Genomic DNA, 55,934 nt, shown 5'->3' with positions numbered 1-55,934 from the left:
GCCTGTGCCTGGGGCTGCAGTGCATGGTGATCGAGTACGCGCGGAACGAGGCAGGACTCGAGGGCGCGTCGTCCTCCGAGTTCGACCCGGAGACCGAGTTCCCCGTCATCGCGACGATGGCCGAGCAGGTCGAGATCCTCGCCGCCGGCGACATGGGCGGCACGATGCGCCTGGGTCTCTACACCGCCGATCTCGCCGAGGGCTCGATCGTCGCCGAGGTCTACGGAGCGCCGCAGGCCGCGGAGCGCCACCGCCACCGCTACGAGGTGAACAACGGCTACCGCGACCGCATCGCCGAGGCCGGCCTGTGGTTCTCGGGGACGTCGCCGGACGGCAGCCTCGTCGAGTACGTGGAGCTGCCGCGGGAGAAGCACCCGTTCTACGTCGGCACGCAGGCGCACCCCGAGCTGCGCTCGCGGCCGAACAACGCGCACCCGCTCTTCAAGGGGCTCGTGACCGCGGCGCTGGAGCGCCAGGAGGCGTCGCGGCTGTTCCCGGCGTCGGAGGCCGGCTCCGATGACTGACGCGACCGACTCCGTGCCCTCGGACGCGCCGGCCTCCGACTTCCTGCTCTCGGACGAGCTCGTCGAGCCCGAGATCCTCACCAGCGAGCGCGTCTTCGACGGCATGGTCTGGGGCGTCCGCGCCGAGACCTTCCGCTACGGCGACGGCGAGCTGCGCCGCGAGTTCCTCGACCACACGGGCGCCGTCGCGGTGCTCGCCCTGGACGACGAGGACCGCGTCGCGCTGATCAAGCAGTACCGCCACCCCGTGCGCACCCGCGAGTGGGAGATCCCGGCGGGCCTCCTCGACATCGAGGGGGAGGACGCCCTCGTCGCCGCGCAGCGCGAGCTGGGGGAGGAGACCGACCTGCGGGCCGGCCGCTGGGACCTGCTCTCGGAGTTCGCCACCTCGCCCGGCGGCAGCGACGAGGTGATCCGCATCTACCTGGCGCGCGATCTCTCCGCCACCGACGCCGCCTTCGAGCGCGAGGCGGAGGAGGCCGACATGGAGCTGCGCTGGGTCGCGCTCGACGAGGCGGTCGACGCCGTGCTCGCACGGCGGGTGCAGAACCCGTCGCTGTGCCTCGCGGTGCTCGCGGCGCACGCCTTCCGCGCGCGCGGCTGGGCCGGGCTGGGCGACGCCTCCTCGCCGTGGACGCGGCACCCGCGGGTCCGCCGGGGGTGACTCCGCCCGCGATCGCCGACGCCTTCCTCCGGCAGGCGAGCGTCGAGCGCGGACTCTCGGCGCACACGATCGCGGCGTACCGGCGCGATCTGGGGCTGTACCTCGGCTGGCTCGAGGAGCGCGGCGTCACCGATCTCGCAGCGCTCCGGCGCTCGGACGTGGGGGACTTCGCCTCCTGGCTCGCGGCGCGGGCCGAGCGGCCGCTCGCGGCGAGCTCACGGGCGCGCATCCTCTCGAGCGTGCGCGGGCTGCACCGCTTCGCGCTGGAGGAGGGGCACGTCGCCGACGACGTCGCCCACGACGTGCTGCCGCCCAAGCTGCCGATGACGCTGCCCAAGGCGATCACGGTCGAGCAGATGGCGTCGCTGCTCGAGGCGGCCCGGGGTGAGGAGCTGTCGGAGCTGCGCGATCGTGCGCTGCTGGAGCTGCTCTACGCCACCGGGGCGCGCATCTCGGAGGCGGTGGACCTGAGCGTCGACGACGTCTTCGACTCGGAGGTCGTGCGGCTGACCGGCAAGGGCTCGAAGCAGCGGATGGTGCCGCTCGGGAGCTTCGCGCGCGAGGCGGTGCAGGACTACCTGGTGCGGGCGCGGCCCGAGCTGTCGCGGCGCGGGCGGGCGACGCCGGCGCTGTTCCTCGGCGTGCGCGGGAGCCGGCTGTCGCGGCAGAGCGCGTGGCTGGTGATCCGCGCGGTCGCCGAGAAGGCGGGGCTGGATCGGGAGATCTCGCCGCACACGTTCCGGCACTCCTTCGCGACGCACCTGCTCGCAGGCGGGGCGGACGTGCGGGTGGTGCAGGAGCTGTTGGGGCACGCCTCGGTGGCGACGACGCAGATCTACACGCTGGTGACGGCGGACACGCTGCGCGACGTGTACACGACGGCGCACCCGCGGGCGCGGCGCTGAGGGGGCGGGGCGCATCATGCTGATCGAGTAGCCCGCGCAGCGGGCGTATCGAGATCCGCCAGCGTCGGAAGTGGAGTCTGCAGACCCGCCCTGCTGAGGACGGCGGGTCTCGATACGCCCCTGCGGGGCTACTCGACCAGCATGGAAGGGGCCGCTGCGGCTGCTCGACCAGCATGCGTATGCCGCTGCGCGGCTGCTCGACCAGCAGGCGCGCTCGAGATCGGCGGACGCCGGGGCGGCGGCGGGGACGACGACGGGGTCGCCGGTACACTCGACGGAGGCCGCGCGGGAGCGCACGCCGACACGGGAAGCGAGGCGACGCAGGTGACACGCAAGACGGACGACAAGGCCGAGCTCACCGGTCTCGAAGCCCCGACGCTCGGCCCGACCGGCCGGCCCCTGCGCGACTTCCCGCTCCCGGTGGAGCTGACCGGGCACGGGCCCGCGCGCATCATCTCGCTCTGCAACCAGAAGGGCGGCGTCGGCAAGACGACGACGACCATCAACCTGGGCGCGACGCTCGCCGAGTACGGCCGCCGCGTGCTGGCCATCGACTTCGACCCGCAGGGCGCGCTGTCCGCCGGGCTCGGCGTCGCCACCTACGACGCGATCACGATCTACGACCTGCTGCTCGGCACCGTCAAGGACCCGAGCGAGGCGATCCGTCCGACCCGCGTCCCGGGTCTGGACATCATCCCCGCGAACATCGACCTCTCGGCCGCGGAGGTGCACCTCGTCAACGAGGTCGCCCGGGAGACGATCCTGGCCCGCGTGCTGCGGAAGGTCAGCGCCGACTACGACGTGATCCTGATCGACTGCCAGCCGTCGCTGGGCCTGCTCACCGTGAACGCGCTCACCGCGAGCCACGGCGTGCTCATCCCGCTCGAGTGCGAGTTCTTCGCCCTGCGCGGTGTCGCGCTGCTGATCGAGACGATCGACAAGGTCCGCGACCGGCTCAACCCGGTGATCGAGCTCGACGGCATCCTGCCGACCATGTACGACTCGCGCACGCTGCACTCGCGCGAGGTGCTCGACCGGGTGGTCGACGCCTTCGGCGACAGCGTGCTCGAGACCGTGATCGGGCGCACGGTGAAGTTCCCCGACGCGAGCGTGTCGGGGGTGCCGATCACCACGTTCGCGCCGGAGCACAACGCGGCGAAGGCGTACCGCAAGCTCGCCAGGGAGCTGATCTCGCGTGGCGCGGTCGCCTGAGGCGCTCCTGCTCGACCAGGAGGCGGACACCGCCCCCGTCTCCCGCGGCTTCACCGTCGCGCTGTCGAACTTCGAGGGGCCCTTCGACCTCCTGCTGAGCCTGATCGCGAAGCAGCAGGTCGACATCACCGAGATCGCGCTGAGCGCGGTGACGGACGAGTTCCTCTCCTACCTGCACGGCATCGACACGGCGGAGGGGCTCGACCGCGCCTCGGAGTTCCTGGTCGTCGCGGCGACCCTGCTCGATCTCAAGATCGCCGGGCTCCTGCCGCAGGGCGAGCTGGTCGACGCGGAGGACGCGGCGATGCTCGAGGCGCGCGACCTGCTCTTCGCCCGGCTCCTGCAGTACCGCGCCTTCAAGCAGGTGTCGGCGTGGTTCGCCGAGCGGATCGACGCCGAGACCGGCCGGCACGTGCGCCAGGTGCCGCTCGAGGAGGAGTTCCGCGCGAAGAAGCCGGAGCTGGTCTGGACGCTCTCGCCCGAGGACTTCGCGGCGCTCGCCGCCTTCGCGCTCGCGCCGCGCGAGATCCCGACCGTCGGGCTCGACCACCTTCACGCTCCGCTGATCAGCATCCGCGAGCAGGCCGCGTACATCGTGGCCGTGCTGCGCGAGCGGACGACGGCGACCTTCCGCGAGCTCGTCGCCGATGCGGGCGAGAAGGGCGTGATCGTGGCGCGCTTCATCGCCGTGCTCGAGCTCTACCGGCACGCCGCGATCGCGTTCGAGCAGCCGGAGCCGCTCGGCGAGCTGACCCTGCAGTGGGTGGCCGAGAACTGGTCGGACGCGAGCCTCGCGCACCTGGGGGCCGACTATGACCAGTGAGCCCACGAGCACCGACTCCGCGGCCGTCGCCGGTCCTGGGACCGTCGCGTTCGAGATCGACCGCGCCGTCGAGGCGATCCTGATGATCGCGGACGAGCCGCAGTCGCTCGCCGCGCTCGCCACGGCGCTCTCGCGGCCGATCCCGGTCGTCCGGCAGTCGGTCGAGCGGCTCGCCGCGGACTTCGACGGCGCGGACGGCGGCATCCGCCGCGGCTTCGAGCTGCGCGAGGTCGGCGGGGGCTGGCGGGTCTACGTGCGCCGCGAGTACGACTCCGTCGTCTCGGACTTCGTGCTGACCCAGAACCCGACCAAGCTGTCGCAGGCGGCCCTCGAGACGCTCGCGGTGATTGCCTACAAGCAGCCGATCTCCCGCGGCCAGGTCGCGCAGATCCGCGCGGTCAACGTCGACTCCGTCGCGCGCACCCTCCTCGGCCGCGGCCTGATCGCGGAGGTCGGCAGCGACCCCGAGACCGGCGCGGTCCTCTACGGCACCACCGAGCAATTGCTCGTCCATCTCGGCCTCGCCTCGCTCGACGAGCTGCCGAAGATCTCCCCCCTACTGAGCGACGGACGGAACGGATTCGATGAGCGCGGCTGACTTGCCCGAGGGCGAACGACTGCAGAAGGTCCTCGCGGCCGCGGGGGTCGCCTCCCGCCGCGTCGTCGAGGAGATGATCGTCGCGCGGCGGATCCGCGTGAACGGCGAGGTGGCGAGCGAGCTCGGCCGCCGCATCGACCCGCAGAACGACCGGATCGAGGTCGACGGCGTCGCCGTGCAGCTGGACACCTCGCGGCGCTACGTGATGCTGAACAAGCCGGTCGGCGTCGTCAGCTCGCTCTCCGACGAGAACGGCCGGCCGGACCTGCGGACCTACACGCAGAACTTCGAGGAGCGGTTGTTCAACGTCGGCCGCCTCGACTCCGAGACCTCGGGGCTCCTGGTGCTGACCAACGACGGCGAGCTGGCGCACGTGCTCGCGCACCCGTCGTTCGGGGTGACGAAGACCTACATCGCGAAGGTGCACGGGCAGGTGCTGCCGCAGACGATCGCGGCGCTGACTGCCGGCGTCGAGCTGGAGGACGGCACGGTCGCGGCCGACAAGGCGCGGCTGCTCGGCCGGCCCGAGGGCCGCTCGAACGCGTCGCTCGTCGAGATCACGCTGCACTCCGGGCGCAACCGCGTCGTCCGGCGGATGATGGCGGCCGTCGGGCATCCGGTGCTCGAGCTGGTGCGCCGGCAGTTCGGCCCGCTGCACCTGGGCTCGCTGCGGTCCGGCGATCTGCGCGACCTGACCCGCGACGAGCTGGGTGCGCTGCTGACCATCTCGCGCCAGGGCGGCGAGGCGCCGGTGGAGAAGCCGGAGCCGACACGCCAGGCGAGCGCGGGCGCGCGGCGGCCGCGGCCGCAGATCGCGGACGTCCGGGGGACCGAGGGGCGCGGAGAGCGGCGGACCGAGGAGCGCTCGGTGCGGCGGTCCGAGGAGCGGCCCGTGCGGCGGTCCGAGGAGCGGCCGGAGCGCCGGTCGGAGGACCGCCCCGTGCGCCGGTCGAACGACCGGCCCGAGCGCCGTTCGGACGATCGCCCGGTGCGTCGCTCCGAGGAGCGTCCCGAGCGTCGCGCCGACGACCGCGGCGACCGAAGCTCGGACGAGCGCCGTCGTGACGAGCGGCCGCGCGAGCGCCCCTCCGATGCGTTGCGCGCCGACGATCGCGCGACGCCGCCGCAGGACCGGCGACGCCCCTCCGCGAACGGCGCCGAACGGCCCGACTCCGGTGTGCGGCGCAGCGGCCAGGACAAGCGGCGTCGGCCTGATCGGTAGGCTGTCGGGGTGAACGAGCTCCTGCACCCCGCCCCGCCCGCGATGCGGACGACGGGGACGGTGCGGGTGGTCGGCTCCGGCCTGCTCGGCGCGTCGATCGGCCTGGGCCTCGCCTCGCGCGGGGTCGACGTCGTCCTCGACGACGCCTCACCGGCCAGCCTCTCGCTCGCCATCGACTACGGGGCCGGCCGCGCCGCCTCCGCGGACGACCGGCCCGTGCTGATCGTGGTCTGCGTGCCGCCGGACGTCGTCGCCGGCGTCGTCGAGCGCGAGCTGGCCGCGTTCCCCGAGGCGGTCGTCACCGACGTGGCGAGCGTCAAGATGCAGCCGCTGCGCGAGCTGCGCGCCCGCGGCCTCGACCTCAGCCGCTACATCGGCTCGCACCCGATGGCCGGTCGGGAGCGCGGCGGTCCGGTGGCGGCCCGCGGCGACCTCTTCGTCGGCCGGCCCTGGGTGATCTGCCGCGACGGCGAGACGCCGCCCGAGGCGCTCGCCCGGGTCGAGGCGCTCGCGCTCGACCTCGGCGGCTCGATCATCGAGATGGGTCCGGAGGAGCACGACCGCTCGGTCGGCCTCGTCTCGCATGCGCCGCAGGTGATCTCGTCCCTGCTCGGGCAGCGGCTCGTCGACGCGCCGAACGACGCCCTGCGGCTCGCCGGCCAGGGCGTGCGCGACGTCTCGCGGCTCGCCGCCTCCGCCCCGGAGCTGTGGGTGCAGATCCTCGGCGCGAACCGCGAGCACGTGGTCGCCGTGCTCGACGCCTTCCGCGACGACGTCGCCGCGGTCGCCGACGCCCTGCGCGACCTCGACGCCCCGGGTGCCCGCCGCCTGCTCGCCGAGCACCTCGCCGCGGGCAACGCCGGCGTCGCCCGCCTGCCCGGCAAGCACGGCCAGGACCAGCGCTTCTCCACCCTGATCGTCCTCGTCGACGACACCCCGGGCACCCTCGCCCGGCTGTTCGTTGAGATCGGCGAGGCCGGGGTCAACCTGGAGGACGTGCGCCTCGAGCATGCGGAGGGGCGCCGCGTGGGCCTCGCCGAGATCTCGGTGGTGCCGGAGGCCGTCGGCCCGCTGACCGAGGAACTGACCGCACGCGGCTGGAGGATCGCCGGATGAGCACGGAGCAGAACAGGCAGGAGGGCGGCCTGAACCGGATGACGCCCGCCCGCCGCGCGCAGCAGAGCATCCCGGAGGACGGGGGAGCGGCGCCCGAGCGCGCGAGCGGCTCGCACACCGACGACGTGCCCGACTTCGGCGACGCCGTCGTCGTCGCGATCGACGGACCGGCCGGCAGTGGCAAGTCGAGCGTCTCGCGCGAGGCGGCCCGACGGCTCGACTTCGAGTTCCTCGACACCGGCGCCGCGTACCGCGCGCTCGCCTGGCACGGCCTCGACACCGGGCTGGACTTCGCCGACGAGAACGCGATCGTCGACGCGCTCGACGGCTTCGACTACTCCATCGGCACCGACCCCGAGTCGTACTCGGTCTGGGTCGGCCGGACCGAGGTGACCGCGGCCATCCGCGAGCCCCGCGTGACCGGTCAGGTCTCGGCCGTGGCGAAGGTCCCGGAGGTGCGCCGGCGGATCACGCTGCTGTTCCGCCGCATCATCGGCGAGACCCGCAAGGCCGGCATCATCGTCGAGGGGCGCGACATCACGACGGTCGTGGCGCCGACCGCCGGGGTGCGGATCCTCCTGACGGCGAGCGAAGAGGCTAGGATGGCGAGGCGTTCGCGCGAAGTCACCACGCAATCCGCTGAAGCGACGGGTCAGGCACTGCGGTCCAGGGACCGCGCCGACTCCCAGGTGGTGGACTTCATGAACGCCGCAGACGGAGTCACTCTTCTCGACTCCACTCATCTCGACTTCGAGCAGACCGTCGATGCGGTCATCGCCGAGGTCCGAACTTCGAGAGCAAGGGCCGATCATGGCACAGGACACGCACGTCGGTGACGACGAGCTGAACTTCGGAGACGACGACCTCGTCGAGCGCCTCGGCGACCTCGACGAGCAGCTCGCCTCCTCGCGCGCCCAGGCGCTGCGCAGCGGACTCGAGGACTACGACCTCGACGAGGAGGACCGCGACCTCCTCGAGTACGCCAGCGAGGACCCCGACGAGATCCGCTACCTCCCGGCGCTGCCGGTCGTGGCGATCGTCGGCCGGCCCAACGTGGGCAAGTCGGCGCTGGTCAACCGCATCCTCGGCCGCCGCGAGGCCGTCGTCGAGGACACCCCCGGCGTCACCCGCGACCGCGTCTCGTACAAGGCCGACTGGCTCGACCGCCAGTTCACCGTCGTCGACACCGGCGGCTGGGAGCCCGACGCCCGCGGCATCGACGCCTCCGTCGCGATGCAGGCCGAGATCGCGATCGACCTCGCCGACGCCGTCATCTTCGTGGTCGACGCGAACGTCGGCGCGACCGCGACCGACGAGCACGTCGTGAAGCTGCTCCGCAAGACCAGGAAGCCCGTGTTCCTCGCGGCCAACAAGGTCGACGACGTGCGCCAGGAGCCGAACGCCGCCTCACTGTGGTCGCTCGGCCTCGGTGAGCCCCACCCCGTCTCGGCCGTGCACGGCCGCGGCGTCGCCGACCTGCTCGAGACGGTGCTGGAGAAGCTGCCGCTCGAGTCGCTCGTCGCCAAGCGCGAGGTCGGCGGCCCGCGGCGCGTCGCCATCCTCGGCCGCCCGAACGTCGGCAAGTCCAGCCTGCTGAACAAGGCCGCGGGGGAGGAGCGGGTCGTCGTCAACGAGCTGGCCGGCACCACCCGCGACCCGGTCGACGAGCAGGTCGAGATCGCCGGCAAGATCTGGCGCTTCGTCGACACGGCCGGAATCCGCCGCCGCGTGCACCTGCAGCAGGGCGCCGACTTCTACGCGTCGCTGCGCACCTCGACCGCGCTCGAGAAGGCGGAGGTCGCGGTCGTCGTGATCGACGTCTCCGAGCCGATCTCGGAGCAGGACGTCCGCATCATCGACCTGGTGCTCGAGTCGGGCCGCGCGCTCGTGCTCGCGTTCAACAAGTGGGACCTCCTCGACGACGAGCGCCGCCGCTACCTCGAGCGCGAGATCGAGAAGGACCTCGCGCACGTCGCCTGGGCTCCGCGCGTGAACATCTCGGCGAAGACCGGTCGCCACCTCGAGAAGCTCGTGCCCGCGCTCGAGCTCGCCCTCGAGTCCTGGGACACCCGCATCCCGACCGGCAAGTTCAACGCGTTCCTCGCGGAGCTCACCGCGGCGCACCCGCACCCCCTGCGCGGCGGCAAGCAGCCGCGTGTGCTGTTCGGCACCCAGGCGTCCTCGCGCCCGCCGACATTCGTGCTGTTCACCACCGGCTTCCTCGACCCGGGCTACCGCCGCTACATCGCGCGCCGCCTGCGCGAGATCTACGGCTTCCAGGGCTCGCCGGTGAACGTCAACATGCGCGTGCGGGAGAAGCGCGCGCGCTGACACGTTCTGTCGCGGCGGCTCCGGCACGTCGTTCTGCGTCCGGCTCGCGGGAATCCTCGGATCCCGCGAGCCGGACGCGTTTCTGCGTGCCGGAGCATGCTGATCGAGTAGTCCGCGGAGCGGGCGTATCGAGATCCACCCCCGCCCGCGCATCCGGCGATCGATCGGTCAGGAACGGTCGTGCTCCGCGCGCCGACCCGACCACTCGTGACGGATAGATGCCTCTGGGCGTCAGTCCTGCGTGGCGAACGGCCACCAGGACGGCAGCAGCCGCCGGTACGCCGCGAGGTAGGTCTCGGGAGTACGCGGCTCGGGGAGCCGCAGCCACGCCTCCATCAGGCCGGTCGAACCGGCGGCGAGGAAGGAGGCGGTGCCGTCCGCGAGGAACGCGGTGATGTCGTCGCCGTCGGGCAGCTGCAGCGTCCCGGTCTCGAGCGTCGCGAGGACGGCCGCGCGGAAGTGCAGCGCGAGCATCGCCCGGACACCCGAGTCGCCGCCGGGAGCGTCGAACGCGCGCAAGTAGAGGTCGCGGCGCGTCTCGAGGTGAGCGAGGATCCGCGCGGTGCCCTGGCGGATGGTCGCGTCGGTCGCCGCGCCGGTCCGGAGGGTGTCGAGATACTCGTCGCGGATCGCGTCGAGCTCGTCGGCGAGTGCCGCACAGAGCAGCTCGGCGGCCGAGGTCGCATGCGCGTAGAAGGTGGAGCGGTTGACGCCGGCACGATCGGTGATCTCGGAGACCGTGAGGCTGGAGACGTCCCTGGCAGTCGCCAGATCGATGATGGCTCGGTGCAGGGCCACCTGCGATCGCTTCTGCCGCGCGTCCACTGCTGCTGCCTCCTGTAGGGCGCGCGCTCCGGTCCGCCCGGCGCGCACCGCCTCAGCGATTCTACGGGCGCCGAGCGTCGGTCGTTTTCACTCTCGGCCCCGCGATCCGCTAAGGTAGTCGAGTTGCCCGGGCCTCGGTCCGGACTGCCACGGGCTGTGGCGCAGCTTGGTAGCGCACTTGACTGGGGGTCAAGGGGTCGCAGGTTCAAATCCTGTCAGCCCGACAGAAAGCCCTGATGGGATGTCCGATCGCGGACTGGTTCTCATCAGGGCTTCGTCGTTTCTCCGCCAGCTCTTCAGCGGGACGAGCCGCTCAGCGCAGCAGCTCCGCGACCTCCGTGAAGGCCGCCTCGCGGCGAGCCACCCGCGCCGCCCGCTCGATCGGGTCCTTCGTGAAGGGGGCCTGCTGTGACGGGTGGAACGTGCGCACGACGGCCAGGCCGCGCTCGCGCTCGATGCCCGGGTGCAGCCGGAGCAGGCGGCGCCAGCCGTGGTCGGCGTCGGCGCCCTGCAGCAGGACGACCTCGATGCTCGGGGCGAGGTCGAGAAGATGCAGGACGGTCGGGATCCCCGCGTCGAGCTGCTCCGCGGTCGGTGCCTTGCCGATGTACCAGGGGTAGGCGTTCCAGGGCAGGAGATCGAACGGCGACAGTCCGACGTCCGTGAGTAGGCGCCACATCAGCTCGGCGGAGCCGTCGTCGTTCTCGGTGCAGAGGAACCCGCTGCCCGCGCCGTCTCGGGTGCCGGGGCCGGGGTCGCGCAGGATGCTGAGCACCCGCGCCTCGGTGCCGCCGTGCAGGGGAGCGATATAAGGGAGCCAGCCGCGATCGTACGGGTTCCGCAGCTCGTAGATCCAGCGGTTGATCGGGGCGACGTGGGGCGCGTAGCGCTGCTCCCACTGCTGCCGGCGGAAGTCGAGGTCGGCCATGGCGCGGGGCATGACTGCACCCTAGACCCCGGGTGCGCGTGACGATCGGGCCGGCCGGGCGGACTGGAGGACGGCCCAGGCGAGACCGGAGGAGAGCAGGCAGGAGATCAGCAGGGCGCCGGAGAGGGTCAGCAGGACACGGAGTGCATCGTTCCCCTGGCCGTGGAGCGCAAGGCTGGAGGCGGCACCGGCCACCGGCAGCATGGTGAGCGCGACCGCCGCGACCACCCGGCCGAGAAGCAGATCCGAGAAGGCGCGTGATCCGATGCCCGCGAGCGCAGCGCTCGTGCAGCAGAGTGCGAGAGGAAGGACTGCGAGCAGACCCCAGCCGATCCCGTGCAAGTACACCGAGGCCCAGAGAACGACGGCGGGCAGCGACACGGCCGACGAGAGGAAGGCGTGAAGCCCGACACCGGCGAATCCGGCTCGGGCGATCGAGACGTCCGCGAGCGGAAGGTGCTGGTGGTCGAGGTCTTGCGCGGTCGCCTGAGACGGACCCGGAAGCGCGAGGATCAGCACGAGGAGAAGTCCGCCCAATAGCATCGGCACGCTGTCCCGCAGCAGGCTGGAGAGCACCGCCACGGCGAGGAGGGCGAGCGCAGTGCGGGGCTCCTGCCAGCGCCGGCGCCGAGTCTGCGCCAGGTGGCTCGCTAGGACTGCGCCGACCGCGGAGTCGGGCCATCGCGTCCATGAGGGACGGCCGACGGCGTAGCCCCGGCCGGACAGAGCTCTGCTCGACTCGCCGGAGAGGACTCGGGTGAGCTGGTTCGCGAGGATGCTCTCCTCGACCGCGGGTTCGACGAAGATTCCGGCTCGCCGGACGAGCAGGCCGACGGCGATGCTCGAGAGCAGGAGAACGCCGATGGTGGCGGAGGCGTGCGCGAGTCCGCTCGCCTCGGGCGCGAGGATCACCTCGAAGAGGAGACCGGCGGCGCTCATCGCGGCCGACCCGATGGAGTCCTCGCCCACGAGCAGCGACTGCACCCCGAGGGCGATCCAGACCGCGCCCGCGGCGAGGACGCAGGCCAGCCCGATCCGGCGCCGGTCCGGCCGGGCGATTCTTCCGAGGAGATGGCTGGTCAACGACGTCGCCCGGATCAGGAGGAGGACGGCCGTCATCGCGCACCCCGAGAGCACGCCCCACGCGACCGGCTCTCCACGGAGAAACAGTGCCGTCGCCGACGCCGCGGAGGCACTGACGAACGCGATCGCCGCGGTCCCGACCGCATGCACCACCACGACGATGCGCGGACCACTCGGGCTCTGCAGCACCCAGGACACGTCCGCGGGCTGCAACCGCAGCGGCGAACCCCGCTGCGCTGTCAGTGACACCAGGATCAGAGAGAGACCGAGGACGAATCCCGCGATCCGCGTGGGGGGCGACTCCGTCGGAGACCCGCCGGCCCCACCCTGAACCAGGAGCCAGACGCCGCTCGACGCAGCGATCACGAGGACGACGATCGCGAGGGGATTCGTCACGAGGGCCGTGGTGCTGCGGATGCGGATGCGCAGGTAGGCCCGGGAGAGAGCGAGCGCTCCTGCAAGGGGAAGACGCCGCGTTCGTTCAGTCGTCGTCATCGCGAAGAGCTCCCACGACACGGAGATAGACGTCCTCCAGAGGCGGCTGCCCCTCGAGATCGTCGCGCCCGAGACGCGCAATGTGCGCGATCCTCCCGGCGTGCAGGATCACCGCTCGATCGGCGATGCGCTCCAGCTCGGTCAGCCCGTGCATCGAGAGCAGGACGCCGCAGCCCTCGTCGGCGAGCCGCCGGACCTCGTTCCGGAGCTCGCGCACCGAGACGGCATCGAGGCCGTTGAACGGCTCGTCCAGCAAGAGGAGCCCGGCGCCCTTCAGCAGCGCAAGAACGAGAGCGAGCTTGCGGCGCATCCCCTGCGAGAGCTGATGGGGGAGGAGGTCGTGCTTGTCGCTCAGTCCGTAGCGCTCGAGGAGCGACGGTCCGAGCGACTCGTTCCGGGGTGAGCCGCTCAGTCGCTCGATCAGCCGGACGTGCTCCACAACGCTCAGACCCGGGTACAGGTCCGGTTCCTCCGGCATGAGGCTGAGGGCTCGTCGAGCCTCCGTCGTGCCGATCGCGTGACCGAGGACGAGGGCACTGCCATGCGAGGGCTCGTACAGTCCGGCTAGAACGCGCATGAGGGTGGTCTTCCCGGCGCCGTTGGGTCCGACGAGTCCGACCACCTCGCCGGCGTCGATCGTGAAGGAGACGTCGCGGAGCACATCGACTGAGCCCATGCGCTTCCCGAGGCTTCGAACGTCGAGGAGCAGGCGAGGAGTGTCGTTGTCACCCATCGGTGGTCAGCCAGCGGGAGAGATCGCCGCCGGCCCGCTCGATCGCCTCCCGCAACGGATCGAGGCCGCCCTCTTTCAGAAGCGCTGCGAGCATCTTCCGGATATCGGGAGATCCGCTCGCGGCGGCCCTCTCGACTGCCCGACGGACTGCGGGGTCGTACTGCAACGCTCGTCGATGACGAATGAGCGGTCGAAGGACGGGTCGTGCGGTGGTGCTCGCATCCCAGCCGCGCTCGTCGCCGAATGCCTGGATCACGCTTTCGGTGCTGTCACCCGGCGCGAGGCACGCGGCGTAGGCGAATGCGACGTGCAGCGCCGACACAGGCTCACTCTGCTGCTGGGCCACCTGTCCGGCGATGGTCATCACCCTGCGGAACTCTGCTGCGCGTTTCACGCTCCACCTCCTCGACGTCATCGAGGAGCATAGGTTCGCGCCCACCACAAGACAAGAGGAATCCTCGAAGTGGCGCGTTGCACACGATCTGACCGACTGCCGGCCTCGCGCCGTGGTCTACTTCGCGAGCTGTCCGAGCTTCGCGTGGGAGCGGGAGTAGGCGAAGTAGATCGCGAAGCCGATGGCCAGCCAGATCAGGAAGCGCAGCCAGGTCTCGATGGAGAGGTTGAGCATCAGGTAGGTGCAGATCAGGGCGGAGAGGCCGGGCAGCCAGGGGTTGAGCGGGACGCGGAAGCCGCGCTTGAGCTCGGGGCGCTTGCGGCGGAGGACGATGACGCCGACGGAGACCAGGACGAAGGCGGAGAGGGTGCCGATGTTCACCATCTCCTCGAGGACGCCGATCGGGGTGAGGCCGGCCAGCAGGGCGACGATGATCGTGACGACGACGGAGGTGACCCAGGGGGTGCGCAGGCGCGGGTGGACCTTCGCCAGGCGCTGGGGGAGCAGGCCGTCGCGCGACATCGCGAAGATGATGCGGGTCGCTCCGATGAGCAGGGTCAGCACGACGGTGGTGAGGCCGGCGACGGCGCCGGCGGAGATGACCGTCGCCATCCAGGTCTGGCCGTGATACGCGAAGGCGTTGGCGAGGGCGGCGGAGGGGTCGAGCTCGCGGTAGGGGACCATGCCGGTGACGACCAGGGCGACGGCGCAGTAGAGCACGGTGCAGATGATCAGCGAGGCGATGATGCCGATGGGCATGTCGCGCTGCGGGTTGCGGGTCTCCTCGGCGGTGGTCGCGACGACGTCGAAGCCGATGTAGGCGAAGAAGACCAGCGAGGCGCCGGCGATGATGCCGCCGACTCCGAAGGTCGCCGGCTCGATGCCGGAGAGGAACTGCAGCAGCGGCTGGGCGAGACCGGACGCGGCCTGCGACGCCTCCGCGGGCGGGATGAACGGCGAGTAGTTGCTCGCGTTGATGAACTGCAGCCCGGCGATGATGACGAACAGCACGATGAAGAGCTTCACGGCGACCAGCACCAGGTTGACGCGCAGGGACTCCTTGATGCCGAAGGTCATCAGGGCGCCGAGCACGAGCACCAGGAGGATCGCGGGGACGTCGACGACGCCCCCGTAGGAGATCGCCTCCGGCAGGACGATGCCGAGCTGCCCGAGGAACGAGCCGAGATAGGCGCTCCAGCCCTGGGCGACCACGCTCGCGCCGAGGAACAGCTCGAGGATCAGATCCCAGCCGATGATCCAGGCGAAGAGCTCGCCGAGCGAGGCGTAGGAGAACGTGTAGGCGGAGCCGGAGACCGGCACCGTGGAGGCGAACTCCGCGTAGCACATGGCCGCGAGCGCGCAGGCGAAGGCGGCGACGACGAAGCTCAGCACGATCGCGGGGCCGGCGATGTCATGCGCGGCGCGGCCGGTGAGCGTGAAGATGCCGGCGCCGATCACGACGCCGACGCCGAAGACGGTGAGGTCGAGGGCGCTCAGCGACTTCTTGAGGCGGGTCTCGGGCTCGTCGGTGTCGGCGATGGACTGCTCGACGGACTTGGTGCGGAGGAGGCTCACGGTGGTTCTCTCTGGTGAGGTGACGCGGTGTGCAGCGGGTCGCGATGCGACGGCACTCCGGGAGGATAGCGGCGCGGCGGGCCCGTGCGGCAGCCCTCGCGCCGATGGCGGGAGGCGGGGGCCTTCGCGCGCTCCTGCGGCGGGGCCGGTGTCAATCCGTCGTGAGCTCGTCCTTCTCCCGAGTGCTGATCGTTCCCGGAGCGGGCGTCCCGGGATGGGCGGGGCCGCCGGTGACCATCACCTCGACGTGGGCGCGCTGCGGAGGGTCGGAGTAGACGAAGAGGTAGGGCTCTCCGCTCACGAGCGCTGCGACCTTCATGACACCGCCGATGCTGTAGGGGATCGAACCCGCGTAGGAGCCCGCGGGGATGAGGATGTAGCCGCCGCGGGGACCGACGCGGATGACCTGCGTCGACCCGAGGGTGAGGTCGTGATCCGTCCTGAAGTCCACCCTGCCCTCCTGGCGCAGCACGATCGGAGTTCCTGTGATCCCGTCTCCGTTCACGAACACCGAGATCTCGAAGCGCCGACGGGCACCCAGGTTGGTGGTCACGAGTCCGGCATCGATGACGCGCACCCCCAGGAAGGTCTCGGGGGGGGGACGGGGGAAGGGGAGACGGATGCCGCGGCACCGGGCGCCGCCGCGCAGGCGGCGATGACGGGCGTAGAAAACGCGGCGGCGAGAGTGGACCGTCGGACGACTCCCGGCCTCTGGGCGGAGTCGTGATCGTGCTGATCTCCGGTGTGCTCGTCGAACGGCATTCTGCGACCTCTCGTCGGTGAGTGGTGGTTCCGGAGCCGTCCTGCGGGGGAGTCGGGGGATCGGCGCGGGACCGCTGAGAGTGTCCGGCAGCACCCCGCGGCGCAGCGAAGAAGTGACGTGAAGTGGGCGCACTGGCGGGTTCTGTCTCTCATCGGGATCGGGCGAGGCCGACGCGAGCGAAGCGAGGACGGTGACGGGGGGTTTGTCGTGATCAACGTCCCTCGTGGTCAGAGCGCCCCGAGGCGATCGAGCGCGTACGACCAGGCGATCCGCTCCTGCTCGAGTCGGATGTTGCCCGCGGTGCTGAGGAGACTCAGAGCATCGTCCTCGGAGCGGGTGAGCAGAGCAAGGGCTCCCAGATCGGGTGCCGGGTCGGTCCCCCAGAGGTCGCGGTGGGCGAGGAGGGTCTCCGTGTCCATCAGCGCAGATGTCGCGGCGACACCGAGCGCCCGCAGGCGGTGCAGGATCGAGAAGCCACGGGAGTCGAGATCACCCCAGTAGGTGACCTCGCGGGCCCAGGGCAGATGCGAGACCAGTCCCGCTCGGTCGCCTCCCCCGTGCAGGACGACCGCGCCCGGTACGTCCGGCATCGCCAGGACCGTGGCGAGGTTCTCGAAGACGAAAACCCTCGAGGGGTGAAAGGACAACCGGGCGAGATCGTCGATCGGCGCCGTCACATCGGAGAGCCCGGACAGGGCGAGGGCGGAGTCCAGGATGCGCACCCGCAGGAGCGTCGACGGCTTCCTCAGTCCGAGATCGATCCCGCCGGTAGTGGAGCGGTGCAGTGCCGTCACGAGACCGAGGCGTCGCTCGATCCACTTCGAGTCGATGCCGCGAATGGGGAGTTCGCGGACGAACCGGTTCGAGACCGGATTGTCCCGTAGCCAGAGGAGGACGGCGACGAGCCGGTCGAAGTCGTCCTCGGTCAGTGCCGTGATGGTGCGCGCGTGGGTCTGCAGTGTCGCGACCGCGGCGTCTCCGCCACCGGTGAGGGATCGGAGCGCATCGATGCGGTGCCGCAGGCGCAGCCACTCGGGCTCCGCTCCCGCCGCACGCGCGATCGAGGTGGCCCCCCGGACGACGGCGCGCTCCGGTATCTCCTGTGATCCGACCCTCGACCAGCTCCGCACCGTCCAGGAGACCTCGATCTCGCCGGACTCCGCCGCGCGGCGCCAGGACTCCACCCAGGTCCGCGCGGCATCCAGATCGGTCAATGCATCGCGCTCGGTGGGCGGATGGAGCGGGAGATCGAGCATCGGCTCATGGTCGCCGCGCGCAGCCCATGAGCGCGATTCGCGCTGGAAGATCCGCTGGGCGCGGTCGCGGAGGTCGGCCACGGTGACAGGTGCCGTCATCGATGCTGTTCCTCTCCAGGCGTTCCGCCGGCCTCCTGCGGAGAGAACACCACGTCGGCGATCCTCGAGGCGTTGCGGTCCGGGTTGGACACCGCGGTGATGGCGCCCACATAGGGCTCGAGTGTCTGGAGGAGCTTCTGCGGCGTGGCGAGGACCATGTGGAACCCGAACGAGCGGAAGACGTCCATCGCGTTCCGCGTGTACCGGCTGTCGGCCTTGTCGAACGCCTCGTCGAGAATGATCGTCCCGAACCGGGGCAATTCCGCCTCCTCCTCGGTGAGCTGATAGCGGAGCGCGGCCGCAAGGCAGAAGATGACGAGCTTCTGCCGCTGACCGCCCGACAGCCCCTCGGCGGAGTCGTACACCCGGAGGACGGTCCCCGCGGCGTCCTTCTCGCGGGCGAGGAAGCTGACGTGCAGGCGGGTGTCGAGAACGCGAGCTCGCCAGTCCTGATCGACCCGGTCCCGCGAGCCCAACCGACCCATCACCGTGCGCAGGACGGCGAAGCGCTGCTCGGCGCCCGCCGCGGACTCGTCGGCCCAGTTGCCCTCGACGATGCGGCGCAGATTCGCGAGGAAGTCCTCGACCTCGGGGGAGCGTGTCGTCTTGATGTCGATCTCGAGGAATCGGTCCCGTCCTTCGAACGGAGACCGTCCGAGAGCGGCGTTGACCGGCAGGATGCGCTCCCGGACGAGTCCCGGCGCATCCCGCAGATCGCCGAGGAGGTGGGCCACGACGTCCCGCGACCGCTCTCGAAGCAGGCGCCGGAAGTCGCTCTCCTTCTCCGGGAGCCCCCGGCTGAGGATGCCCTCGAGGAGAGCCCGGTAGCCGTACCTGTCTTCGATCTCGGCGGTCAGATCGGCGGACGCCGCGGGCCAGGCGGCGCGGAACGCGGCGGCACCCGCGGCGAAGGCGGCCGCGGCGTCGCCACTGCGTCGCGCGGCGATGTCCTTCTCCCGGGAGAGTGCCGATTGCACGGCGCGCGCGATCGCGTCCACGGTCTCGAGGGTCAGCGAGCGCCTCTCGGCCCGGAACCGAGCGCCGAGGGCTTCGGCTGTGGAGTCGTCCAGGCTCGAAGGGGGTGCGGATTCCAGAGCAGCGAGCTGCGACTCGATCCGCTCGAGCGCACCCTGAGCGATCGCCTCCTCGCGGAGCGCCTGCTCGTTCCGGCGCGTGGCGTCCTCGAGCTGCGAGGCCGCCTGCTCCCGAGCCTCCTGCGCGTCGCGCAGCGATGACGACCGCGACGTCAGAGTTACCAGCTCCGCGCGGTGCGCCGCACTGAGCTCCGCAGCCGCGGCGAGGTCGATGCGCTCCCACGAGACCGTCACGACCCTCTCGAGGACCGCTCGCTGACCGAGCGCTGATTCTCGTGCGGCGTCCGCCTTCCCGTCGGCTGCGGCGGCCGTCGCGCTGGCACGTTCGGCCTCCCGCTGCTGAGCGAGGAGCGCGTCCAGCCGCGCCTCCGTGTCACCGCCGAGAAGCCACCGGGTCGCATCGCTGACGGCGGAGCGGTCGTCCTTCTCGTATCGGCGCGAGGTGCGCTTGACGAGCCCGCCGATCGTCACTCCGCGGTCGACGTCATCGAGCTCGTCAGCGTCGGCCACGCAGGCGAAATCGAAGTCGGATGCGAGTCGCCGCCGGAGGAACAGGGTGAACGGGCCCTCACTCACCGTGACGCGATGGAGGAGTGAGCGGGGGTCGCGTGGTCGGCGAGGTGGCTCGCTCACCTCCGGTACGGCCTCCATCACCAGACGGACACCGAGATGTCGGGCGTCGGACGCCCGACGAGCTGCAGGGAGGAGGTCGTCGGGCACGAGGAGCGTCGTGGCGAGTGGTGCGAGCACCCGCTCGATCGCGCCGCGCCAGGCCGCGTGCTCGGGCAGGACGGCGACGAGCTCGCCGGCGAAGGGAACCGCAGCGTCCGGAACGCCGAGCGAGCGGGCGAGGAAACGGCGCGCGGCGAGGAGCCGAGGGTCGAGATTACTGCGATGCTCGCGCAGTGCGACGATCTGAGCCTCGACGGCTGCCAACCGCTTCCGGGTCTCGCTCGCCGCATCCCGGATGGAATGGGGCACAGGAGCCACGCGCTTCGTCAGCTCGGCGGCGGCCGTCGCGAGGAGGTCGGCGAACTGCGCCGCATCGGCAGGCAGCGGAACGCCGATCCGCTTCAGCTCACTCGACAGGCGATCTCGCTCCCGTGTCACCTCGCGCTCGGCCCGCTCGCCGGCGGTGATCCGCTCCTGCAGCAGCTCGACACGAGCGCCGCCCTCCTCCCGCACCCGAGCGACGGCAGTGTCGAGGGCACCCCGCGCGATCGCCTGCTGGCGCGAGGTCTCAGACAACCGCGACCGGGCTCTGGCGAGTGTCGCGCGCGCGGGGCCGAGCGCCTCGTGCGCCAGCCGGCGCTTGACCGAATCGGTGTACGGCTCGACAGCGTCGTGCAGCTGGGCGACCGAGGACGACTCGGCGGAGGCGAGATCGAACGCCGTGATCGAGGCGTCGAGGGACCGCAGGGCGTCGGCCTGGCGCCGGAGATCGACGACGTGCGCGTGTGCCTGATCGAGTTCGACGAACTGCTCGACCGCATTGTCGGCCCGCGCGAAGGTCGCTGGGGACTCGAGCATGAAACCGCGGAAGAGGGCGTCGAGCGTCCCGAGATTCTTCGCGGACTGCGTCTTGTGGAGCAGCTGCAGCGTGGTGTCGCTGCGGAAGCCGAAGTGCCGGACCACCCGCTCGTGGAACCTGCCGTGCTTGCCTCCGGTCGTGATGAGCGCGTCGGGCAGCGCGGCCGACATCCGCCGCGCATCGATTCCGCTCGCGACGTGCGGCGCGAGGGCGACGATGTCGAGGTCGCCGCGCGTGAAGATCCGGGCGTCCTTCAGCGCGGTCGTCTCGGTGCGGGTGCCCGGCGCATGGAAGACACGAGCGAGCACGACGGGTTCGTCGTGCAGGTTCTCGTAGCGCAGCAGGACCCCGCTCCACGTGGCGCGGGACCGGAGGAAGGTCGTGGTCGCCCGGTCGGAGCTCTCGTCGACCTCCTTCGTCCAGGCGCCCCGCACGTAGCTCATCAGGGAGCGATCGCTCTGCCTGGAGGCGCCGTCCTGTGCCGCGGCGTTCAGCCTGAGCCAGCGGTCGGGAGTCACGACCGCGGCGATCCCGTCGAGTACGGACGACTTGCCCGAGCCCGACGCGCCGGTGAGGAGGTGGCCGGAGCGCGCGATGCCGATTCTCACCCGGCCGGAGAAGGTGCCCCAGTTGAAGAGCTCGACCTCCGCCAGGCGCCACTGCCGGGTGGGCTCAGACCCTGGCGTCACGTCGGAGGCGTCGTCGTCGAAGGTGAGCATCGTCATTCGTCCTCCTCGTCCTTCAGGTCTTCGTCGTCGCTCTCGTCGCGGAGGGCCTCGGGAGCGGCCGCACCCAGCCGAGAGATCCGTTCGTACTCGGCGGTGATGGCGCGGACCTGGTCGGCGTCGACGATGAGCCGCAGCACCGGAGAGATCTCAGCGCGGTCGTCCTTCAGCGGGTGCAGGACACGCAGTTTGTTCTGCATCTTGTGCCAGGACGCGTTCAGGCGGCTTGCGAAGTCCTTCTCGTCGCGATCCTTCGTGCGGTAGACGGTCAGCTGCTCGAGCACCTCGGTCCTGCCCACGATCACGCGTCCTCGCCCCTCCTCGCTCAGCAGGGTCTGCCGAAGCACGAGCAGCATCGCGCTGTCGAGGAAGGTCAGGGCTTCGGAGCGCACCGCGCTCGGTGCGTCGTCGGAGGGCGCGTTCCGCACGAACGCGAACTCGCGGTCGCGGTCGAGGACCAGCTCGAGGAAGAGATCGGCGAGTCGCGAGCGGATCACTCTCTCGTCGCTCAGGAGCACGGCCCAGAGCTGCGGCTCCCGTGCTCCCGAGAGGTAGGGGCCCCGGATGAGCCGGAGCTGCACGCGCCGGGTGCGGTCGGGCAAGGTCCCGCTGTCACCCTGCCAGAGACCTGGCTCGTCGAGGTCGTCCGTTCCGTCGGAGGAGGGCACGGCCTGCTGCTCGCCGGTCACGAGACGGTCCCGATGAAGCGGTGCGCCGCGACGACGGCGGTCCGTGGGATCTCGTCGGTGCCGCGCCAGGAGAGCACCTCGAGCTCGTCGTCGACGGTTCCCTGCTCGGCTGCGAGGGCGAGCAGGCCGACGACGCTGCCGACGCCCTGCGTCGCGGGATGGACGTGCAGGACCTCGGCCACCGTGCAGGACCCTCGCGCGGCGAGCAGATCGTTCGTGTTGCGGATGAGCTCGTCGAAGTCGATCTCGGTCTCCCGGGCCAGAGCCCGGAGGTGCGCGAGGTCGGCGACCGCCGCGGGGTTCTCGTGGATCTCCGCGGTGGCGTCGAGCTCGGCCGGATCGTGCAGGTCGATCGAGCCGACGCTCGTCATCGAGACCGCGGAGAGGTCGAGAGACAGACCGACGGACGACCACGGCCGAGTGTGCGGTGCGGCAGTGATACCTGCGTGCTGCGCGGTCCGGAGGAGCGAGCGCATCACCCGATCCTGCTGGTAGTCCTGGGACTGCACGTAGCGGCGGAGCGCCCGCGCGAAGAGGGTGATCACGTCGTGGATCTCCGCGCTGCGGCCCTTGAGCGTCGTCAGGAAGGAGCGCAGCGACCGGCGCTCCGCCGAACTGAGAGCGCTGGCGAACGAGCGGTCGAGGATCCGCCGGACATCCGCCTCGAACGCCGCGCCGAGCGCGGGATCGAGCACGAGCTGCGAGAACGCGGCGAAGCTGCGCCCCGCGTCCGAGTCGCTGATGTGGTCGATCCCGCGGAACACCTCGTCGACGACGGTCGCCTGGGAGGCGCCGGATTCGACGATCTTGGCTCGCAGTGACGCATTGAGCGCCTCGAACTCGCCGCGGACGCGGGCGAAGTCGTCGGGCACCTCGGCGGCCTGGGCGAGGAGGTCGCGCACCCTCTCGAGCGCGCGATCGGGGTCGAGCGTGGGGGCGTCTCCGGCCTGCAGGTCGCTGATGCGTCGTTCGATGCGATCGAGCTCCTCCTCGAGCAGCGCGACCCGGGTGTTCGTGTCGGGGTCGGTCTCGATCGCGAGGAGCCGGACCTGCGTCGCGAGACCGGTGAGCCGTGACTCCGTCACGCTCGAGCGCGGCGCGGCTCGCCCTTCCAGAAAGCGGATCGCGACGATGGCCTCGGGGGACAGCTCGAACGTCTCGCCGCGAGCCTCGGTCGACGGCCGACGCACGAGGTAGCCGGCCGAACGCCAGTCGGCGCAGTAGCCCTTCGCGCTCAGAGGGAGGTGCAGGCCCTGATCGCGCAGCCGCTCGAGGTCGCCGTCGAGGCGCTCGTACAGCTCCTCCGCGTCGACCCGTCGCTCGTCGGCGCCGAGGTGCGTGCCGAGGAGTCCCGCGATGACGGGGAGGTTGTCGGTCGAGAGAAGGCGCAGGGCGACGTCGTCATCGGCGAGCTTGCGGAGGTGATGAACCTGAGCGACGGCGGGCATGCCGCCATTCTCGTGCACTGCGCCGACATCCCGTAGGTGAGCGGCGGAGCCTCCTCCGCCTGTCCGCTCCCTGCCGCTTCACTGGCGCGGAAGGCCGCTCCACGCCGCCCGCAGGAGCGCGTACGGCCCGCCGGCGGCGAGCAGCTCGGCGTGCGTGCCCTGTTCGGCGATGCGGCCGGCGTCCAGCAGGACGACGTGGTCGGCGGACGCGGCCTGGCTGAGGCGGTGCGCGACGACCAGGGCGGTGCGGCCGCGAAGTACCTCGGCGGCGGCGCGCCCGAGGAGGCCGGCGTCGGTCGAGCCGGCCTCGGCGGTGGCCTCGTCGAGGATCACGCCGGCCGGGTCGGCGAGCAGCACCCGGGCGAGCGCGAGCTGCTGCGCCTCGGCGGGGGTGAGCGCGGCTCCCGAGGCGCCGAGCGGGGCGTCGAGGCCGAGGCGGGCGAGCATCCGCTCGGCGCCGACGCGCTGCAGGGCGTCGGCGAGGGCGGTGTCGGAGGCGTCGGGTGCGGCCAGGGTCAGATTGTCGCGGAGCGTCGCGTCGAACACGTGCACCTCCTGGGTCACGAGCACGGTCCGATGCGGGCGGGTGACGGCGCCGGAGTCGGGCAGGAGCAGGCCGGCGGCGAGGGCCGCAAGGGTGCTCTTGCCGGCCCCGGAGGCGCCGACGACGGCGACGGTCGTGCCGGCCGGCACCTGCACCGAGACGTCGACGAGCACGGGGTGGCCTGGGACGTGCGCATGGTGGATCGAGGTGAGCCGGAGGTCGTCGGAGGACGAGGCAGGCCGCTCGGTCGGCGTCTCCGCGGTGATCACTCCGACGATCCGGCCGAGGGAGGCGAGGGCCGACTGCAGCTCGTCGACGACGAAGAGCAGCTGGTTGATCGGGCCGAACAGGCGGAGGAAGAGCAGCATCGCGGCGGTCGTGCCGCCGAGGGTGCCGGAGCCGCTCGACACCAGGAGGAAGCCGACGACGAGCAGGGCGCTCATGCCGAGGAGCTCGGCGAGGTTCAACCGAGCGAAGAAGCCGTTCTGGATCGCACGGGCCCGCATCGTCACCCGCACCACCGACCAGGACGCTGCGGCGATCCGCTCGAGGTGCTGTCGGCCGAGGCCGTAGGCGCGCACGGTCTCGAGGCCGTTCAGGGAGTCGAGGAGGCGCTGGGCGCGGTCGGACATCGCCGAGCGTTCCGCGGCGTAGACGTCGGGTGCCGTCCGGAGGTACCAGCGGAGCGCGAGCAGGTGCACGGGGACGACGACGAGCATCGCGGCGGCGTAGCGCAGGTCGATCACGGCCATGCCGACGACGGTCACCAGGATGGTGAAGAGGGCCCCGGTGACGGCGGGGACGACGCTCGGGATCGCGTCCGACACCTCGGCGACGTCGTCGCCGGCGCGGGCGATCAGGTCGCCGGTGCCGGCGCGCTCCACGCGGGCAGTGGGGAGGCGGAAGGCGGCGTCCACCATCCGCTCGCGCAGCTCGGCGAGCATCCGCTCGAACAGCCGCGAGGCGGCGACGACGCCGACGGCCGAGAGCACGGCACCGGCGGCGACCGCGGCGGCGGTCACGAGGCCGAGCAGCACGACGACGGCGGGGTCGCGCTCGGTGGCGGTGACCGCGTCGACGACGGCGCCCAGGGCGAGGGGCGGGACGACGCCGGCGGCCGCCGCGGCGACGAGCACGACGACGAGGGGCGGGAGCAGGAGGCGGCCGCGGCCGAGGGCGCTCCACGAGGCACGGAGGACGGTGCGGCTGGACGCGGTCGGGAGACGGTCGGCGGTCAACGCGAGACCTCGGAGATCCGGTCGGCTCCGTCGTCGGCCACGACCTCGTCGGCGCGGACCTCGACGACGCGATCCGCGACCGCGAGGAACGCGGGGGAGCGCGAGAGGACGACGGTGCGGTGCCCGCCGCGGACGGCGTGCAGCCTCGACGCGATCGCGGCCTCCGTCACGGCGTCGACCGCCGTCGTCGGATCGTGCAGCACGAGCAGCGGCGCGTCCTGAGCGAGCGCCCGGGCGAGCGCGACGCGCTGGCGCTGACCGCCGGACAGCGCGGAGCCGCCCTCGCCGACGTCACCGTCGAGGCCGCCGGGGAGGACGCCGGCCAGCTCGGCGCAGCCGGACGCCGTGAGGGCGCGGTCGGCGCTCGCCGGGTGCACGCCGGGGAGCTGCACGTTCTGGCGCACGCTCCCCGAGAACAGCCGGGCTGCGTGCGGGGCGACGAGGGCGCCCGGGTGCGCCGAGCGCAGTCCGGCCAGCACCGCGTCGGCGGTGGCGCCGTCGACGGCGACGACCACGAGCTCTCCGGCGCGCAGCTCGTCGAGGGGGAGGGAGCGCCCGGGCGGATCCGCGCCCTCGCTCTCGCGGAGCAGGGCGAGCAGTCGCGCGGCCGACGCGGTCGCGGTCGCCCACCACGAGCCGGCCTCGCGGGCGGCGTTCTGCAGCGGATCGATCAGGAACTGCGCGAGGCCCACGACGGTGATGAAACCGCCGACGCCGAGCTCGCCGGCCAGGGCGAGGAGGGCGGCGGCGACGGCGACGGCGGTGAGGAGGAGACCGGTGGCAAGATCCATCACCCCGCCGAGGACTCCCTCCGCCCGCCGCGCGAGGACGGTGCTGCGCAGGGCGAGCCGGCTGGCGGTGCGGTAGCGGCGCGACGCCTCCTGCTCGGCGCCGATGCCGCGGAGGACGCGGTAGCCGGCCAGGAGATCGGCGGCGCGCCCCGCGGTGTCGGCCGCCGCCTCCTGCTCGTCCTCGCTGCGGCGGCGCAGCCCGCGCCCGGCGAGCTCCGTCGCCCCGAGCAGCAGCGGGGCGCCGACCAGCACGGCCAGACCCAGCGGCCAGGAGATGCCGAGCAGGACCGCGCCGCCGAAGAGCACCGCGGCCAGCTGGCCGACCGGGTGGACGCCGATCTCGACGGCGGCCGAGAGCCGGTTGACGTCCGAGGTGGCGAGTGAGAGCGCGACGCCCAGCTGATCGGAGGCGCGGCCGCCCCAGGCGGGCCGCAGCAGCAGGTGCTCGGCGACGAGGCCGCGCAGGCGGTGCTGGACGACCAGCATCCCCAGCTCGGCGAACCGCGAGCCGAAGCGCCAGGAGAAGGAGAGCAGGGCGAAGTCGGCCGCCAGCAGCGCGAGGTGGAGCAGCAGCTGCAGCGGGTCGCCGGTCGCGACGGCCCGGTCGATCGCCAGCCCCATCAGCACGGGGACGAGCGCCTCGCCGATCTGATGGCTGATCACGAGGACCAGGGCCGGCACGGAGTAGCGGCGGGCGCCGGTGAGGACGCGGAGGGTCAGCCGGGCGGGGGTGGTGGTGCCGTCGAGGCGGACCGGCCGGGCGTCGATCGGCTCGGGCGGTGCCTGCAGCAGTGGACCGCGCGGCTTCCTCGTTCGCGGTCTCCCTTGGCGCTCCCGCCGGCGCCGCGTCATCGGCGCTGCCCGGCGCGCTCGCGGCCGACCGGGGCGACGAGCGGAGCGCCGGTGACCGGATCGGGGATCACGACGCAGCGCAGGCCGAAGACGTGCTCGACCAGCTCCGCGGTGACGATCTCGCGGGGAGCGCCCTGGGCGACGACGGCGCCGTCCTTCATCGCGACGAGGTGGCTGGCGTAGCGCGCCGCCTGATTGAGGTCGTGCAGCACCGCGACCAGGGTCCGGCCCTGCTCGTGCAGGTCGGTGAGCAGCTCCATCAGCTCGATCTGATGGGCGATGTCGAGGAAGGTCGTCGGCTCGTCGAGCAGCAGCAGCGGGGTCTCCTGCGCGAGCACCATCGCCACCCAGACCCGCTGCCGCTGCCCGCCCGAGAGCTCGTCGACGGGGCGGTCGGCCAGCGCGGCGACGCCGGTCGCGGCCATCGCCGCGGTCACCGCCTCCTCGTCGGCGATCGACCACTGCCGCAGGAACCCCTGGTGCGGGTGCCGGCCGCGCGCCACGAGGTCGGCGACCGTGATGCCGTCGGGGGCGAGCGAGGTCTGCGGCAGCAGCCCGAGCACGCGCGCCACCTCCCGCGGCTTCGCGGCGGCGATCGCCCGGCCGTCGAGCAGGACCTGCCCGGTGCTCGGGGCGAGCAGGCGGGAGAGCGCGCGCAGGAGGGTCGATTTGCCGCAGGCGTTCGGTCCGACGATCACGGTGAAGGAGCCGTCGGGGATCTCGAGGGAGAGCGCACGCGAGATCACGCGGCGGTCGTAGCCGAGGGTGAGGTCGACGGCGGCGAGGCGGGCGGTCATGAGCGTCTCCGTGCTTCGTGGATGAGGAGGCCGACGAGGTAGAGGCCGCCGACGACGACGGTCACGACGCCGACGGGGAGCGAGCCGGGCAGGACGTGCTGGGCGGCCGTGTCGGCGCCGAGCAGCACCAGCGCGCCGACGAGCGCGGAGGGGATCAGCGCGATCCCGGCGGTGCGGGCGAGGCGGCGGGCGATCTGCGGAGCGGCGAGGGCCACGAAGGCGATCGGGCCGCAGGCGGCGGTCACCGCGGCGGTCAGGGCGACCGCGCCGATCACGAGCAGGACGCGGGTGCGCTCCACGGGAGTGCCGAGCGCGCGGGCCGCGTCGTCGCCGAGCTCGAGCTGCCGCATCGGTCGGCCGAGGAGGCCGAGACCGGCGAGCGCCACCGTGATCACGGCGGCCGCGGGCAGCAGCTGATCCCAGCCGACCGGGTTGAGCGAGCCGGCGCCCCAGACGGAGGCGACCATCGCGATCTCCAGCTTCGCCCGCAGGACGAGGTAGGTGCTCAGCGCCTCGAGCATCGCCGAGACGCCGATGCCGACGACGATCAGCCGGAAGCCCTGGACGCCGCGGCGGTAGGCGAGCAGGTAGACGAGCGCGGCGGCGATCAGGCCGCCGAGGACGGAGCCGGCCGCGACAGGCGGCGAGCCGGCGCCGGCGCCGAGCACGATGATCGCGAGCAGGCCGCCGGCGTAGGAGCCGGAGGTGAGGCCGATGATGTCGGGACTGGCGAGCGGGTTGCGGGTGAGCGACTGGAAGACGGCGCCCGCGACTCCGAGTGCCGCGCCGAAGAGGACCGCGCCGAGCACGCGCGGCAGCCGCCACTCGACGACGACCGTGCGGGCGATGCCGGAGCGCTGCCCGAGCAGGGCCGCGACGACGTCGGGGGCCGAGAGCGGCAGCTCGCCGAGCCCGAGCGCGACGACCGCCAGGGCGAGGACCGCGGCGGCGAGCACTGCGCCGACGAGGAGGGTGCGCCGGCGGACGCGCAGCGAGAGCGGGCCGCCGCGGAGGACGAGGGTCACAGCGTGCTCGCCTTCGCGCGCCGCACCAGGTGGATGAGCACCGGGGCGCCGACGAACGCGGTGACCACTCCGACCGGGACCTCGCCCGGCCAGAGCGCGACCCGGCCGAGCACGTCGGCGAGGAGCAGGAGGGTCGGTGCGAGCAGGACGGAGAGCGCGAGGATCCAGCGCTGGTCGGGGCCGGCGATCCAGCGGGCGACGTGCGGCACCGCGAGCCCGACGAACCCGACCGGCCCGGCGATCGCCGTCGCCGACCCGGCGAGCAGCGTGATCGCGAGGACCGAGAGCAGCCGGGTCCGGCCGAGACGCGTGCCGAGGGAGGCGGCGAGGTCGTCGCCGAGGCCGAGCGCGGTGAGCGAGCGGGCGGCGGCGAGGGCGATCACGACTCCCACGAGGACGAAGGGGGTGGCGGGGAGCACGACGTCGAGGCCGCGCTCGACGAACGACCCGGCGTTCCAGCCGCGCAGGGCGGTGAAGGTGACCGGGTCGAGCAGCATCATCGCGGTGGTGACCCCGCTCAGCACGGCGGCGACGGCGACGCCGGCGAGGGTGAGGCGCACCGGGTCCGGGCCGCCGCGGCCGACCGAGCCGATCAGGGCGACCACGGCCGTGACGACGAGCGCGCCGAGGAAAGCGAACGGCAGGTACTGCGCGGGCGAGCTCGCGCCGAGGGCGACGCCGATCGCGACGAACAGCGCCGCCCCGGCGTCGACGCCGAGGATGCCGGGGTCGCCCAGCGGATTGCGGGTGAGCGCCTGGATCACGGCGCCCGACACTCCGAGCGCGGCGCCGACGACGAGGCCGGCGAGCGTCCGGGGGAGGCGGAGGTCGACGACGACCTGATCGGCGATGGAGCCGTCGTAGGCGGTGAGCGCGTGCCAGAGCTCGGCCGGGCCGAGCTGGTTCGAGCCGACGAGGACGCTCAGCAGTGCGGCGACGACGAGGGCGGTGAGCGAGGCCGCGAGACCGAGGCGGCGGTTCCGCCGGACGGTCGGCACCGCCGCCTCGGTCTCGAGGAGTGTCGTCATGGAGTCGTCAGCCCTCGATGCTCTGCGGGGCCTCGCCGGCGACGGCGTCGACGAGCCTCGGCAGGAGCTTCTCGAGGACGAACTTCTGGCTGAGCGGGGTGAGGAAGTAGATCGCGCCCGAGAGCTCGGGGTCGGTGAAGACGGCGTGACCGCCGGTGACCGCGGAGAGGCTCGACGTGGTGCCGAAGTCGAGCACCTCCTGCACCCCCTCGGCCGACTCGGTCGCGAAGACGATCACGTCGGCGTCGATGAGGCCCATGTTCTCGGGGGAGATCAGCGCCTGCTGGTCGGCGCCGGGGGCGTACTGCTCGAGCCCGGGCGTGATGGTGAAGCCGAGGTCGGTGAGGAAGTCGGTGTTGAGGCCGTCGGGGTAGACGTACATGCTGCCGTCGTAGGGCACGCCCTGCGAGAAGGTGGCGGTGAGCCCGGCGAACTCTGGGTGCGCGGCGGCGGCGTCCTCGTAGGCGTCCTCAACCCCGGTGATCAGCGCCTCGCCCTCGGCCGAGCGGCCGATGGCGCGGGCGACCTGGCGGGTCTGGTCCTGCCAGCTGGAGAAGTAGAGACCGGAGCCCTCGACGCTCGTGACGGTCGGGGCGATCCCGGCGAGCTTGTCGTAGATCTCCTCCGTCATCCCCGCGTTGGTGCCGACGATCAGGTCGGGCTCGAGGGCGGCGATCCGCTCGTACTCGGGGCCGTCGGTCTGGTCGAGCACGGTCGGCTCCGCGTCGCGGAGCAGGTCGGTCGCCCAGGGCCAGACGGCGAACGGCTGCTCGCCGTACCACTCGGTGGTGGCGATCGGAGTGACGCCGAGCTCGAGCAGGATGTCCTGCTCGGTCAGACCCACCACGACGACGCGCTGCGGCTCGGCCTCGACGACGGTCTCGCCGTACTGGTGCTCGACGGTGACCGGGAAGGAGTCGGACGGCTCGGTCGTGTAGTCCGGGTTCTCGGCGCTCGCCGCGGCGGTGCTGCTGCAGCCGGACAGCGCGGCGACGCTCAGGGCGAGTGCCGCGGAGGCGGCGAGGAGGCGGGCGGGCAGGGCGCGAGGGGTCATGGCTCTTCCGGGATCGTGGGGCAGGGGAGGCGGACGTCAGGTTAGCCTTGCCTTACTCGGTCCGCCATCACCTCGAGCGGACGCCGATCAAGGAGGGGGGACACCGTCGTGTCCGTCAGCGAACATCTCCGACCCGGTGGCGCGGCTCCTATTGATGCGGATCCCTTCGAGTGGACATCCGCCGCTCTCTCGGCCTCGCGATCCCGGGTCGTCCGCGGCACCGGCTTCGACGCGCACGTGCACCAGGAGGATCAGCTCGCCTGGATGGCATCGGGGTCGATGGAGCTCGGCGTGCTCGGCGACCACTGGCACCTACGGCGCGAGCACATGGCCTGGATCCCGGCCGGCGTGCCGCACGAGATGGCGTTCGTCGAGCCGGGCGAGCTGATCAGCGTCTACGTGGATCCGGTGCTGCGACCGCGCGGCGAGCGGTGGGGCGGCGCGCGGACCCTGCGGCTCGAGGACCTCGCCGGGTCGCTGGTGCTGCACCTGACGGACTCCGCCCCGTCGGCGCTGCGTCGTCGGCGCTGCTGGCTGCTGCTCGGGGAGCTGCTCGACGAGGCGCCCGACGACGCGGCGGCGGTGGCTCTCCCGCGAGACCCGCGGGCCCGCGCGGTGGCGACGGCGCTGCTCGAGGACCCGGCGGATCCTCGGGAGCTCGCCGAGTGGGCGGTGCAGATCGGAGTGAGCACCAAGACCATCGCGCGCGCGTTCGCCGCCGAGACGGGCAGCACGTTCCGCGAGTGGCGGGTGCGGGCGCGGATGCACTCGGCGATCGGGATGCTCGTGCGGGGGGACGCCGTGCAGACCGTGGCGCCCGCGGTCGGGTACGACTCGGTGAGCAGCTTCATCGTGGCCTTCCGTGCTCGGCTGGGGTCGACGCCCGCGGTCTACGCGGCGCGGGCGCGGGGCTGATCGGCGAAGTCCGCAGGGCGCGGCCTCGCCGTGGTCGGGGGTGCGGGGCTACCCTTCGACGCATGCACCGGATCTTCACGACGAGCGTCGCCTCCGTGTACCCGCACTACGTGGCGAAGGCCGAGCGGAAAGGGAGGACGAGGGCCGAGGTCGACGAGGTGATCGTGTGGCTGACCGGCTTCTCGGACGAGGAGCTGCACCGCCACCTCGACGCCGGGACGACCTTCGAGGACTTCTTCGCCGCGGCGCCGATGAACCCGAGCGCGGCCCTGATCACGGGAGTCGTCTGCGGCGTTCGCGTCGAGAGCGTCGAGGATCCGCTGATGCAGCGGATCCGCTGGCTGGACAAGCTGGTCGACGAGCTGGCGAAGGGCAAGGCGATGACGAAGGTGCTGCGCGGCTGACCGGCGGTCACCGCTGCAGACCGCGACTCGTGCCCGAGGCCGCGATGCAGGCGTCCCGCAGTCGGCCGAGATGCTCCCGCCATCCGGCCTCGTGCTCGAGGCGGAGTCCTTCCTCCGCGCGGATCTCGGCGAAGCCCTGCTCGACGATGATCACTTCCGCTCCTTTCGCCGACGCCGCCGTGGTCACGGTCACCGTCACTGTCAGGAAGCCGCTCCACCCGGGCTCGGTCCACTCGAAGGAGAGGCGCGTCGGGGCGTCGACCGCGAGGACGCGGCCGGTCGCCTCGAACGTGCGCCCGCCGTCCGTCCAGGTCTCACGGAGTGGAGAACCGGTCACTGCATCGAACTCGAGGTCGGGCCACCAGGTGGACCGGTCGACGAGGAGACGCCAGACCTCCGGGGGCGTCGCCGGGAGGTCGATCGAGGCCAGAGCGGAGTCGTCGCTCGGTGTGCCATCACTCATCGCTGCCCGTGCTGCCGTCGGACCCCTGACCCGGTCCTGAGCCGGATACCTGTCCGGCTGGTCTGCGTACCGGCGGACCACGTCGGCGTCGGACGGCCACCACGAGGAGCGCGATCACGGCGACGACGGCGAGCCAGGGGAGGAGGAAGCCGAGGCCGATGAGGGCGCCGTTCGCGGCGACGACCAGACCGTTCCAGCCGGCGAGCAGGCCGTCGAGGAAGCCGGTGGGCCGGGCGGTGACGGGCGACGACTGCGGAAGGATCGTCACCGTGAGGGTCGCCAGCGACACCTGACCCTCGAGGGCGGCGAGCTGCTGCTCGGAGGACTCGAGCGAGGCCTGGCGATCGGCGAGGGCGGACTCCGCGGCGAGGAGGTCGGCGAGGCTGCCGGCCTGGGCGATCAGCTCGGTCAGCCGGTCGACGGAGGCCTGGGCGGCGTCGACCCGCGCGCGGAGGTCGATCGCCTGGGTGGTCACGTCGCGCCGGTCGATCGAAGAGCCGGTCACCGTGCCGAGGGCCGCCAGCGACTCTCGAGCGTCGGCGAGCCGGTCGGCGGGGACCCGGATCGAGACGCTCCCCGCGCCCTCGGGGAGGGGCGCGTACTGCGACGGGTCGAGAGCGGGATCGGTTCCGGCCGCCGACGCGCTGGTGCTGGAGCTGATGGTGGAGCTGGAGCTCTCGACGTAGCCGCCGAGCGCGGCGGCGGTCGCGCTGAGCGCGGCGATCGCGTCGGCGACGGAGCCGGCCTCGAGCGTCGCGTTCGCCGTGGACACGACCTCCCTACCGGTCCCCTCCGCGGACGCGTCGCCGGGTGCCTCCGCCGCGCCCTGTGCCGAGCCGTCGGCGAACTGGGGTGCGGACTCCGCGCCCGACTGCCCGAAGTCGAGACCGCCCGCCTCACTCGAGGACCCTGCCGCGCTCGACGCGGACCCCGCACCGGCGCCGCCTCCGATCAGGGGGCCGACGACGACGGCGATCACGAGGAGGCCCGCGGCGACGCTCCCGATCGCGGCGACGCGTCGGCGACGGGCTCCGCTCTCGCGGCGCGCGGCGCTGATGGAGCGGAAGACCCGCGCCTCGAGTGCCGAGACGCGGTCCTCGTCGAGGGTGTCGAGCTCGGGCGCTGGGCGATCGGACGCGTGGATCTCGGCAGGCTGGAACTCGGAGGCCTGGAGCGCATTCACCCGTTCGTCGGTGGGTTCGGTCATGACGTCTCGGCTCCTCGGAAGTCGTCGACCACGAGTCGGAGGCGTCGACGGACGCGCGACAGGCGGTTGCGGACGGTGGCGTGCGAGACGCCCAGGGTGAGCGCGGCCTCCTCGTAGCCGCGCCCCTCGGTGGCGCAGAGGCGGAAGATCGCGCGGTCGAGCTCGGCGAGCCCGGCCGTCTCGCGGAGGATCGCCTCGGCGAGCGCGGCGGTGACGATCTGCTGCTCGAGGTCGTGCGGCGAGGGCGTCTCGTCGTCGGCCTCGACGGTCCGCTCCCGGTCGCGGAGGCGGGAGCGCAGGCGGTTGGCCGCTTGGAAGCGGCAGATCGTCGCGAGCCAGGGGAGGAGGGAATCGCTCACCAGCTCGAGCCCGCCGAGTCGGCTCCAGGCGAGGACGAAGGTCTCCTGCGCGACGTCCTCGGCGTCCCGGGGGTCGCGGAGGATTCCGTGCGCGAGCCAGTAGACGGGGCGGACGTAGGCGCGATAGAGCGAGCGGAAGGCGAGCTCGCTGCCGGCCGCCGCGCGGCGGACGAGTTCCGCGTCGGTCTCCTCCGGCGGCAGCTCCGACGGCGGCTCCCGCGGCGGCTCGGCCGGCCCAGCCGGCTTCTGCACGGCCGTCGTTCCCCCGACAGACGTGCTCTCCTGAGTGGGCGTCATTCGCGGACCTCCTCTCCCTCTCACTCTGACAGTGTCGGGCGGGCGCGGATCGTCTCAGAATCCGATCCGGCCGCCGAGGAGAGCGCCGCCGCTACGACAGATCCGGGATCACGATCTGCTGCAGTGCCCAGGTGTTGCCGTCGGGATCGGCGAAGTACACGAACTCGCCCCAGGGCTGCGAGTCGACCTCGGACACCTCCGCGCCACGAGCCAGCAGCTCCTCCCGGGCCTTCGCCGCGTCCGCGACGACCATCTGCAGGCCCTTCTGCGAGCCGGGCACCATCTCGGTGATGCCGATGCCGAGAACGATGGAACAGGCAGACCCGGGAGGCGTCAGCTGCACGAAGCGCAGCCCCTCGTGCACGGTGTGGTCGTGATCGGCGACGAAGCCGATCCGCTCGACGTAGAACCGCTTGGCGCGATCGACGTCGGTCACCGGAACGGCGACGAGCTCGAGCTTCATGTCCATGGTGTCTCTCCTGCTCCGTGTCCTTCGAGCGCCCGGCTGAGCTCTCGGGGTCGACGCTAGAGCGGCATCAGGTCGGTTCACGTCCTGATGGAGGAGCAGGATGTCGGCATGGCCGCGACCACCTCCCGCGCACTCGCTCTGCTCGCCCTGCTGCAGACCCATCGGCAGTGGTCGGGGCCGGTTCTCGCGGCGCGCCTCGGCGTGACGGAGCGGACTCTGCGCCGTGACATCGAGCAGCTGCGCGAGCTGGGCTACGCCGTGGCGGCGACCCGCGGCGCACTCGGCGGCTACCGGCTCGAGCCGGGCAGCCGCGTCCCCCCGCTGCTCCTCAGCGACGACGAGGCCGTGGCCGTGGCGGTCGGGCTCCGGCTCGCGGCCGACGAGGGGCTCGCCGACGGCGAGCGGACGACGCTGAGCGCCCTCGCGAAGTTCGAGCAGGTGCTGCCGAGTGCTCTGCGGGAGCGCGTCAGCGCGGTCGGTGGGGTGCTCCGGTCCGCCAGGCCGCGCGCCGCGTCGATCCCGCCGGAGATCCTCGGCCGGATGGCGCTGGCCTGCCGCGACCACGAACGGCTCCGCTTCCACTACGTCGCGGCGGACGGGGCCGAGAGCGACCGCGTTGTCGAGCCGCACGCGGTGGTGTCCACGCATCGCTCCTGGGTGCTGGTCGGCTGGGACCGGCAGCGCGAGGACTGGCGGACGTTCCGGCTCGACCGGGTGAGCCGGCTCCTCGAGACCCGCGTGCACTTCGAGCCGCGGCGGCTCCCCGAGGACGACGCCGCGGCGTTCGTGGCGTCGTCCGGGCGGACGGCGCGGTACGAGCTGGTCGTCGATCTGGCGATGCCGATCGACGAGGTGGTGCGGGTCTTCGGGCGGTGGTCGGCGGGCTCCGTCGCGCTCGACGCTCGGTGGACGCGCTGGCCGGTGGAGGCGGAGACGGTGGCCGGTCTGCTCGCGGCGCTGGTCTGGATCCCGGTGGGGGTGGAGCATCGGGTGGACGGGGATCCGGACACGCTCTCGGCGGTGCGCGCGGCTCTCGAGCGGATGCACGCCGCTGCGTCGAGGTGACGCCGTCCCTCCACAGGAGAGGAGTCGCGGCGGCTCTCCACGGATCCGCCGACCGGCTCCCACGGCGGGCGGGGAGACGACGACCGTAGCCGCATGACTCCTACCGATCGCCTCGCCACCGCCCGCCACAGCCCCTCCCGGGAGCCGGAGCTCCTCCGCGTGAGCGGGCTGCCCGACCTGCTCGCCGCCGTCCCCTCGATGATCGGCCTCCATCCGGAGGACGCCCTCGTCGTCGTCCCGTTCCTCGGGAACCGGGCGGGAGGCGGTTTCCGCTTCCCGATCCCTCACCGACTGCGCCGAGCGGAGATCGACCAGCTGGCGGGCCGGTGCGAGCGCTTCACGGCGTCGATCTCGCGGGCGACCGCGGTGCTGGCCATCGTCTACACGCGGCAGAGCTACGAGACCGCGCGCGGCATCCCGCTGCTCGACCTCGGCCGCACCGTCCTCCGGCGGCTCGAACGGACCGACCTCGGGATCGTCGGCGTGGCCTGCGTCGCCGCCGACGGCTGGGGGCGCTACACCTCGATCGAGGAGAAGCGCGAGCCGCGCCCGCTCGCCGAGATCGAGGAGAGCCCGACCGGCGTCCTCGCGCGCGCGGCGGCTCCCGAGCCGCTCGACGTGACGGCGCTCGCCGCACTGCCGACGGTCTCGGACTCCGATCGTGCGACGGTCGAGGCGATCGTGCGTCATCCTGCCTCGGGGGCGCACGACGTGATCGGCCTGGTCGAGCGCTGGCTGCACGGCCCGCCGGCACCGCGTCAGGAGGCCACGCTCATCCGGGTGCTGCAGTCCCCGGCGTTGCGCGATCAGGCGACCCTGCAGATCGCGCTCGGCTGCGAGACGGCGTTCGAGGAGCGGCGGCGACAGAAGCGGCTCGAGGGGGAGCAGGCGCGCACCGGCCGCTCGATGGACGAGCTCATCGAGAGCGACGCCGACGCAGGACTCGAGGACGCGCACGACCTGCTCTCTGCGTCGCTGATGATGGGGACGGGGCCCGGCCCGGATCTCGAGCGGACCGAGCGAGCGACAGGTCGGCTCGCTCGGGCAGCAGCGCTCGCGCCCGCCGAGGCGCGGCCGCCGGTGCTGACCGTCCTCGCCTGGTGCTGGTGGGCACTCGGCGTCTCCTCGATCGCCACCCGGCATCTCGAGGAGGCGCTCCGGATCGACCCGCACTACTCGCTGGCGAGGCTCCACCGGTCGGTGCTCGAGATCCGTGCCGTGCCCGACTGGGTGCTCGACTCCGCGACGCGTTCCCTGGACCGGGCGGCGGCGCACGTGTGACCGGCGCGGAGAGCACGGGGTGACGAGGTGCCGAGGGCTGCTCTTGCCTCCTCGGACGAGCGAGAGTAACGTGCAACCACATGGTTGTACGAATCGAGGACGAGAGCGACGTCGACCGGCTGTTCCAGGCGCTGGCCGACAGAACGCGGCGCGACATCGTCGCACGGGTGCTGGAAGCGGAGCAGTCCGTGACAGTGCTCGCGGCACGCTACGAGATGTCCTTCGCCGCGGTGCAGAAGCATGTCGCGGTGCTGGAGCGGGCGGAGCTCGTCCGCAAGCGCCGCAGCGGGAGGGAGCAGCTCGTGAGCGGAGAGGTCGCCTCGCTCAGGAGGGCGGCGCGACTGCTCGAGGACTACGAGCTGCTCTGGCGCGATCGCGTCGACCGCATCGCCGACGTCCTCGCCGAGGACGAGGTGCGACCACCGGAGGAACGAAGGAAGGGACGTGCAGGATGACCGTCGTGGAGTCCGTCAAGGACATCGAGAACCTGACCATGACCATCACCGCCGAGTTCGAGGCGCCCGTCGAGCGGGTGTGGCGGATCTGGGTGGATCCGCGGCGGCTCGAGCGCTGGTGGGGACCGCCGACCTGGCCGGCGACCTTCGAGACGCACGAGGCGGTGGAGGGCTCTCGGAGCCGGTACTTCATGACGGGGCCGGACGGGGAGAAGGCCCGCGGCTACTGGGTGGTGACGAAGGTCGAGGAGCCGACGCGGTTCGAGTTCGACGACGGCTTCGCCGACGAGGAGGGGCACCCGGACGACTCGATGGGGGTCACCCACGCGGTGGTCACCCTCGCCGAGGTGGACGGACGCACCCGGATGACCGTCCGCTCCTCCTTCGAGACCCTCGAGCAGCTCGAGCAGATGGTGCAGATGGGCATGGAGGAGGGGATGAACCAGGCGATGGGTCAGATCGACGCGCTGCTCGCGGAGTGAGCAGGGCCGAGAGTTCGCGGCGGTGGGCGCGCCGTCCGGCGACCGGCCGTCTCAGGTCTGCGGCGCCGAGTCGGTGAGGTCGGCGGCGTACGCGGCGACCGATCGGCGATAGCACGGCAACGTCGGGGCGAGCGCCTCGAGGGCGGTGCGCAGCGCCTCGTCGGTGCGACCGGCGCTGTGCAGAGCGAGCGCGAGGAAGACCTCGCGCGCCGCACCGATCGACGGGTGCTGCTGGGCGGAGGAGAGGAGGGCGATCGCCTCCTCGGTCCGGCCGAGGTTCCGGAGGGTCGAGGCGTACTGGATGCTCAGCCGGGCGAGCCGCTCGTCGTCGAGACCGGCGGCGACGGCGCGCTCGTACTCCTCGGCCGCCTCCGCCTCGTGGCCTGCGCTGTCCAGGGCACCGCCGAGCTCGAAGTGCGCGACTCCGTCGCTGCCCGGGTAGCGCGCGGCGAGCACTCGCATCCGTTCGACGACACCGTCCGGATCCTCGAGGCCGTCGAGCCGGTCGACGGCGCGCTGCCAGAGGAGGAACTCGTCGTCCGCGTCGTCCTCGGACGCCGCTCCGAGCTCCTCGAACAGCGTCACCTGCAGGCCGTCAGGGGAGCGCAGGCGGGAGTTGAGAGAGCGCCACGGCGTCTCCCGCGGGGAGGCGACGAGTTCGGCTCCCGCGGCGGCGAGGGCCGCGGTCGCGGCGGCGGCGTCGTCGACCTCGAAGGCGACGCGGAGGAGGTCGCTCGTGTCGCCGTCCGTCTCGAGGCCGTCGATCATCCGGACCTGCGCGGGGTTCGCCAGCTCGAGGGTGGCGATGCCGGCCTCGAGGATCGCGACGCGGGCGTCGCCGTCGCCGTCGAAGGCGGCGCGCTCGGTCAGACCGAGGGCGTCCCGGTAGAAGCGGAGAGCCGCGTCGAGGTCGTCCACCTGGACGACGAGACGCAGCTGGCGGACGGCGGAGGAAGTGGAGGCGGTCACGTGCCGACGCTACCGGGTCTCGATACGCCCGCTGCGCGGGCTACTCGATCAGCATGGGCTCGCTCATGCGGATGCGGTGTCATCCGACGCCGTGGGGGAGTCGGGCGCGGTGAGGGTCTCACTGCTGGTGCCCTCGACGTCGGCGGCCTTGGCGCGGCGTCCGGCCTCGATCACGGCGGTGGAGGCGGCGGCGCCGGCGACCAGGGCGAAGAGCGCCCAGCCGGCGCCCCACTTCCGCTTCCCGACGAGGCCGTCGAAGGAGAGCGCGCCGGGGCCGTCGGCCACGATCGCGGTCGCGGCGGCCGCGAGCAGGCCGTTGTACTCCCAGCCCCCGCCGCTGTTCCAGAGGCCGTTCGCCCAGTGCACCTTGCGGACGGCCGTGACCATCGTCGCGATCAGCCCGGCCGCCGCGACCGGCGTCGCCAGGCCCAGGGCGAGCGCGGCGCCGCCGGCGGTCTCGGTGACGGCGGCGGCGACCGCGTTCCGGCGCGCCGGGTGCAGCTCCAGGCTCTTCATCATCTGCTCGGTGCCGTCGAGGCCCGGGCCGTCGAACGAGCCGCGGAGCTTCTGCAGTCCGTGTCCGACGAACAGACCGCCGACGGCGAGACGGAGAACGAGCGAGCCGACCTTCATGGTGACCTCCGGGAGGGGTGGGGTGGTGCGGGACGTGTAGAGCGAGCGTCGCGGCTGGACCGGGCCGGGTCAAGGGGTCGCGCCGACCTCTGGAATCGAGCAGACACGGCCTAGGCGGTCAACCGGTTCGCCTCCTATGATCGGAGCAGATCGACTCGAAGGAGAGCACGCATGACCGGACGCCTCACTGGCAAGACCGCCCTCGTCACCGGAGCCGGCTCCGGCATCGGCCGGGCCGTCGCGGAGCGCTTCGCGCGCGAGGGCGCCCGGGTCGCCTTCACCGATCGCGACCTCGCCGCCGCGGAGGACGCGGCGGCCGCCTTCCCGGACTCCGTCGCCGTCCGGCTCGACGTCTCGGACGAGAGCAGCGTCGAGCAGGCCTTCGCCCGCCTCGCGGCCGACGGCTTCGCGGTCGACGTGGTCGTCGCGAACGCCGGCGTGCAGCTCTTCGGCCAGGACGCGAAGATCGCCGACCTCGACCTCGACGTCTGGCGCCGCACGATCGACATCAACCTCACCGGCACCTTCCTCACCGTCAAGCACGCCGTCCGTGCACTGCGAGGCCGCGGCGGCTCGATCGTCCTCACCGGCAGCCCGACCGGGCTCAACGGCGAGGGTCAGGACTTCACCGCCTACAGCAGCTCGAAGGCCGGCATGCACGGCCTCGCCCGCACCGTCGCCGCCGCCTACGCGGGCGAGGGGATCCGCGTGAACACGGTCGTCCCCGGCTACACGGAGACCCCGCTGGTGACCGCGATCTCGGGCGACGCCGAGGCCCGCGCGGCGATCACCTCGCGGATCCCGCTCGGTCGGCCCGGCTCCGCGGCGGACGTCGAGGGAATCATGGTCTACCTCGCCAGCGACGAGTCGAGCTACGCCACCGGCGCGCTCTTCCGCGTCGACGGCGGCATGACCACCCTCTGATCGTGCCCGCGATCGAGATCCGGCCCGCCGCGCAGACGGTCCCGGCCGGGCTCCTCCAGGACGCCGAGCGCGACGAGCGGGCGGTCCGCTGCGGCCCGTGGTCGCTGCGGTTCTCCGACGGCCGGCTCGACGACCTCCGGTTCGGCACGGCGCGGATCCTCCGCGGGGTCCGCTTCGTCGTCCGCGACGAGGACTGGGGGACCTTCGCGACCGTCCGCGCAGCGCTCGAGATCGAGGGCGGCACTCTCGTGGTCGAGGGCGAGAGCGCTCAGGGCGAGGCCCGCGTCACCTGGACCCTGCGAGCCGACTTCTCCGGAAACTCGCTCACGATCGCACTCGAGGCACGCGCGAGCACGCCCTTCCTCCGCAACCGCCTGGGGCTGATCGTGCTGCACGGCACGGAGAGCGCCGGAGCGACCGTCGAGGCGCGCCACCCGGGCGGCACCACCGACCGCTTGGCCTTCCCCGAGCGGATCGCGCCCCATCAGCCCGCGCAGGACCTCGCCGGTCTCGCCTGGACCGCCGACGGCGTCCCGGTCGAGCTGACCCTGGAGGGCGACGTGTTCGAGACGGAGGATCAGCGCAACTGGACCGACGCGTCGTTCAAGACCTACTCGACGCCGCTGAGCCTGCCGTTCCCGGTGCCGGTCGCCGCGGGGGAGATCGTCCGGCAGAGCCTGCGGATCGACTGCGGCGGCGCGCCGCCGACCGTCACACGGGAATCGATCGCGTCCCCCTCCGTCCTGCGGACCGGGAGCGCCGGGCACCCGCTCCCCGAGATCCGCACCTCCGTCGCGAGCGCGCCGACGGGCCTCCGGACGGAGGTGCGACCGTCGCTCGATCTGATGGTCGAGTGCGACGTGCGCTGGGCGGGCTGGCGTCGCGCGTTGCAGCGCGCGCTCGAGGACGCCGGCGGACGCCCTGTCGATCTGCGCGTCGTCGCGTCCGGGCCGGAGGACGTCCGCACGGTCCTCGACGAGCTCGGCGACGCGCCGCTCGCCCGCCTCGGCGTCTTCGCCGCCCAGGGTCACCGCAGCACACCCGAGCTGCTCGAGGCGGCGCGACGGGCGGCGGCCGAGCGCGGCGCCGAGGTCGCCGGCGGCGTCCGCTCGCACTTCACCGAGCTCAACCGCGGCGCTGACGCCCTCGCGAACGGGGAGGCGTCGCTCGCCTTCAGCATCACCCCCTTCATGCACGACCGCTCGGGGCACCAGCTCGTCGAGTCCCTCGCCGTGCAGCGCACGGTGGTGCGCGACGCGACGGCGCTCGCGCAGGGCCGACGCCTGCACATCGGTCCGGTCACGCTCGGTGCGCGGATGAACGCCGTGTCGACCTCGCCGTTCGACCCCGGCGCCGCCGACATCGACGGGTCCGGCTACGGCCCGGAGATCGTCCCGGGAGCGACCGACGAGCGCCAGCACGCGCCCGAGCTCGCGGCCTGGGTCGTCGGCAGCCTCGACGCGCTCGCGGTCCCGGGCGTCGCCTCGCTCGCCTACTTCGAGCAGTGGGGACCGCGCGGCGTCGTCACGGCGGCCGGTATCACGTCCGCCGGCGCGGTGCTGCAGTGGGCGGCGGCCCTCACCGGGTCGCCGCGTCTGGACGCTCATGCAGCGGGACTCGTCGCGCTCGGAGCTTTCGCCGCGGACGGCCGGGTGGTGCTGCTCGGCAACCCGGGCGGCGTCGCGGTGACGGTCGATCCGACGGAGATCGAGCGCTGGGAGGCGGCCGGGGGAACGGACGGCGAGTCGTTCGTGCTCGAACCGGGCGGAGCCGCGCGGGTGCTGCTGACGCCGTAGCCGCGTCCGCGGACCGACGTCTCGCGCCGCAGGAACCGCTCGACGTGGGCGTCCCGCGGCCCGTCGACCGACGCGCGGCGCCAGAGCCCGCCCCGACCACACGATGGTGAGGATCCGTCGGTATCGTCGTCGGCGGCGCGCGAGCGCGGGACCCCCGCCCGCGCCGCGCGCCCCTGAACGAGAGGGACCTCCGTGAAGCATCGACGCCGCGCCCACCTGACCACCGCACGCTCCGCACTGGCACTGTCCGCTCTGGCGCTGTCCGGCGTGCTGGCGCTCGCCGGCTGCTCCGCCCCCGCCGAGGACGCGAAGACCGAAGAGCCGACCTCTCCGCTGATCGACTACCTCGGTGCGCTCTACGGCGGGGACCTCTCGCCCGAGGAGCAGGAGGAGAAGTACAGGGAGCAGGACCGCAAGCGCGAGGAGCTCGTCGCGACCTGCATGCAGGAGTCGGGCTTCGACTACACCCCGAGCGTGCAGTCGGCGTCGTTCTCGTCGTCCGACGCCGACGCCTACAAGCCGGACGATCGCGAATGGGTCGCGCAGTACGGCTACGGCGTCGTCGACTCTCCCGGTCGCTACGACTCGGCCGAGCCGGAGGACGAGTACGTCGACGCCAACTCCGAGTACTACGACAGCCTCTCGGAGTCCGAGAAGGCGGCCTACTCCGAGGCGCTGCACGGCCCGGCGGAGCCGGAGGACGCCGCTGCCTCCGAGGACGGGTCGTACGAGTACGACTGGACGACGGCGGGCTGCTTCGGCGCCGCCCAGCACGAGCTCGAGGGGGAGGATCCGGCGTCGGCGGAGAAGCACAAGCCGGTGATGGACGCGCTGAACGAGTTCTACACCGATCTGCAGTCGGTCCCCGAGCTGGCGGATCTGGATGCGGCGTGGTCCTCCTGCCTGAGCGACGCGGGCTACCCCGGCTTCGCCGCCCCCTACGACGCCGTGAACTCGATCAGCGACAAGCTGACGGCGGTCTACGACGCGGCCGGCGACCAGGTGGTCGAGCCCACCGACCCGAAGCTCGTCGCGGTGAAGGACGAGGAGATCGAGCTCGCCCTCGCCGATCTGGACTGCCGGGAGAAGACCGACTACTCAGCGGTGCACAAGAAGGTCCAGGACGCGCTGGAGCAGCAGTTCATCGACGACCACCGCGCCGAGCTCGACGCGCTGAAGGCCGACGCCGAGCAGGGCGAGTAGATGCGCGTTCCCCGCCGCTCGGGCTCCGGCGACCCGACGCCGTCCGACTCGGAGCCGACCGGTCGACCGGCCTCCGATCCGACGCCGACCGATCCGCTCGACCTCCTCGCGGTCACCGGGCCCGCCGACGGTCCCGACGACGGCTCCGAGACTCCGCGGCGTCGCAGCCGCTTCGCCGCACTCGCCGCCGTCGTCTCGCGCAACCGCGTCCTCTGGATCGTGGCCGCCGCCGCGCTGCTGAGCCTCGTCGCGGGCCTGCTCGTCGGGAGGTTCGTGGTCTCGCCCGCCGAGGCCGCCGCGAACGCGGAACCGCCCGCCCCCGGCCTGATCACCGCGCCGGTCGAGTCCGGCGAGCTGAGCAACGACGTGACCCTCCGCGGCGAGGTGCGCTACGCGGACGCCGTCGAGGTGACCATCGACACGACCGGGATCCAGGGCGCGGCGGTGGTGACCGGTCAGGTCCCGGCGGCCGGCACCGAGCTGTCGCCGCTGTCGATCGCGCTGGAGATCGCCGGCCGCCCCGTCATCGTCCTCCCCGGCGATCTTCCGGCCTACCGGACCCTGCGGTTCGGGGTGTCCGGGCCGGACGTGGTGCAGTTCAAGTCGGCGCTGCGCGGCCTCGGGATCGACGCCGGCGACCCGGCCGACGACGTCTTCGACGAGACGGCCGCGAACGCGGTCACCGAGCTGTACGCGCAGGCCGGCTACGCGGCACCCGCGACGCAGGAGGACGGCGAGGACGTCGTCCGCGCCGCCCAGGAGACGCTGCGCGCGGCCGAGCAGGGGCTCGTCGCCGCGCAGAAGGAGCTCGACGCCGCTCAGGCGGGCTCCTCGCCCGTCGAGGTCCGCGAGGCCGACAACGCGGTCGCGAGTGCGCGACGTGAGCTGGAGGCCGCCCGCGCGGCCGAACCGCCGGACGGCCTCCGGATCGCGGACCTCGACGACGCGCTCGGCCTCGCCGAGCTCCGGCGGGCCCAGCTGGGTGCGAGCACCGACACCGGCGCCCAGCGCGGCGCCGTCGAGTCGGCGCAGTCCCAGGTGACGCAGGCGCAGGAGGATCTGACCCGGGCCCGCCAGTCCGTCCTGCCGGCGCTCCCCGCGGGCGAGGTGCTGTTCCTCACCTCGCTCCCGCGGCGGGTGGACGCCGTCACCGCCAAGCGCGGCGGCGTCCTGTCCGGGGCGGCGATGACGGTCTCCGGCGCGAAGGTCGAGCTCTCCGGCTCCGCCGCCGAGGCCGACGCGCGGCTGCTCTCGGTCGGGCAGAAGGCCTCGTTCGAGCTCCCTGACCGGTCGTCGCACGGCGCCACGGTGTCGGGCGTCGATCCCGCGAAGGACGGCAAGGGGCGCTGGACGGTGACGCTCACCCCCGACCCGCTCTCGCCCGAGCAGATCGAGCAGCTGCGCGACACCAACGTCAAGGTCACGGTCGCGGTCGGAGCGACCGAGGGTGCCGTGCTCTCGGTCCCGGTCGCCGCGCTGTCCGCCGGCTCCGGCGGCGAGAGCCGGGTCGAGGTCGTCGACGGTGATCCGCGCGATCCGGGCGCCGCCACCCGGCTCGTCGTCGTGACCACCGGTCTCGCCGCGAAGGGCGCGGTCGAGGTGTCGCCGGTGGACGGGACGCTCGACGAGGGCGACCTGGTCGTGGTCGGCCGGTGACCGCTCCGCTGGTCGAGCTGCGGGACGTCACCCGCTCGTTCCCCGGCCCGCCCGAGGTGCAGGCGCTGAAGGGCGTCAGCCTCCGGATCGACGAGGGCGACTACGTCTCGATCGTCGGCCCCAGCGGCTCGGGCAAGTCGACGATGCTGAACATCCTCGGGCTGCTCGACCGGCCGAGCGTCGGCGAGTACCGGCTCGACGGTGCGCTCACCGGAGCGCTCGACGAGAACACGCGCGCGGCCGTGCGGGCGCAGCGCATCGGCTTCGTGTTCCAGTCCTTCCACCTGCTGCCGCGGCGCACGGTGCTCGAGAACGTGATGCTGCCGATGCTCTACAGCGGGACACCGCGGGCCGACCGCGAGGCGCGCGCCCGCGACGCCCTGCTCCGGGTGGGCCTCGGGCACCGGCTCGGCTTCCTGCCGACGACGCTCTCGGGAGGCGAGCGCCAGCGCGTCGCCGTGGCCCGCGCCGTGGTCGCCCGCCCGAGCCTCCTCCTCGCTGACGAGCCCACCGGCAATCTGGACGGCTCGACGACCGCGGACGTGATGCGGCTCTTCGAGGAGCTGACGGACACCGGACTCACCCTGGTCGTCATCACGCACGACCTCGCCGTCGCCCGGCGGGCGCGCCGGTGCCTCCGCATCGCCGACGGACGGATGCAGGAGGTGACCGCATGAGCCCGGCACTCGCGGCGCTGCGCCGGCGGCTCGGGCGCCGGCGACCGCGCTCGGCCGCCGCGTCCGCGCTGCTGCGGCCCGTCCGCCGAGCGGACCGCTTCACCGCCGCCGACCTGCTCGCCGAGGCCACCTCCGACATCGGCACGCGGCCGGCCCGGCTGGTGATGACCCTGCTCGGCACGGTGCTCGGCATCGGCGCCCTCGTCGCCACGATCGGCTTCGCGCAGACGACCGCCGACCAGCTCGCCCGCCGGTTCGACGCGTTCGCCGCCACCCAGGTCGTCGTGCAGCCGGCCGAGGCGAAGGACTCCACCGGGGACAGCGTCGCCACCGGGCGCCTGCCCTGGGACGCCGTCGACCGGGTGCTCCGGCTCGCCGGCATCGAGCAGGCGGCCCTCGTCGGTGAGGTGTCCCTCCGCGAGGGCGCGACCGTCACCGCCGTCCCCGTCAACGACCCCTCGGCGCCCGCCGCCGCCCCGCCGCGGGTGTTCGCCGCCTCCGCCGATCTCCTCGGCACCCTCGAGGGCGAGGTGACCGCCGGGCGGATGTTCGACTCCGGGCACGACGCCCGCGCCGACCGCGTCGTCGTCCTCGGCACCCGCGCGGCGGAGCGGCTCGGTGTCGAGCGCGTCGACTCCCGGCCGTCGATCCTGATCGACGGGGTCGCCTACTCGGTCCTCGGAATCTTCGCCGACGTCCAGGCCCGCGCCGAGCTGCTCGACGCGGTCGTCCTCCCCACCGGCACCGCGCGGGCCGACTTCGCGCTCGCGACGCCGGGAGACCTCCAGGCGCGCATCGACATCGGCGCCGGCCCGCAGGTCGCGGCGCAGGCACCGCTGACCCTCGCCCCGGATGCACCCGACTCCGTCTCCGTCTCCGCGCCCGGCGGTCCGTCCGAGCTGGCCGGCGACGTCCGCGCCGACGTCGACCTCGTGTTCCTGATCCTCTCGGTGGTGGTGCTGCTCGCGGGCGGCGTCGGCATCGCCAACGTCACCACGCTGTCGGTGATGGAGCGCGTCGGCGAGATCGGCCTGCGCCGGGCGCTCGGCGCCACGCGACGCCGGATCGCGCAGCAGTTCGTCGTCGAGTCGGCCGTGATCGGCCTCCTCGGCGGTCTGCTCGGTGCGGCGACCGGCGTCCTCGCGGTGCTCGCGGTCTCGCTCGCGCAGCAGTGGACCCCGGTGCTCGACCCCGGGGTGGCGTTCGGCGGCGCGCTCCTCGGCGCGCTGATCGGACTGCTCGCGGGCAGCGTGCCGGCGCGGCGCGCCTCCCGCATCGAGCCGATCGCGGCCCTCCGCGGGACGTGAGCGCCGCCGCCGGCGCCCGGGTCGCGACCGGGGCGCCGGCCCCGTTCCGCTGCCCGGGTGCCGCCGGAAGCGGCCCGACGCTCAGGCGTCGAGCGTCCAGCCCGGGCGCACCCAGTGGCAGGTGTAGCCGCCGGGGTGCTTCCGGAGGTAGTCCTGGTGCTCCTCCTCCGCGTCCCAGAACTCGCCGGCCGGCTGGACCTCGGTGACGACCGGGCCCGGCCAGCGGCCGGAGGCGTCGATCTCGGCGATCGTCTCGCGGGCGACGCGCTCCTGCTCGGGCGAGAGGGCGACGATCACGGAGCGGTAGCCCGTGCCGATGTCGTTGCCCTGCCGGTTCCGGGTGGTCGGATCGTGCGCCTGGAAGAAGAACTCGAGCAGGTCGCGGTAGGAGGTCTTCTCGGGGTCGAACTCGATCTCCACTGCTTCGGCGTGGTCGCCGTGGTGGCGGTAGGTGGCGTTCGGGGTGGTCCCGCCGGAGTAGCCGGCGCGGGTCTCGAAGACGCCCGGCAGGTCCCGGATCAGCTCCTGCAGGCCCCAGAAGCAGCCGCCGGCGAGGATCGCGCGCTCCTCGGCCATCAGACGGCGACCGTCTCGGACAGCGGCGAGTGACCGCCGGAGCGGGTGGCCGGAGCGGAGGGCAGGCGGGTGGACCGGGCGTGGGCGCCGGTGTCGTGCAGGGGAATGAGCATGGGTTCTCCTTGTCCTCGTCCATTCCACCACCTGGGCGCGGTCCTCGGGGGACCGGCGCAGGACCTAGCCGAGCAGCGTGTAGGTGGAGGCGTCCAGGTACACGGTGCTGTCGGTGCAGACCTCGATCGCGGCGGGCGCGCGGACGGCGGCATCGGCCGCGTCGATCACCTCGGCGACCAGGAACGTCGACGTCGCGGTCGGGCAGCCGAAGGCGCCGGGGGAGTGCCAGGCGACCCGGACGTCCGCCTGCGCCGCCGGAGCGAGGGCGAGCAGGCCGTCCGGGTTCAGGCCGTCGGCGGAGGCGACCGCGCCGAGGCGGCTGCCGTCGGCCCCGGCGGCGTAGACCCCGGGGATGCCGGCGAGCGTGCAGGTCCGGTCGGTCGTGTTCGTGAAGATCAGGTCGAAGGCGCTGCTCCCCGCGCCGGACGCGTCGGGGTCGGCGCGGTACTCGAGCGAGAGGTCGCTCCCGACGCAGCGGACGGTCGAGGGCTCGGGCGCAGGCTCGGGCGCCGGTGCCGGCGGCTGCGACGAGGTCGGCAGCGGGGCGGGAGTCTCGGATGCCGCCGTCGGCGCGGCGGTCGGCTCCGCGGTCGGGACGATCGAGGCGGGTGCCGACGCCGTCGCCGTGGGCGAGGCGGTGGGCGTCACCGTGGCCGTCGCGCTCGGCCGCGGCAGCGGCGAGGTGGAGGAGGCGATGTCGGCGCGCCCCGCGCAGCCGGTGACGAGGAGGCCGACCGCGGCCAGGGTCAGGGCCGCCGCGGCACCGCGGCGCAGGAGGTCGCTCATGGGCCGAGTCTGCCACCGCGGGGCGCGATCGGCAGCCCCGGATCGGGGGCCCCGGACCGACGGCCCTCGATCAGCTCCCGGTGTCCGCCAGGCGCCGGGACGCGGTGCTCATGTGCGCCTCCATCGCCCGCGCGGCGGCGGACGGGTCGCGCGCCTCGATCGCCTCGAGCACGGCGCGGTGCTCGGTGAAGGCGTCGAGGGCCTGCTCGGGGCTGCTGAGGGCGCGCTCGACCCAGAGTCGCAGCAGCGAGCGGATGGTCTGCAGCAGATCGCGCAGCACCACGTTCTCGGCGCTGACCGCGATCTGCAGGTGGAAGCGCACGTCGGCCTCGACGAACGCCGCGATGTCGTCGAGGTGCGACTCCATCGCCGCCAGATGCGCGCGCAGGCGCTCGAGTCCCTCGTCGTCGATCCGGAGCGCCGCCAGCATCGCGGCCTGCACCTCCAGGGTGCCGCGCACCTCGATCAGCTCGGCCGTGCGCCCCGCGGAGAGCATCAGGCCCCAGCTCAGCGTGGTCGGCAGAAGCTCGGAGGTGCTGTCGCGCAGGTAGGTGCCGGAGCCGGGCCGCACCGTGACGATGCCGAGGATCTCCAGCGCCGCGAGCGCCTCCCGCACCGCCGACCGGCCGACGCCGAGGCTCTCGGCGAGCTGGCGCTCCGGCGGGAGGCGGGAGCCGGGCACGAGATCGCCGCGGGTGAGCAGCGAGGTGAGCTGCTTGGCCACCTCGGCGACGGCGGTGCCGCGGGGGAGGACCTGCAGCTCCAGGCGCACGAGGGACGGGTCGTCTTCGGGGTACGCCGGCATGCTCCGACCGTAGCAACCGCGCCGACACCCCACCCGCAGCGACGCGACCGCAGAACCGGTTGACAACCGGTGCCCCGGCACGGCATCCTCTAATTGGTCAACCGGTCAGCCAATCCCCCCGAAGGCGGCCCGAGCCCCACCCCGCACCACCCAACACAGTCGTTGACACGGATCAGGAGATCGACGTGGACCTTCCCTCCCGCACAGGCGGAACCGCGACGGCGGACGCCGCCGTCGAGAAGAGCGCCATCAGGAAGGTGTCGATCCGGCTCGTGCCGTTCGTCGCCCTGATGTTCTTCATCAACTACCTCGACCGGACGGCCATCGGCTTCGCCGCGCCGAACGGCATGGAGGCCGACCTCGCCCTCTCGGCGGCCCAGTTCGGCTTCGCCTCGGGCGTCTTCTTCATCGGCTACATCCTGCTGGAAGTGCCGAGCAACCTCGCGCTGCACCGCTTCGGCGCCCGCCGCTGGCTCGCCCGCATCATGGTCAGCTGGGGCATCGTCGCGCTGCTCTTCACCTGGGTGCAGAACTTCGAGCAGCTCGTCGCCCTGCGCTTCCTGCTCGGTGTCGCCGAGGCGGGCTTCTTCCCGGGCGCGATCCTCTTCCTCAGCCTCTGGGTGCCGGCCAAGCACCGCTCGAAGATCCTCGCGCTCTTCTACCTGGCGCAGCCGCTCACGACGGTCATCGGCGCCCCGCTCGCCGGCCTGCTGATCGAGCAGGACGGCATCCTCGGCCTCGAGGGCTGGCGCTTCATGTTCCTCGGCGTCTCGCTGCCGGCGATCGTCATCGGCGTCATCGCCTGGTTCTACCTCAAGGACAAGCCCTCCGACGCGAAGTGGCTGACCCGCGAGGAGCAGGTCTGGCTCACCACCGCGCTCAAGCGCGAGGAGGACGTGAAGACCAAGGGCGTCACCACCCACCCCAAGATGTCGTCCGCTTTCAAGAGCGGCCGCGTCTGGATGCTGAGCTTCGTCTACTTCGGCTTCATCTACGGCCTCTACGCCCTCGCCTTCTTCCTGCCCACGATCATCGAGGGCTTCCAGGAGCAGTACGGCACCACCTTCGGCATCTTCGAGAAGGGCCTGATCACTGCGATCCCCTACGTGCCCGCGGCCATCGCCCTCTACCTCTGGTCGCGTGACGCCACCCGCCGCGGCGTCCGCACCTGGCACATCGTGATCCCCGCGATCGCCGGTGGCCTGTCCATCCCGCTCGCGCTCTTCGCCGGCTCCCCGGCGGCCACGATCGCCGTGATCACCGTCACCGCGATGGCGATCTTCTCGGCGCTGCCCAACTTCTGGACCTTCCCGACCCGGTTCCTCACCGGCGCGGCGGCCGCGGCGGGCATCGCGCTGATCAACACCGTCGGAAACCTGGCCGGCTTCTCGGCCCCGTACATCACGGGCGCCCTGAAGGACGCGACCGGCGGCTACGAGGTCCCGATGTTCATCGTCGGCTTCTTCCTGCTGCTCTCGGCCGTGCTGATGTCCCTGCTGGCGCGCCGCTACAAGGACGCACCGCTCGACGCCCCCAGCGTCGACGTGATCGCGCACTGAGCACCCCGCGCGATTTGCCGACCGTCCGACGCCCGACGCCCCTCCTCGAACAGGACTCCTGATGACCCGGCTCTACAACGACCCGTCCGACTTCGCCGACGAGATGATCGACGGCTTCGTCGCCGCGAACCGCCGCTTCGTGCGGCGGGTGCAGGGCGGCGTGGTGCGCTCGACCGTGAGTGCGCCCGGCTCGGTCGCCCTCGTGGTGGGCGGCGGCTCCGGCCACTACCCGGCGTTCGGCGGACTCGTCGGGCAGGGTCTCGCGCACGGCGCGGCGATGGGGAACCTCTTCGCCTCGCCGTCCGCGCAGCAGGTGCACTCGGTCGCCGCGGCGGCCGAGCACGGTGGCGGCGTGCTGCTGAGCTACGGCAACTACGCGGGCGACGTGCTGAACTTCGACGCGGCCGAGCGGCGCCTGCGCGACGAGGGGATCGACGTCCGCACCGTCACGGTGACGGACGACGTCTCGAGCGCGAGCGTCGCCGAGAAGCACAAGCGCCGTGGGATCGCCGGCGACCTGACGGTCTTCAAGGTCGCGGGGGCCGCGGCGGAGGAGGGCGCGTCGCTGGACGAGGTCGAGCGCATCGCCCGCCTCGCCAACGAGCGCACCCGCTCCTTCGGCGTGGCCTTCTCCGGCTGCTCGCTGCCCGGGGCGTCCGAGCCGCTGTTCACCGTGCCGGAGGGCCGGATGGCGGTCGGCATGGGCATCCACGGCGAGCCCGGCATCCGCGAGGACGACGTGCCGACGGCCGACGGCCTCGCCGAGCTGCTGGTCTCGTCCCTGCTCGCCGAGCTGCCCGACGGCGTCGACGCGGCCGAAGGCTCGCGCCTCGTCGTCGTCCTGAACGGGCTCGGATCCGTGAAGTACGAGGAGCTGTTCGTCGTCTACGCCGGCGTCGAGCGGCGCCTGGGCGAGCGCGGCCTCGAGGTGCTCGAGCCCGAGGTCGGCGAGCTCGTCACGAGTTTCGACATGGCCGGCGTCTCGCTCACCTTCTTCTGGGTGGACGACGAGCTGGAGCGGCTCTGGGCTGCTCCGGCCGAGGCGCCCGCCTACCGCAAGGGCTCGGTCCGCCCCGCCGAGCAGGCCGCGGTGACCGAGCAGAAGACGGCCTCGGTCGTGATCGGCGAGGCGAGCGACGACTCCCGCGAGGCCGCCCGCACCGTGCTCGCCGCTCTCGAGGCGACGCAGTCCACGATCGACGAGAACGCCGACGAGCTCGGCCGGATCGACGCCGTCGCCGGCGACGGCGATCACGGCATCGGCATGCAGCGCGGCGTGCACGCGGCTGTCACCGCCGCCCGGGCCGCGCTCGAGGCCGGCGCCGGGGCGGGGACCGTGCTCGCCCATGCCGGCGACGCGTGGTCCGACCGGGCCGGCGGCACCTCCGGAGCGCTCTGGGGCGCCGCGCTCGCCGCGGTCGGCTCGGCGCTCGGCGACACCGCCGCGCCCACGGCCGCCGCGGTGGTCGAGGGGGTCGACGGCGCCCGCGCCGCGATCCTCCGCTTCGGCGCGACGCCGGGCGACAAGACGATGGTCGACTCCCTCGTGCCGTTCGCCGACGTCCTCGCCGAGGCCGTCGCCGCGGGGGAGGAGCTGCCCGCGGCCTGGACCCGGGCCGCCGAGGCCTGCACCGCCGCCGCTGCTGCGACCGCGCAGCTGCTGCCGAGGATGGGCCGCGCCCGGCCGCACGCCGAGAAGAGCCTCGGCACCCCCGACGCGGGCGCGCACTCGCTCGGGCTGATCGTCACCGCGATCGGCGCGGTGCTGCGCGCGGGCACCTCCGGCTCCGCGACCCCCGGCTCTGTCGGCAGCGGCGCGTAGCGTCGACACCGTCCCCGAATCCGCTTCCAGCAAGGAGAGAACACCCATGAGCGCACCCTTCCGCCTCGTCGTCGGCTCCGACGACGCCGGTCTCGACTACAAGGACATCGTCAAGGCCGACCTCGAGACGGACTCCCGCGTCGCGTCCGTCGTCGACGTCGGCGTCGACGCCTCGTCGCACACGCCCTACCCCAGCGTCGCCATCGCCGCCGCTGAGATGGTCGCCCGCGGCGACGCCGACCGCGCGATCCTGATCTGCGGCACCGGCCTCGGCGTCGCGATCGCCGCCAACAAGGTGGCCGGAATCCGCGCCGTCACCGCGCACGACTCGTTCTCGGTCGAGCGCTCGATCCTCTCCAACGACGCGCAGGTGCTCTGCATGGGCCAGCGCGTCGTCGGCATCGAGCTGGCCCGCCGCCTGGCGAAGGAGTGGCTCGGCTACGAGTTCGACACGTCCTCCGCCTCCGCGGAGAAGGTGCGCGTGATCGAGGCGTACGAGGCCGGCAACCCGGTCGCCGACGACGCCGCCACGGTCGGCTCGTGCTGAGCCGCGCCGCCGGGGACGCCCCGGCGTTCACCGTCGGCGTGAGCCTCAAGATGTACTTCGGTCACGCGCGGACGCTCGAGTGGATGCGGCGCATCGCCGAGATCGCGCGGACGCACGAGGCGACCGCCTCCGGAGCCGTCGAGCTGTTCGTGGTGCCGACCTTCCCCGCGCTGGTGCCGGTCGGCGCCCTCGCGGCGGAGGCCGGCGTCGCGCTCGGCGCCCAGGACCTGTTCTGGGAGGACGCGGGAGCGTTCACCGGCGAGGTCAGCGGTGCGGAGCTGCGCGAGGTCGGCTGCCGGCTGGTCGAGATCGGCCACGCCGAGCGGCGCGCGCTCTTCGGCGACGACGACGAGCGCGTGCGCGCGAAGGTCGCGGCCGCGTTCCGCAACGACCTCGTGCCTCTGCTCTGCGTCGGCGAGACCGAGCGCGGCTCCGTCGAGGACGCCGTCGAGCTCGTGCTCGCGCAGATCGGCTCCGCCCTCGCGGACGCGGACGAGGCCGGCGCCGTCGGTCCGATCCTCGCCGCCTACGAGCCCGTCTGGGCGATCGGCGCACCCGAGCCCGCCGAGCCGGCCTTCATCGCCGGCGTCGTCACCGCGCTCGAGGCGGCCCTCGCGGAGCTGCCCGGCCGCGCCGGGAGCCGCGTCATCTACGGCGGCAGCGCCGGACCCGGCCTGCTGACCGCGCTCGAGGGCCGCGTGCCCGGGCTGTTCCTCGGCCGCTTCGCGCACGACCCCGAGGCGGTCGGCGCGATCCTCGACGAGGCGCTCGCCCTGGTGCGCGCAGACTCGGAGGCCCGCCCGTGAGCCGCCTCGGCCTGAGCAGCTACGCCTTCTTCTGGCGCTCCTCCGACCGCGTCCCGGAGCCGCTCGGCGTCGAGGACATGGTCCGCGAGACCGCCGCGCTCGGCGTCGACCTGCTGCAGCTCTGCGACGTGCCGGCGCTCGAGGAGTACTCGGACGAGCAGCTCGCGTCATTGCGCGCCGTGGCCGCCGCCGAGGGGGTCGCGCTCGAGCTCGGCACCCGCGGCACCGATCCCGCGCACCTGCGCCGCTGGCTCCGCCTGGCCCGCGCGCTCGACGTCGTGCTGCTGCGCAGCATGTGGACGTCGGGGGAGGACCGGCCGGACCGCGCCGAGACGCTGCGGCGCCTGCGCGAGTTCGCGCCCGAGCTGGAGGAGGCCGGCGTCACGCTGGCCCTGGAGACGTACGAGCAGGTGAGCACCGCCGACCTCGTCGACGTGATCGCGACGCTCGATCACCCGCGGATCCGGATCTGCCTCGACCCGGCGAACACCGTCGCGAACCTCGAGCTGCCGGCGGACGTCACCGCGCGCTGCGCGCCGTACGTCGCGAACTGGCACGTGAAGGACTTCGACTTCAGCCGCAATCCCGGCTGGGTCGGCTTCGTCTACACCGGCACGGCGCTCGGCGACGGCCGCCTCGACTACGACGGCATGCTCGCGCTGCTCCGGCCGGCCGAGCGCGGCATCACCCAGATCATCGAGTTCTGGCTCCCCTGGCAGGACACCGTCCCCGCCGCGGAGCAGGCGCTCGTCACCACGCGGCTCGAAGCCGAGTGGACCCGCACCACCCTCGACCAGCTCAGGAGAAGGAACTCATGACCGACACCACCGCCACCACCGCCCCGGGCACCGCCGCCTCCGCCCTCACCGTCGCCGTCATCGGCGCCGGCGGCAAGATGGGCATGCGGGTCTCGAACAACCTGCAGAAGTCCGACTACAACGCCCTCTACAGCGAGGCCTCGCCCGCCGGTCAGGAGCGCACCCGCGAGGCCGGCCGCGAGATCACCGCGACGCCCGACGCCGTGAAGGACGCCGACGTGGTCATCCTCGCCGTCCCCGACGTCGTGCTCGGCGCGGTCTCGGAGGACGTGATCCCGCAGATGAAGAGCGGCGCGATCATCCTCACCCTCGACCCGGCCGCCGCCTACGCGGGGCTGCTGGCGAAGCGCGAGGACATCCACTACGCCGTGGCGCACCCGTGCCACCCGTCGGTGTTCCTCGAGCGCACCACGCCGGAGGAGTGGGCCGACACGTTCGGCGGCATCGCCGCGCCCCAGGAGGTCGTCGCGGCCCTCGAGGACGCCGACGACGACGTGCGGGCCATCGCGGAGAAGGTCATCTCGACCATCTACGCGCCCGTCATCGCCGTGCACTGGGTGACCGTCAAGCAGCTCGCCGTGCTCGAGCCGACCCTGGTCGAGACCATCGCCTGCATGGTCGGCGAGTTCCTCAAGGAGGCGCTGGACGAGACCGTCAACGGCGTCGGCGTTCCCTACGAGGCGGCCCGCGCGATGCTCTACGGCCACACCTGGATCGCGCTGACCAACGGCCTGCGCGGCTCGAACCCGTTCTCCGAGGCGTGCCACATCGCCATGGGCTATGGCCGCGAGGCGCTCATCAAGGACGACTGGAAGAAGATCTTCGACGACTCGGAGCTCGACTCCGTCATCGCCAAGATGCTGAAGATCGACGCCGTCAAGCGCTGAGCGGCGGGCGGGGGCACTGCCTGCTGATCGCGTAGCGCTCGGAGAGGGCTGCCCTCATGCTGATCGCGTAGCGCTCGGAGGGGGCTGCCCTCATGTTGATCGAGTAGCCCTCGCAGAGGGCGTATCGAGATCCGCCGTCGTCCGGTGGGTGGGTCTCGGTACGCCGCTGCGCGGCTACGCGACCAGCACGTAAGGGGGCGCTGCGCACCCCCCCTCGGCCAGCATGGAAGGCCCTAGAGGCGGACGATCATCTTGCCGGTGTTGCCGCCGCGCATCATCGAGAGGAAGGC

The 55,934-nt window shown here is 72.8% G+C and carries 54 protein-coding genes, 1 tRNA gene and 1 pseudogene (2 of these 56 only partly in view); 29 read left to right on the top strand and 27 right to left on the bottom strand.

All coding sequences use genetic code 11. The features are described 5' to 3' along the window. The 10 genes and pseudogenes from EDF45_RS10015 to der all read left to right on the top strand — a co-directional run. A protein-coding gene (locus EDF45_RS10015; protein WP_185019975.1) for a CTP synthase crosses the window boundary here: on the top strand, nt 1-524 show its end. The gene continues 1,240 nt to the left of window position 1, outside the view; only the last 524 of its 1,764 coding nucleotides appear in the window; its start codon lies beyond the left edge, outside the window; it ends in the stop codon at nt 522-524. After that, nucleotides 517-1,188, top strand: coding sequence for an NUDIX hydrolase (locus tag EDF45_RS10010; RefSeq protein ID WP_123735986.1), 672 nt, complete (start codon nt 517-519; stop codon nt 1,186-1,188). The genes EDF45_RS10015 and EDF45_RS10010 overlap by 8 nt, the downstream gene beginning before the upstream one ends. Continuing rightward, complete coding sequence (gene xerD / locus EDF45_RS10005) at nt 1,185-2,093, top strand: site-specific tyrosine recombinase XerD (RefSeq protein ID WP_123736022.1); 909 nt, start codon at nt 1,185-1,187, stop codon at nt 2,091-2,093. The genes EDF45_RS10010 and xerD overlap by 4 nt, the downstream gene beginning before the upstream one ends. A gap of 324 nt (nt 2,094-2,417) precedes the next feature. Further along, nucleotides 2,418-3,305, top strand: coding sequence for a ParA family protein (locus EDF45_RS10000; protein WP_123446039.1), 888 nt, complete (start codon nt 2,418-2,420; stop codon nt 3,303-3,305). Beyond that, nucleotides 3,289-4,128, top strand: coding sequence for a ScpA family protein (locus EDF45_RS09995; RefSeq protein WP_123735985.1), 840 nt, complete (start codon nt 3,289-3,291; stop codon nt 4,126-4,128). The genes EDF45_RS10000 and EDF45_RS09995 overlap by 17 nt, the downstream gene beginning before the upstream one ends. After that, nucleotides 4,118-4,726 (top strand): SMC-Scp complex subunit ScpB, encoded by a 609-nt coding sequence (scpB, locus tag EDF45_RS09990; RefSeq protein ID WP_123735984.1) that lies wholly within the window; start codon nt 4,118-4,120, stop codon nt 4,724-4,726. Before EDF45_RS09995 ends, scpB begins: the two co-directional genes overlap by 11 nt. Then, a pseudogene (locus EDF45_RS21735) lies at nt 4,713-5,477 on the top strand (pseudouridine synthase); the annotation flags it as partial. The gene scpB and the pseudogene EDF45_RS21735, both read left to right, overlap by 14 nt. 513 nt (nt 5,478-5,990) lie before the next feature. Then, nucleotides 5,991-7,064, top strand: coding sequence for a prephenate dehydrogenase (locus EDF45_RS09980; RefSeq protein WP_123736021.1), 1,074 nt, complete (start codon nt 5,991-5,993; stop codon nt 7,062-7,064). After that, entirely contained in the window at nt 7,061-7,900 is an 840-nt protein-coding gene (cmk, locus tag EDF45_RS09975; protein ID WP_243582657.1) for a (d)CMP kinase, read from the top strand. The genes EDF45_RS09980 and cmk overlap by 4 nt, the downstream gene beginning before the upstream one ends. Continuing rightward, complete coding sequence (gene der, locus EDF45_RS09970) at nt 7,875-9,395, top strand: ribosome biogenesis GTPase Der (protein WP_123735983.1); 1,521 nt, start codon at nt 7,875-7,877, stop codon at nt 9,393-9,395. Before cmk ends, der begins: the two co-directional genes overlap by 26 nt. A gap of 231 nt (nt 9,396-9,626) precedes the next feature. Here the strand turns inward: der and EDF45_RS09965 are convergent, their stop codons facing one another. Next, nucleotides 9,627-10,193 carry a TetR family transcriptional regulator gene (locus EDF45_RS09965; protein WP_132438481.1) on the bottom strand — a complete coding sequence of 189 codons (567 nt, stop codon included), beginning with the start codon at nt 10,191-10,193 and terminating at the stop codon, nt 9,627-9,629. Nucleotides 10,194-10,370: 177 nt separating this feature from the next. Between EDF45_RS09965 and EDF45_RS09960 the strand changes: the two genes are divergently transcribed. Further along, nucleotides 10,371-10,444, top strand: a tRNA-Pro gene (locus tag EDF45_RS09960). Nucleotides 10,445-10,533: 89 nt separating this feature from the next. Here EDF45_RS09960 and EDF45_RS09955 read toward each other — a convergent pair. The 16 genes from EDF45_RS09955 to EDF45_RS09880 all read right to left on the bottom strand — a co-directional run bounded on the left by EDF45_RS09955 (nt 10,534) and on the right by EDF45_RS09880 (nt 30,362). Continuing rightward, a complete protein-coding gene (locus tag EDF45_RS09955; RefSeq protein WP_123735981.1) occupies nt 10,534-11,160 on the bottom strand; it encodes a uracil-DNA glycosylase in 627 nt (208 codons plus the stop codon). Nucleotides 11,161-11,169: 9 nt separating this feature from the next. After that, nucleotides 11,170-12,267, bottom strand: coding sequence for a hypothetical protein (locus EDF45_RS09950; protein WP_148060256.1), 1,098 nt, complete (start codon nt 12,265-12,267; stop codon nt 11,170-11,172). 445 nt (nt 12,268-12,712) lie between these two features. Beyond that, entirely contained in the window at nt 12,713-13,402 is a 690-nt protein-coding gene (locus tag EDF45_RS09945) for an ABC transporter ATP-binding protein (protein ID WP_185020142.1), read from the bottom strand. Nucleotides 13,403-13,451: 49 nt separating this feature from the next. After that, nucleotides 13,452-13,853, bottom strand: a complete 402-nt coding sequence (locus tag EDF45_RS09940; RefSeq protein WP_132438478.1) for a hypothetical protein — start codon at nt 13,851-13,853, stop codon at nt 13,452-13,454. Nucleotides 13,854-13,970: 117 nt separating this feature from the next. After that, on the bottom strand, nt 13,971-15,428 hold the full coding sequence (locus tag EDF45_RS09935; protein ID WP_123735977.1) for an amino acid permease: 1,458 nt from the start codon (nt 15,426-15,428) through the stop codon (nt 13,971-13,973). 151 nt (nt 15,429-15,579) lie between these two features. Beyond that, the gene (locus tag EDF45_RS09930; protein WP_148070824.1) at nt 15,580-15,981 is read right to left on the bottom strand and encodes a hypothetical protein; all 402 of its coding nucleotides are present in this window, start codon (nt 15,979-15,981) and stop codon (nt 15,580-15,582) included. A gap of 437 nt (nt 15,982-16,418) precedes the next feature. Beyond that, nucleotides 16,419-17,546, bottom strand: coding sequence for a DUF3322 domain-containing protein (locus EDF45_RS09925; RefSeq protein WP_123735975.1), 1,128 nt, complete (start codon nt 17,544-17,546; stop codon nt 16,419-16,421). Continuing rightward, nucleotides 17,543-20,896 (bottom strand): ATP-binding protein, encoded by a 3,354-nt coding sequence (locus EDF45_RS09920; protein WP_123735974.1) that lies wholly within the window; start codon nt 20,894-20,896, stop codon nt 17,543-17,545. The genes EDF45_RS09925 and EDF45_RS09920 overlap by 4 nt, the downstream gene beginning before the upstream one ends. Continuing rightward, nucleotides 20,893-21,564, bottom strand: a complete 672-nt coding sequence (locus EDF45_RS09915) for a DUF4194 domain-containing protein (protein WP_123736020.1) — start codon at nt 21,562-21,564, stop codon at nt 20,893-20,895. The genes EDF45_RS09920 and EDF45_RS09915 overlap by 4 nt, the downstream gene beginning before the upstream one ends. A 17-nt stretch (nt 21,565-21,581) precedes the next feature. Next, nucleotides 21,582-23,033, bottom strand: a complete 1,452-nt coding sequence (locus tag EDF45_RS09910) for a DUF3375 domain-containing protein (RefSeq protein WP_123735973.1) — start codon at nt 23,031-23,033, stop codon at nt 21,582-21,584. A 78-nt stretch (nt 23,034-23,111) separates the two neighbouring features. Continuing rightward, a complete protein-coding gene (locus tag EDF45_RS09905) occupies nt 23,112-24,815 on the bottom strand; it encodes an ABC transporter ATP-binding protein (RefSeq protein WP_123735972.1) in 1,704 nt (567 codons plus the stop codon). Continuing rightward, entirely contained in the window at nt 24,812-26,458 is a 1,647-nt protein-coding gene (locus tag EDF45_RS09900) for an ABC transporter ATP-binding protein (RefSeq protein WP_123735971.1), read from the bottom strand. The genes EDF45_RS09905 and EDF45_RS09900 overlap by 4 nt, the downstream gene beginning before the upstream one ends. Continuing rightward, nucleotides 26,455-27,255 carry an ABC transporter ATP-binding protein gene (locus EDF45_RS09895; protein ID WP_123735970.1) on the bottom strand — a complete coding sequence of 267 codons (801 nt, stop codon included), beginning with the start codon at nt 27,253-27,255 and terminating at the stop codon, nt 26,455-26,457. Before EDF45_RS09895 ends, EDF45_RS09900 begins: the two co-directional genes overlap by 4 nt. Beyond that, on the bottom strand, nt 27,252-28,280 hold the full coding sequence (locus EDF45_RS09890) for an iron chelate uptake ABC transporter family permease subunit (RefSeq protein ID WP_123735969.1): 1,029 nt from the start codon (nt 28,278-28,280) through the stop codon (nt 27,252-27,254). The genes EDF45_RS09895 and EDF45_RS09890 overlap by 4 nt, the downstream gene beginning before the upstream one ends. After that, complete coding sequence (locus EDF45_RS09885) at nt 28,277-29,308, bottom strand: iron ABC transporter permease (RefSeq protein WP_123735968.1); 1,032 nt, start codon at nt 29,306-29,308, stop codon at nt 28,277-28,279. The genes EDF45_RS09890 and EDF45_RS09885 overlap by 4 nt, the downstream gene beginning before the upstream one ends. A gap of 7 nt (nt 29,309-29,315) precedes the next feature. Next, nucleotides 29,316-30,362 carry an ABC transporter substrate-binding protein gene (locus EDF45_RS09880; protein WP_123735967.1) on the bottom strand — a complete coding sequence of 349 codons (1,047 nt, stop codon included), beginning with the start codon at nt 30,360-30,362 and terminating at the stop codon, nt 29,316-29,318. 264 nt (nt 30,363-30,626) lie between these two features. On the opposite strand from EDF45_RS09880, the gene EDF45_RS09875 reads away from it, so the two are divergent. Together EDF45_RS09875 and EDF45_RS09870 are read left to right on the top strand one after the other, a co-directional pair. Further along, entirely contained in the window at nt 30,627-31,277 is a 651-nt protein-coding gene (locus EDF45_RS09875) for an AraC family transcriptional regulator (protein WP_148070822.1), read from the top strand. A 62-nt stretch (nt 31,278-31,339) separates the two neighbouring features. Beyond that, nucleotides 31,340-31,681: a DUF2200 domain-containing protein gene (locus tag EDF45_RS09870; protein WP_123735965.1), complete on the top strand. Its 342-nt coding sequence runs from the start codon at nt 31,340-31,342 to the stop codon at nt 31,679-31,681. Between the two features lie 7 nt (nt 31,682-31,688). On the opposite strand, the gene EDF45_RS09865 is transcribed toward EDF45_RS09870, so the two are convergent. From EDF45_RS09865 to EDF45_RS09850, 4 genes are all read right to left on the bottom strand, one after another. Further along, the gene (locus tag EDF45_RS09865; protein ID WP_123735964.1) at nt 31,689-32,144 is read right to left on the bottom strand and encodes an SRPBCC domain-containing protein; all 456 of its coding nucleotides are present in this window, start codon (nt 32,142-32,144) and stop codon (nt 31,689-31,691) included. Next, nucleotides 32,137-33,351 carry a DUF4349 domain-containing protein gene (locus EDF45_RS09860; protein ID WP_123735963.1) on the bottom strand — a complete coding sequence of 405 codons (1,215 nt, stop codon included), beginning with the start codon at nt 33,349-33,351 and terminating at the stop codon, nt 32,137-32,139. The genes EDF45_RS09865 and EDF45_RS09860 overlap by 8 nt, the downstream gene beginning before the upstream one ends. Beyond that, entirely contained in the window at nt 33,348-34,007 is a 660-nt protein-coding gene (locus EDF45_RS09855; protein ID WP_123735962.1) for an RNA polymerase sigma factor, read from the bottom strand. Before EDF45_RS09855 ends, EDF45_RS09860 begins: the two co-directional genes overlap by 4 nt. 91 nt (nt 34,008-34,098) lie before the next feature. Continuing rightward, complete coding sequence (locus EDF45_RS09850; RefSeq protein ID WP_123735961.1) at nt 34,099-34,476, bottom strand: VOC family protein; 378 nt, start codon at nt 34,474-34,476, stop codon at nt 34,099-34,101. Nucleotides 34,477-34,584: 108 nt separating this feature from the next. On the opposite strand from EDF45_RS09850, the gene EDF45_RS09845 reads away from it, so the two are divergent. From EDF45_RS09845 to EDF45_RS09830, 4 genes are all read left to right on the top strand, one after another. Next, nucleotides 34,585-35,541, top strand: coding sequence for a YafY family protein (locus tag EDF45_RS09845; RefSeq protein WP_123736019.1), 957 nt, complete (start codon nt 34,585-34,587; stop codon nt 35,539-35,541). A 93-nt stretch (nt 35,542-35,634) separates the two neighbouring features. Continuing rightward, on the top strand, nt 35,635-36,822 hold the full coding sequence (locus EDF45_RS09840) for a DUF4192 family protein (RefSeq protein WP_123735960.1): 1,188 nt from the start codon (nt 35,635-35,637) through the stop codon (nt 36,820-36,822). An 80-nt stretch (nt 36,823-36,902) separates the two neighbouring features. Beyond that, complete coding sequence (locus tag EDF45_RS09835) at nt 36,903-37,277, top strand: helix-turn-helix domain-containing protein (protein WP_123735959.1); 375 nt, start codon at nt 36,903-36,905, stop codon at nt 37,275-37,277. Next, the gene (locus tag EDF45_RS09830) at nt 37,274-37,759 is read left to right on the top strand and encodes an SRPBCC domain-containing protein (protein ID WP_123735958.1); all 486 of its coding nucleotides are present in this window, start codon (nt 37,274-37,276) and stop codon (nt 37,757-37,759) included. The genes EDF45_RS09835 and EDF45_RS09830 overlap by 4 nt, the downstream gene beginning before the upstream one ends. A gap of 51 nt (nt 37,760-37,810) precedes the next feature. Here the strand turns inward: EDF45_RS09830 and EDF45_RS21730 are convergent, their stop codons facing one another. Together EDF45_RS21730 and EDF45_RS09815 are read right to left on the bottom strand one after the other, a co-directional pair. Further along, on the bottom strand, nt 37,811-38,728 hold the full coding sequence (locus tag EDF45_RS21730; RefSeq protein WP_260312119.1) for a tetratricopeptide repeat protein: 918 nt from the start codon (nt 38,726-38,728) through the stop codon (nt 37,811-37,813). 63 nt (nt 38,729-38,791) lie between these two features. Then, nucleotides 38,792-39,361: a DoxX family protein gene (locus tag EDF45_RS09815; RefSeq protein WP_123735957.1), complete on the bottom strand. Its 570-nt coding sequence runs from the start codon at nt 39,359-39,361 to the stop codon at nt 38,792-38,794. A gap of 171 nt (nt 39,362-39,532) precedes the next feature. Here EDF45_RS09815 and EDF45_RS09810 point away from each other — a divergent pair, with 171 nt between their 5' ends. The 6 genes from EDF45_RS09810 to EDF45_RS09785 all read left to right on the top strand — a co-directional run bounded on the left by EDF45_RS09810 (nt 39,533) and on the right by EDF45_RS09785 (nt 46,924). Next, nucleotides 39,533-40,285 carry an SDR family NAD(P)-dependent oxidoreductase gene (locus EDF45_RS09810; protein ID WP_123735956.1) on the top strand — a complete coding sequence of 251 codons (753 nt, stop codon included), beginning with the start codon at nt 39,533-39,535 and terminating at the stop codon, nt 40,283-40,285. Between the two features lie 2 nt (nt 40,286-40,287). Further along, nucleotides 40,288-42,081 carry a hypothetical protein gene (locus tag EDF45_RS09805; RefSeq protein ID WP_123735955.1) on the top strand — a complete coding sequence of 598 codons (1,794 nt, stop codon included), beginning with the start codon at nt 40,288-40,290 and terminating at the stop codon, nt 42,079-42,081. A gap of 192 nt (nt 42,082-42,273) precedes the next feature. Continuing rightward, nucleotides 42,274-43,284 (top strand): hypothetical protein, encoded by a 1,011-nt coding sequence (locus tag EDF45_RS09800; protein ID WP_123735954.1) that lies wholly within the window; start codon nt 42,274-42,276, stop codon nt 43,282-43,284. After that, complete coding sequence (locus EDF45_RS09795; RefSeq protein ID WP_185020141.1) at nt 43,285-44,940, top strand: TolC family protein; 1,656 nt, start codon at nt 43,285-43,287, stop codon at nt 44,938-44,940. Then, complete coding sequence (locus tag EDF45_RS09790; RefSeq protein WP_123735953.1) at nt 44,937-45,617, top strand: ABC transporter ATP-binding protein; 681 nt, start codon at nt 44,937-44,939, stop codon at nt 45,615-45,617. Before EDF45_RS09795 ends, EDF45_RS09790 begins: the two co-directional genes overlap by 4 nt. Next, the gene (locus EDF45_RS09785; protein ID WP_123735952.1) at nt 45,614-46,924 is read left to right on the top strand and encodes an ABC transporter permease; all 1,311 of its coding nucleotides are present in this window, start codon (nt 45,614-45,616) and stop codon (nt 46,922-46,924) included. The genes EDF45_RS09790 and EDF45_RS09785 overlap by 4 nt, the downstream gene beginning before the upstream one ends. Before the next feature lie 81 nt (nt 46,925-47,005). On the opposite strand, the gene msrA is transcribed toward EDF45_RS09785, so the two are convergent. The 3 genes from msrA to EDF45_RS09770 all read right to left on the bottom strand — a co-directional run bounded on the left by msrA (nt 47,006) and on the right by EDF45_RS09770 (nt 49,205). Next, entirely contained in the window at nt 47,006-47,500 is a 495-nt protein-coding gene (msrA, locus tag EDF45_RS09780; RefSeq protein WP_123735951.1) for a peptide-methionine (S)-S-oxide reductase MsrA, read from the bottom strand. Between the two features lie 177 nt (nt 47,501-47,677). After that, a complete protein-coding gene (locus tag EDF45_RS09775; RefSeq protein WP_123735950.1) occupies nt 47,678-48,400 on the bottom strand; it encodes a DUF4232 domain-containing protein in 723 nt (240 codons plus the stop codon). 70 nt (nt 48,401-48,470) lie between these two features. After that, nucleotides 48,471-49,205: a FadR/GntR family transcriptional regulator gene (locus EDF45_RS09770; RefSeq protein WP_123735949.1), complete on the bottom strand. Its 735-nt coding sequence runs from the start codon at nt 49,203-49,205 to the stop codon at nt 48,471-48,473. A gap of 290 nt (nt 49,206-49,495) precedes the next feature. Between EDF45_RS09770 and EDF45_RS09765 the strand changes: the two genes are divergently transcribed. From EDF45_RS09765 to EDF45_RS09740, 6 genes are all read left to right on the top strand, one after another. Then, on the top strand, nt 49,496-50,764 hold the full coding sequence (locus EDF45_RS09765) for an MFS transporter (protein ID WP_221181106.1): 1,269 nt from the start codon (nt 49,496-49,498) through the stop codon (nt 50,762-50,764). 61 nt (nt 50,765-50,825) lie between these two features. Then, nucleotides 50,826-52,586 carry a dihydroxyacetone kinase family protein gene (locus tag EDF45_RS09760; protein WP_123735947.1) on the top strand — a complete coding sequence of 587 codons (1,761 nt, stop codon included), beginning with the start codon at nt 50,826-50,828 and terminating at the stop codon, nt 52,584-52,586. Nucleotides 52,587-52,632: 46 nt separating this feature from the next. Then, nucleotides 52,633-53,133: a ribose-5-phosphate isomerase gene (locus EDF45_RS09755; RefSeq protein WP_123735946.1), complete on the top strand. Its 501-nt coding sequence runs from the start codon at nt 52,633-52,635 to the stop codon at nt 53,131-53,133. Beyond that, on the top strand, nt 53,127-53,939 hold the full coding sequence (locus tag EDF45_RS09750; RefSeq protein WP_260312116.1) for a triose-phosphate isomerase family protein: 813 nt from the start codon (nt 53,127-53,129) through the stop codon (nt 53,937-53,939). Before EDF45_RS09755 ends, EDF45_RS09750 begins: the two co-directional genes overlap by 7 nt. After that, nucleotides 53,936-54,757, top strand: a complete 822-nt coding sequence (locus EDF45_RS09745; protein ID WP_260312114.1) for a sugar phosphate isomerase/epimerase — start codon at nt 53,936-53,938, stop codon at nt 54,755-54,757. The genes EDF45_RS09750 and EDF45_RS09745 overlap by 4 nt, the downstream gene beginning before the upstream one ends. After that, nucleotides 54,754-55,644, top strand: a complete 891-nt coding sequence (locus EDF45_RS09740; RefSeq protein WP_123735945.1) for a phosphogluconate dehydrogenase C-terminal domain-containing protein — start codon at nt 54,754-54,756, stop codon at nt 55,642-55,644. The genes EDF45_RS09745 and EDF45_RS09740 overlap by 4 nt, the downstream gene beginning before the upstream one ends. Nucleotides 55,645-55,877: 233 nt before the next feature. Here the strand turns inward: EDF45_RS09740 and EDF45_RS09735 are convergent, their stop codons facing one another. Next, nucleotides 55,878-55,934: the end of an NADP-dependent oxidoreductase gene (locus EDF45_RS09735; protein WP_123735944.1), read on the bottom strand. 954 nt of this gene lie beyond the right edge of the window; the window shows 57 of its 1,011 coding nt (coding positions 955-1,011); the start codon falls outside the window, past its right edge; the stop codon is at nt 55,878-55,880.

The sequence above is a fragment of the Rathayibacter sp. PhB186 genome, assembly GCF_003751825.1.
In the GTDB taxonomy this organism is placed as follows: Bacteria; Actinomycetota; Actinomycetes; order Actinomycetales; family Microbacteriaceae; genus Rathayibacter; species Rathayibacter festucae.
This window is presented reverse-complemented; position numbering and strand designations above follow the sequence as displayed.

Bases quoted from the DNA above. Each gene is read 5' to 3' on its own strand.
- EDF45_RS10010 (WP_123735986.1), top strand. From the start codon at position 517: ATGACTGACGCGACCGACTCCGTGCCCTCGGACGCGCCGGCCTCCGAC.
- scpB (WP_123735984.1), top strand. From the start codon at position 4,118: ATGACCAGTGAGCCCACGAGCACCGACTCCGCGGCCGTCGCCGGTCCT.
- EDF45_RS09980 (WP_123736021.1), top strand. From the start codon at position 5,991: ATGCGGACGACGGGGACGGTGCGGGTGGTCGGCTCCGGCCTGCTCGGC.
- cmk (WP_243582657.1), top strand. From the start codon at position 7,061: ATGAGCACGGAGCAGAACAGGCAGGAGGGCGGCCTGAACCGGATGACG.
- der (WP_123735983.1), top strand. From the start codon at position 7,875: ATGGCACAGGACACGCACGTCGGTGACGACGAGCTGAACTTCGGAGAC.
- EDF45_RS09955 (WP_123735981.1), bottom strand. From the start codon at position 11,160: ATGCCCCGCGCCATGGCCGACCTCGACTTCCGCCGGCAGCAGTGGGAG.
- EDF45_RS09950 (WP_148060256.1), bottom strand. From the start codon at position 12,267: ATGACGGCCGTCCTCCTCCTGATCCGGGCGACGTCGTTGACCAGCCAT.
- EDF45_RS09945 (WP_185020142.1), bottom strand. From the start codon at position 13,402: ATGGGCTCAGTCGATGTGCTCCGCGACGTCTCCTTCACGATCGACGCC.
- EDF45_RS09925 (WP_123735975.1), bottom strand. From the start codon at position 17,546: ATGACGGCACCTGTCACCGTGGCCGACCTCCGCGACCGCGCCCAGCGG.
- EDF45_RS09920 (WP_123735974.1), bottom strand. From the start codon at position 20,896: ATGACGATGCTCACCTTCGACGACGACGCCTCCGACGTGACGCCAGGG.
- EDF45_RS09910 (WP_123735973.1), bottom strand. From the start codon at position 23,033: ATGCCCGCCGTCGCTCAGGTTCATCACCTCCGCAAGCTCGCCGATGAC.
- EDF45_RS09900 (WP_123735971.1), bottom strand. From the start codon at position 26,458: ATGACGCGGCGCCGGCGGGAGCGCCAAGGGAGACCGCGAACGAGGAAG.
- EDF45_RS09895 (WP_123735970.1), bottom strand. From the start codon at position 27,255: ATGACCGCCCGCCTCGCCGCCGTCGACCTCACCCTCGGCTACGACCGC.
- EDF45_RS09885 (WP_123735968.1), bottom strand. From the start codon at position 29,308: ATGACGACACTCCTCGAGACCGAGGCGGCGGTGCCGACCGTCCGGCGG.
- EDF45_RS09880 (WP_123735967.1), bottom strand. From the start codon at position 30,362: ATGACCCCTCGCGCCCTGCCCGCCCGCCTCCTCGCCGCCTCCGCGGCA.
- EDF45_RS09875 (WP_148070822.1), top strand. From the start codon at position 30,627: ATGGCATCGGGGTCGATGGAGCTCGGCGTGCTCGGCGACCACTGGCAC.
- EDF45_RS09870 (WP_123735965.1), top strand. From the start codon at position 31,340: ATGCACCGGATCTTCACGACGAGCGTCGCCTCCGTGTACCCGCACTAC.
- EDF45_RS09865 (WP_123735964.1), bottom strand. From the start codon at position 32,144: ATGAGTGATGGCACACCGAGCGACGACTCCGCTCTGGCCTCGATCGAC.
- EDF45_RS09860 (WP_123735963.1), bottom strand. From the start codon at position 33,351: ATGACCGAACCCACCGACGAACGGGTGAATGCGCTCCAGGCCTCCGAG.
- EDF45_RS09855 (WP_123735962.1), bottom strand. From the start codon at position 34,007: ATGACGCCCACTCAGGAGAGCACGTCTGTCGGGGGAACGACGGCCGTG.
- EDF45_RS09850 (WP_123735961.1), bottom strand. From the start codon at position 34,476: ATGGACATGAAGCTCGAGCTCGTCGCCGTTCCGGTGACCGACGTCGAT.
- EDF45_RS09845 (WP_123736019.1), top strand. From the start codon at position 34,585: ATGGCCGCGACCACCTCCCGCGCACTCGCTCTGCTCGCCCTGCTGCAG.
- EDF45_RS09840 (WP_123735960.1), top strand. From the start codon at position 35,635: ATGACTCCTACCGATCGCCTCGCCACCGCCCGCCACAGCCCCTCCCGG.
- EDF45_RS09835 (WP_123735959.1), top strand. From the start codon at position 36,903: ATGGTTGTACGAATCGAGGACGAGAGCGACGTCGACCGGCTGTTCCAG.
- EDF45_RS09830 (WP_123735958.1), top strand. From the start codon at position 37,274: ATGACCGTCGTGGAGTCCGTCAAGGACATCGAGAACCTGACCATGACC.
- EDF45_RS09815 (WP_123735957.1), bottom strand. From the start codon at position 39,361: ATGAAGGTCGGCTCGCTCGTTCTCCGTCTCGCCGTCGGCGGTCTGTTC.
- EDF45_RS09810 (WP_123735956.1), top strand. From the start codon at position 39,533: ATGACCGGACGCCTCACTGGCAAGACCGCCCTCGTCACCGGAGCCGGC.
- EDF45_RS09795 (WP_185020141.1), top strand. From the start codon at position 43,285: ATGCGCGTTCCCCGCCGCTCGGGCTCCGGCGACCCGACGCCGTCCGAC.
- EDF45_RS09785 (WP_123735952.1), top strand. From the start codon at position 45,614: ATGAGCCCGGCACTCGCGGCGCTGCGCCGGCGGCTCGGGCGCCGGCGA.
- msrA (WP_123735951.1), bottom strand. From the start codon at position 47,500: ATGGCCGAGGAGCGCGCGATCCTCGCCGGCGGCTGCTTCTGGGGCCTG.
- EDF45_RS09775 (WP_123735950.1), bottom strand. From the start codon at position 48,400: ATGAGCGACCTCCTGCGCCGCGGTGCCGCGGCGGCCCTGACCCTGGCC.
- EDF45_RS09770 (WP_123735949.1), bottom strand. From the start codon at position 49,205: ATGCCGGCGTACCCCGAAGACGACCCGTCCCTCGTGCGCCTGGAGCTG.
- EDF45_RS09765 (WP_221181106.1), top strand. From the start codon at position 49,496: ATGTTCTTCATCAACTACCTCGACCGGACGGCCATCGGCTTCGCCGCG.
- EDF45_RS09760 (WP_123735947.1), top strand. From the start codon at position 50,826: ATGACCCGGCTCTACAACGACCCGTCCGACTTCGCCGACGAGATGATC.
- EDF45_RS09755 (WP_123735946.1), top strand. From the start codon at position 52,633: ATGAGCGCACCCTTCCGCCTCGTCGTCGGCTCCGACGACGCCGGTCTC.
- EDF45_RS09740 (WP_123735945.1), top strand. From the start codon at position 54,754: ATGACCGACACCACCGCCACCACCGCCCCGGGCACCGCCGCCTCCGCC.